Raw genomic sequence first — 57,671 nt, forward strand, 5'->3', positions numbered from 1 at the left:
TTCCGGTTTTTTATCTCCTGATAAAGCTGTCGTAAGTTATCGAGAATGGTTGTCATAGTATTTCATCCTCATAGTAATAATGGAGGTTCTACTGGCAGACAATTCGACTCACGCATATATTTGGACCTTTATCACTCAGGATTCTCTTTATCGAGCAACGAATCAATATCCTTGGTCAATTTCGCCATATAAAAATTAATCATAGCCTGATTGCCCATAATCATGTCGAGCTGTCGGGTATGGAGGGTGAGGTATCCGAGAATTCTCAGGCGACTTTTCATGAAATCCATATCACGGCCCTCCAGGCGGGCATCAAGGTTGTCGGCGTTGACCGAGGCCCTGAAACCGTATTTTTCTAAAATTTCTTTGATGAAATTGATGCGGCCCATGCAGCGTTCAAAGTCGGCTGCACCGCCCTTGAATTTGAAGCCGAGATAATTCTCCCCCGACCGCTCACTCACCAATGCCTCCATGGTGGAAAAATGGTATCCGAGGCGCGAACTGAGGGTACAGAAGTCTTTAGAAATCATGAAATAATTGCGATCCGCATACTTGGTTTTAATGCCGGGGACGAGGGATGTGTTCATGGTTGACCGGAACATTATCGAGGTCATCCCCTTGCCATCCATCATCGGTGGTCCGTCCCAAGGGATAGCCGCAAAACCTTCCCAGAAGGCCAGCATGGGTACCGAGGAAATATCCTCAAGCTTGACATATTTCCCTTTTATTTCATACTTGAAGCCGTCGTCGAGGTTGAGTATCCACCAGTTCATCGGCACTCTGTAGTGCAACTGCTTGCTGGAACGTTCAGAAAAGCTGTGGTCAATCCCGAAACGGAACATTTCATACACCGATTTCTCATGGACAAATCGGGTGATATCATGAAAGGTGAGACAATTTTCAGGGGTAAATTCCCTTGATTCGGGGTCGAGGAGATGGAGAGGTATAATATTTCTGCTGACAGCACGCAGCGTCTCATAGACAGGGCTGCCGAGCATCAGTTTGGCATCCGGCCGTTTCCAGTTGGCGAGGGGTTCAATACAACCCCGATACACCCGCCCGAGATCGGCGGCTACCGTCACCACATCCCCATTATTGAACAGAGACATTGTGCGCTTGACCCCGAAAAGTGCTGGAATGCCAAATTCTCGTGCTACATTGGCAAGATGACCGGCAAAGCCACCCTGTTCGGTAATCAGGGCGGCGGCCCTGGCAACCAGAGGCGCCCATGTGGGAAGTGCCTGCTCTACAACCAGAATGGCTCCCTCAGGAAACTGCAGAATATCCGCTTTCTTTGAAACCTTAAAGACAACTCCCGAGGTTACTCCGGGGCTTGCGTTGGTGCCGCCTTCAGTCACCAAAAGAGAATCGTATTGCTGTAAGTCGAAATCGATCGATGGCATGACCGATTCAACTTGCTGGAGAGGGCGCGACTGAAGAAAGTATATTTTACCGTCGTTCGCTATCGCCCATTCGATATCTTGTGGACCTTCATAATACTGTTCAATCTGTATGGAAAATTCCGCTAGTTCCTGAATCTGTTTGTCAGTGAGGGAGGGCAGGATGTTGGCGCCGTCGGAAATCTCCGTGCGCATGCAGCCCTCTTCAGTACCGCAGACAAAGCGGTACCCCTTGTCTTTTACATCTCGGCGGAGAATGGTCAGGTCGTTGTCCCGCTGAACAACGAAGAGATCGCAGAGATCATTGCCATCGACCACGGTTTTGGGGAGCCCCCAGGTTGCATTGATGTAAATGGAGTCGTCCTTGCTGTCGAGAGGGTTGCGGGTATAAATCACTCCACCGGAGGCCGCATCTACCATGGCCAGGACACCAACGCACATGGCAATATCTTCATCTCTGAAGCCGCGGTTGAGTTTGTAGGCAATGGCCTGGGCGCTGTACTTGCTGGCCATTACCTGCTTGTAATAATAGAAGAACTGTGGAAAGGTGACATTCAGTTCACTGCGGTACTGGCCGGCAAAGGAACTGTTTTTGGCGTCTTCTCCATGGGCGCTACTGCGGACCGCCAACCTGACATCCTGACCGCCATTTTGCTCCTTCATTTTTGCGTAGGCTTCTTCGACCGCCAGACGGATCGGCTCAGGGATATTCGCCACCATAATTTTCTGCCTGATCTGCGAACTCACCAGGTCAAGATTTCTGTCCTCATCGGAGCCGGCTACCTGAAATATCCTGTCGACCTCTTTCTGTAGGCCATCGGTACCCATAAACAGATCATGGGCGGCGGCGGTAATGACAAAGCCGGACGGCACATTCATATGCAGCCGGTTTTTGACATCACCGAGATTAGCCATCTTCCCACCGGCCAGTTCGGTCATTTCACTGGAAATATTTTCAAGGGGAATGACCAGACGTTTATCGGTTTTGTCTTTCTTTTGCCCCAATAGGTCGTCTATCCGGCGCTGGATAGCGAGAAAGCTGTTCCTGAGCCCGCTGTACTTGCCCGGCGCAATGTTTTCCATGTCGTTAATCATACGGAAGACATTGACCGATGTGGAGGTACAACAGGTATGGACAAAGGACATGCTGAACGATTCATTGCCCTGAAGAGCACGCTCCATGTCCGCCATTGCCTCCAATACCTTGCCGTTGGCGGTCAACAGCAGCTTGAAGCTGTGATAGCGTGATTTGAATGTGAGGCGAAGTCTTTCCACCTCGGCAGCTTCCAGCTCAGGAACATCCGGCTCTTGATCTCTGAAAAAGATTTTTCTCGTTAAGGTGGCCAGTTCTTTCAGCATGAATACGTCTCACTCCTCATCGACGGGGAATGTAGTGGGGGGTGGATTCCCCGGATTGCCTGAACCGCAAGATTTATCAGCCGTCAGGAGATAATTTCAACATTTTCACAATTTCCTTATGGCTCCCTGGCGGTTTTCAGCCTTGAAATGACCATATTGCGTATAGACTACGGCCTACTGTTGTTTTTCATTCAGAGCTTTTCGTGTGTAAGCATCTTCAATCTTATACAGGAGCTCATCGATGTTTATTGGTTTCATCAGGTAGTCGAAGGTGCCCATTTTTAACAATTCCAAGGCATTGTCGACGCTGGTGTTGCCTGTGAGTATAATCACCTCTACCAGAGGGTTGATCTTTTTTATCTCGATGAAGGTTTCCGAACCGCTCAATCCCGGCATCTGTTGATCGAGCACGACAACATCCGGCGGGGAGTTGTGCATTACATCCAGCGCTGCTTCGCCTGATTCCGCCGTTGTTACTTTGAAGCCTCGCACGGTCAGTTGCCGTGCGGTTGCTTCCCGGAAAAATTCCTCATCATCGACCAATAGTACTTTGAATCCTCTTTGCTTCTTTTCCATGGCTTCCTGTTAATTGGTGTTTATTGAAGGGGAGTTGGACGGTAAAGGAGCTGCCTACACCGAGAATGCTGTTGACCTTGATGGTCCCACCGCAATACTTGACAATGCTGGCGGCTATACTGAGACCGAGTCCAGTGCCTTTTCCACCCGCTTTCGTGGTAAAAAACGGATTGAAAATGCGTTTCAAATCCTCGGGAGGAATTCCCTTGCCCGTATCATTAATGGTGACGCACACCATTTCTTCAGTTGTTTGAGTGGAAATAGTAATGGTTCCTTCTTCGGTAATAGCATCGCAAGCGTTGATTAAAATGTTGCCGAACACCTGGCGGAGGGGATAGGCCTCAGCCATAATATTGGGTAGCATGGGGTCGAATTGGCTCACTACCTCGATCTTCTTTGATTTGAACTCAGTCTTTTTTAAGCGGTTCAGGACTTCTTCGAGCAGGCTGTTGATGTTGCAGGGCAGCGAGGAAGATGAGCTGGTTTTGCCCATATCTTGGAGTTTTTTAGTTATTCCTTTTGCCCGGGTGGCGGCATTGTCGATGATTGTAAGCTCCTTGTTGATTGCCGTGTCGCTGTGGTCCAATTCGAATTCCGGGTTCAGCATATCGCGGATGACCCCGCTTGTTGCCATAATAATCGCTAAGGGATTGTTGATCTCATGGGCTACACCGGCGGCCAATTCCCCAATTGAGGCAAGCTTTGAGGCATGCGCCAGCATTTCTTGAAGTTGCTGACCTTTTTCTGCCATCTTCCGGGCGTTTTCGACAAGCTTATTGATGGTATAGTAGATGACAATGGAAATAATCAGACTGACCACGATAAGACTGATGGTAAGAATTGAACGAGCCAAATACATGCCGGTTTGCACCACGGAAACTGGCTGTTTTGTAAGGAGCGCCCAAGGTGTTTCCGCGAACCAGCTGTAGGCCACCAGTACGGTTTCGTCGTCACTGGTAATCTCTTCAACCCCGGATCGCGAACTGTAAGGCGGAATAAAAGTACTTGTTCCCTGGAAGGGGATTTTGCTCAGGTCGACGACCTGATACTGCCCCTGGCGGTTGACGATCATGGAATCAATACTCTTTCCATGGCTTATGGAGCGAAGGAACATATAGAGCTTATCCGGATTGAGGCTTGCCCTCATGATAAAAATTTGACCATCAAATTCCTGACGTGTGGCGATGGTGAAACGAGGAGATTTGTCCGAGCCAAGCGAAAGATCACTGACTACATATTTCTTTTTTTCAGAGATCAAGCTGGTATACCAAGTTTCTTGGCTATAATTAATGTCTGAAGTCGAATATGGTCCGGCATAGCCGATTTCAGTACCGTTTGCGTCGAGGAAACCGACATCGATAAAGGCCTCATCAAACCTTTTCAGGTTCTGGAGATAGCTCTTCATGATCTCGGACGTCGGCTGTAAGGTGAAGTCTTTACTGTGGAAGAGATTGTTGAGATTGACAATTCGTTCCTGCAGATAGATGTCAATGGAGTTTTTCTGGCTTTCGGCCACAGCTTCGAGATTGAGCTTGGCATTGTTTTTAAGGGTATGGGCAAATTGATAATGAAAATAGATCGATAGAAGGGCGTTGGGCAGGAGGAATCCCAGAACAAGGCCAAGCACCAGCCTGGTTTTGAGCTGCTTAAAGTGATGCTGAATCTTTTCCAGGTTGGCCTGACTGTCGGCAAAATCGTAAACGTGTTCCGAGGTAGTCTTTCCAGTCGGCAAAGTGTCCTGCAGATGACTTGTTTCCCAAACTCTCATAGGATGTTTCCAATGTTTTGGTCGTTAGTCCCTGAAAAGATTCTTCTTGAGGATCCCATGCCGTTTGTTTCAGGTGGAGGCTTCTCCGCTGTGCCACTTACTTATACGGCAAGAAAGTGAGAGGGGAAAACGTCCGGTTGGCAAAGATATCAGGAGATTGATGTTGAAATTACATCGAAACTAGTGGGGTAAACCTCGTTTTTTGTTGTAAGCCTGGTTAATGGTGTCGAGTAGTTCATTCAACGGGGCCGGTTTCATAACATAATCAAATGCCCCCAGCTGCATTCCCTTGATGCCGAATTCCACCGAAGCGTGGCCGGTGAGCATAATGACCTCAATTTCCGGTTTCAGCTTTTTGATATGGCGCAGAGTCTCGATGCCGTCCATTTTCGGCATCTTGACATCCAATACGATGACATCAAAATCCTGGGTTTCAAGAACCTTAAGCGCATCGATACCGCTTGCCACACCTTCGGCGAGGACTTTTCGTACCTTAAGACGTTTGACTATGGTTTCTCTGAAATCGTCCTCGTCATCAACAATCAACACTCGTAATGTATCCATCATGTCCCTTTAATTTTTCGGAAGAAGAATGGTAAATACCGTACCTTCGCCTTCCTTGCTCTCAACCGAAATTCGGCCCCCAAGTTTTTCAATAATAGTATATGAGATCGAAAGCCCAAGGCCAGTGCCCTTGCCGACTTCCTTCGTTGTAAAAAACGGATCAAAAATCTTGCTCAGATTACTTTCGGGTATCCCCTTACCGGTGTCGGCTACTGAAATTTCAACCTCGCCGGTTTTTTCATGATAACGGGTGCTGACGGTAACTGTTCCGTCATGGTCGATAGCATCAATGGCATTATTGAGGAGATTGAGAACAACCTGTTGAATCTGCGACAGGTCGCTGGTTATGATCGGGACATCCTCCGCATAGTGTTTTTCTATATTGATATTCATATACCTCGCCCCGTTGTCCAGGAAACCGGTGGTTTCATCCAGGAGGGCGTTGATATTGATTTTTTCTTTTGCCGGTTCCATCCGGCGCGCAAAACCAAGGAGATTATGAATGATTTTCCGGGCCCTGGCGACCTGCTGCTCGATTTTGTCAACTGACTCATCAAGTTCGGCAAAATTTTTATTAGCGGCAATATCCTCTTCCGCCAGCAGGTCTTTCATCCACCCGGCTACTTCAGCAATCGATGCCAGCGGGTTATTGACTTCATGGGCGATTCCGGCCGCCATTTTGCTCAAGGCAATCATTTTGTTGGCCTGGACCAGCATGTCGGACTTTGACGCGTCTTCCTGATCAGTCTTCCGAATCCTGTTGATGAGGCCGTTGGTAAAAAGAATCGCTCCAATAACAATAATTGCTAAACCGAAGATGGTAAAAAACATCATCCAGTACTTTCCTGTTTGGAAAGGCAACAGGATCTCATCGGGATCTTCCTTGATCACCACCACCCATTTTGTGGAGGAAATTTTGGTGCTTGCATAAAAGCTGTCTTGTCCTTCAAAGACACGCCGTGTTGCATTTGTGGTACTCGTCGAAGAAAAGTCCGGGTATTTCGGCTTTTCCAGGTAATTCCCCCCAATACGGGGCTGGGTCATTAACGCGTTATTAAGATTGACAATAAAGGCATCGCTCCCTTCACCCACCAGGTCATTCTGGAGGATGTCGTAGATATTTTTCAGGTTGATAGTAACCCGGAGGATCCACGAGGTATTCTTTTCCCTGACCATGACAGCGATAATAAAGTGCGGCACCTTGCGGAAACCCATAAAAATATCACTTATGTAAATGCCATTGGCCTTGGTGGCACTAAACCATGCCTCGTTTTTGTAATTGACCTCTTTGAGCATGCTGTAATAGGGGCCGACATAAGCGCGATGATTGCCTTCGTCATCAATTACCCCGATGTCCATGAAAGAGTTGGACTTGGTGTGCATGACCTCAAAAATAGTTTTGAGAAAGGTTTCTTCGGTGAGGGTGGCGAAGGTATTGGTGTTGGCGATGGTGTAGAGTTGGGCGACGCGTTCGTTGAAGAACAGGTCAATGGCATCCCGGCGGTTTTCAGCGGTGCGCTTTAAAGACTCGGTGACTTTATCCGTGTAGATGCCGTCAAACAGCGTATAAAGGGCGATGGTAACGAAAAGCAGAGGAAAAACGGACAAACCGATGATAGCCAGACAATTTCGCCACCAAAGTTTAGTGTAGTTTCTCTGATTCATACAAGCCCCGCATGTCAACAATGGTATCGCGCTGCCAAAGTCTGCATCCGCCGTGATAATAACGATGTGTAACTATACTGTAAAAATGAATGAAACACATCTTGTCTTTCACCGGCTGAGCCGATGAAAGAAAATTATGGCCCCCCAAGGAATGCTCGGAACACGGGTTGCGGGGCCGTGATAAAGTGGAGCGAACCAGTCCGGTCTTTTACAACGGCTGCTAAAAACAAACAACATCACCAATTTTCACGAGATTGCGGTCTTTTACCAGCAGGCACGCCTTGTTGTTATCGCATTCAGTAATTACGGCGCTGCCAAGAGCCGCACCGAATCGCCGGTAGAGGGTACACGACATTCCCGGGGCAGCGGAGATACCTTCCTGGAGGTCACAGGTCACTTCGGTTCCCTGGTCTGTCTGACGAAGTATGTAGATTTCTCCACAACGACGGCTGGAAAGGTGTCTCGCCCAGAGCCAGCCGAAAAAAAAGTTCAGAACCCCGGTGACAAGGCCGCCAAGCAAGAAGCCGCCGGCAAAGATGTAAGGATTGATGCCGGTAGTGCGGGTCAGAAAAGATGGTGAATGGGCGTTTTGGGTGGCCAGGTCCGGCCATATCCTGACCGCGAAGACAAGGGCCGGGTTCTGTTTTTCCCCGTAGCGATCCTTGACCATAATGGTATGTTCCCCTTCCAGCGCATCAGGACCTACCGTTATAACGCCCCGCCACATCGATCCCCCGAACCAGTAGCCTGAGAAAATTGCCTCCGGGATTAATCTGAGTGAATCGTCAGATGACTGTCCTTCAATGACGAAATCTGCGATGGCCTCAGTCTTCGGGGGCATTGGACCGCTGATGAGAAATCGGCTTCCAGGTATCAGGTCAATGGTGCCGCTGTTGCCTTTCAGCCCGCCAACCATGGCATCGACAAAGGCCGCCAACGCCGCGGTCAGCAAGATCATGGCGACAATGCCGCTCAGCTTCTGCCACCGTGCTATTCCTGATTCAAAGATCATGTGACAGTGTTTTGCCGTGTGCGAAGAAAACGCTTTCCCAAAAACCCGCACACCAGTCCAGGAATAAGCAGTGAGAAGATGGTTGTGAAAAAGGTCGCATTGAAATCTTCAGGGTGTAGTGAAGCCCGATACATGGCAATGAATACGGCAACCACCATGAATAGATTGATGGCCAGTACCAGCAATTTTTGCAGCAAGAAGAATCTGTATTCCGACATGATGACCTCACGATATTACAGGCGGGTGGGGTTTTCGCCACCCGCCTGGTTTTTTCTGCTACTTCTTGAAAATATCCGTTTTTGATATGTTCATGAAGCGAAGTGATTGTCCGGCAACTTTGTAGTAGATCCGGACTTCATCACCGGCATCCCAGGTACTGGCGGGATAGCCGAAGTAGTTGTCCGGCACTGAGAAGGTGCAGAGCATTTTCTGCCGTCCGGAGTAAATGGTAATGGTTTTCTTTTCCTTATCGATCATCGGCATTTTCTTTGGTTTATTTTCGGCTTTGTCGAAAACCAGAGGATGATCTTTGGCGATGGGCTGCTGCAGATCGACGATGGTGATCGGCAGGGTCTCAAGTTTTTTGGTGTTGGTATCGTAAATGACGATTACCTTTTTATCGGTGTCCAGCTTCATTCGCTGGCCGGCCTTAGGCTCCGGACCGGTTTCTTTCGGGTCAGCCGGCAATTTAAAGACTGCGGGTGGCAGTTTGTCATAAACGGGTTTGGTCTGATCTCCGGAGCTGTCATGGATCAGAGTTACTTCCTTTTTCTCCGCGTCAAAGGCGATGGTTCTACCCTGTTCTACTTGGCCAAATTCTGCTTGACTGACACCGGTTATGGTCATGAGCATAGCGGCAGCAGCGGCAGAAATCAATATATGTCTGAAATTCATCATATGTTCTCCTTATGCGTTCTCCTGGTTAGTACCCTAGAAATTTTTTCTAGTTTTCGCCCTTGCCTCAGACGGGCTGAAAAGGGCGAGAATACATTTCATGAAGGTGTCTTCCCCTGTGGAGGTTTAGATTTTCTGCTGCTTTTGGGCCAGTTCTCTTTTTACACCGGCTATCATCCTGACGAAAATGTAGATAGACATCGCACTTACCAGGCCGAGGACCAGAATAGTTGAGCCGGTGTCGAGGACGGCTTTATATTGTGGTACCCAGGGTTGCACCAGTTTCATAAGAATAGACAGGGCGCAGCCGATAACCGCAAGTCCGAAGGCAATTCGAATACCGTAGCCTTTAATATACTTCGTGGCAACCGCACCAACCTGAGCGCCCATTGCAGCACCGATCAGCATGACCATGGCTGCGACCAGTTCCGTGCGGCCCTTGAAGGTGTATGTTCCTGCACCATACAACCCGGAGATGGCAACCTCAAAAAGATCCGTTCCAACTGCCACATGGGTAGGACAACCAATCATGTAGATCAATGCCGGCATACGAATGAGACCACCACCGATACCGAGAATACCGGCGAGCCAGCCTGTGAAGAAGCTGACGAAAATAGGCAGCCAGGCGCTGCAGTAGATACCGGCAACTTCCAGGTGAACCATTGGCGGGATCTTGATTTTATGCAGGGTTTTATGCCACTCAACACCGGTAGCTGTCACGTCAAGTTTTTCACCACGCGCAGCAGCGGCTTTTTCTTTCTGGGCACGCTTGGCAACATCGTGGAAAACCATCCAGGCAATAAAGGCGAGCAGGGCGATATACACCCAGCGCACAACTTTTTCTACGGAACCAATACGTTCGAGCCACATAACCATCTGCGCACCGGCCTCGAAACCTACGACCGTACCGACGAGCATGATGATACCAAGTTTGTAGTCAACGTTACCGAATTTGCCGTGGCGCATTGTCGAGATGAGCGATTTGCCTGCCATGTGGGCGATATCGGTACCGATGGCAAAGGCCATTGGGAACCCGAGAATGTTCAGGCCGGGGGTGACCATCCAGGCACCGCCCATTCCAAAGAAGCCACCAATAATGCCAACTCCGACGCCAAGAATAATCAGACCGGGCCAAAATATTTTGACGCCGGCAATGGGCATGAGCATATAGAGCCAATCGTATTCCATGAGTATCTCCTTAGATTGAAATTGAGTTCAATTTAATGTTCGGCCAATTCCCGGCTTTTCAGATCAATCCCTATCCAGCTCATAATGATGTCGGCAATAACACCAAAAATCACGCCGGTAACCGGAATGAGGACGACAGTCAGAAGCATGAAATACAAATGACTTTCATTGTAGAGATTAGCCCACCAGAGCATCACTCCATCAAGTTTTCGGGTGTCGGCGACCAGGACAATAGGCGCAGACTTTCCTCCGGCTGCCAACGCAAAACTCGGAGAGAGCAGCATCAACGTGATGAGTCCCCACCATATCCGCTGTAATCGTTTTTTCATCGTTGTCTCCTTTTGTTTTGAATTCATTGTTACTCAGCTCAACACCGGAAAATCCGGTAAACCTCTTGCTGGAGTGTTTTCCACCGGGGTAGCACGCAAAGATTAAAGCTGAGCAGTTAACCCGATTTGCTTCTTGATATTCCAAAATGTATGCCATTAATTGTGCAATAAATAAAAAACCACATAATTACAAATTCATAAAAATAATTGTTGTTGATATATTGCGCATTATCAGCTAGTATGTTTCGCAATATGCACGATTAAAACTTGGGATATTTCAAGGAGGAATCGATATGCGCTATTCATTTCCCCCCTCGCTTAACCCGGTCATTCGCATGAATGATGCGTTTTACTCTTGGGGGATCAGCAAGTTCCTTGTTTTGAGCGGAACCACTCTTCTGGCTTTTCTTCTTTTGGCCTCCGTGCTTATTGCCTATAAAATTGCGTCTTCCTCCCTCGATTCAGCTTATTCACGCAATGCCCAATTGAGGGCCAAGGCTCAGGCGCATGACATTAACCAGGTTTTCCTGTCTGCCCGGCAGGAATTGCAATTCCTCAGCAGTGGCTCACTTTCTCCAGAAGAAATATTCAATTACCTGAGGAGGAAAACTCCGGAGGGTCAACCCCTATATCGAGAAATTGCTTTTCAGGGCAATACGGTTGAAGAACGGTTTATTTTTGTAAGTAATGGCTCGAGTGTGTTTGCGGTTCCTCTTGAGCAGGCTCCGGTCGGCAGGTCGGGAGTCTTTCCCGTTAATGATCAATTCAGCGGCAAAGAAAAGGACTATGTCCAAATCAGTGACCCGGTGGAGGTTGTCTACCCTGCGGTCCCTTCTCAGGATGGGGTCAATTCCATCGCCATGCATGTTATCAGGTTGACTATGCAGGTCTTTTCAGCAGAGAACGTGTACAGGGGCAAATTGACCCTCTCAATCGATCTGACTCGCATCAGGAGTATTCTCTCACTCCATGCATCTTCGCAATCACCGCTGTTTTTGTTTCCACAGGACAACGAAAGGAAGAAAAGTTTCTTTTTTGATTCGGATGGATGGCTTCTGTTTCAGTCAGAGCTTGAGCCCGAAAGGATGACTGATCTCTCTGTCGATGAACTGCGTGTAGGCTTGCGAGGTGACGTTGGTCGGCCGGGATTCAGTACCGCTTTTCGTCCTGAGTTGGCGAATGAACTTTACTGGAATATTGTTTCTGAGGTGCAAAAAGGAAAAAGCGGTCAGGTGCTTTCCGATCGATCTTTCACCCAAAGCACGGAGACTGAAAAGCAGCTGTATCTTAGCTATGTGCCGATTGTTTTTCGAGAATCCTCAGAGTCTGAGCGTATTGTCGGTGGGGTGGGATGCCTTGACACCAGCTTTATGTATATGGCATCTACTTACCAGGTTGCCTGGACGCTGACCATCGCTTTTCTGGTGAGTTTACCGCTTATATTTATCTCAATGTTTTATCTGAGCATGCGAGTCTGTAAACCGCTCAATCTTCTCGCTGATGCCATCGACGCCCGCGTTTCCGGCGATGATCCCTCTCCACTTGATTTTCCACCGATTTTTTCCGAAATAAATCGATTTCAGCAATCACTCAATGTCCTTCTGCTTCAGGTGCAAATAGCTAGAAACGATACAATTCTCAGAGAAGGCCTGTATGAAAATGATTGGATGGGGCAAAACATAAACCTGGAGAAAGAGATTGCCAATTCCCACGATCTCGATCCCCAATTGCTGAGTGTACCACTGTATGGCATCGTCGGAGGTGGCCAGGCCGTCAGCAATTTGCGTCAGCAGATTCAAAAGGCCTCCAGGGTCTTGGCCGATGTGTTAATTATAGGGGAAACCGGCACAGGAAAAGAACTTGCCGCGGAAGCCGTCCATGCCATCAGTCATCGGTCCAATGGGCCTTTTATTTCTATTAATTGCGGTGCTCTTGATGAAAATTTACTCATGGATGCGCTGTTTGGTCATGTCAAAGGCGCTTTTTCTGAGGCCCAGACTGACAGAAAAGGTGCCTTTATTGCTGCATCTGGCGGAACTTTGCATCTTGACGAAATTGCCAATGCCTCACCGAAGGTCCAACAGGCCTTACTTCGGGCCCTTTCGGTGCGGCGCATACGACCCCTGGGTTCCGACAAGGATATTGCCTTTGACGCGCGGATTATTGCGGCAACCAATATTGATCTCCTCCAACTTTCTCTCACCGGTAAGTTTCGGGAAGATCTCTATTATCGATTGGCGGTCATCACCATTGTCATGCCACCACTGCGCCATAGAAAAGAGGATATTATCGTTCTGGTAAAACACTTTCTTGAAGAAAACGTCTCTCTTTCAGGACAGCCTTTCGTCGGTATCAGCCGTGGCGCGATGGAAAAACTGATGAACTATGATTGGCCAGGCAATATTCGGGAATTAAAAAACTGCATTACCCGGTCGTTGACCTTCGCTGATGGCGATCTCTTATCGGCTTCGCATATCCTTTTTGATAAGAGAGTCGGAAAAAATGATGAAATTATTGAAATTCCTGCAAGACATGTCCCCGCCCCGATGGGTGTGCCATCTGAAACGGAAAAAGAGGTGGATAGTAGTGTGGTAGCCCCAATAATCGATAGCTCCACGGAGCAAGGGGCAGATTGGCTTGGAGAACTTAATGACCGTCAGCGTAAAGCGTGGCCGGCCATTGTTAAAAACGGTGGCATTACCCGGATCGAGTATCAGGCTGTCGCAGGCGAGGCAATTTCCGTTCGTACCGCGCAATATGACCTTCACCAGTTGATGGCTAAAGGCTTACTTATTAAAACTGGACGAGGACCCTCTTCTCGCTATCTTGTTTCGCAATCCCTTGTGATTTCATAACTGTTCAATATTATCGCGAAGGAAGCTGTCACGAATACGCAATTGCGCATTTACTGCGCAATTGTTGTATTGTGCAACGAGGGGCAGAGCGTATCAGGTTGTTCCTTTGATCAGAGGTTTTTGCCGCAAGAATCAAAGAAAACCAAAAATCCCAGTATAGCGGTCTACAGGCGCAAATTCATCAGTGAAGGGGGCAATGTTTTTTGTTGGGGGGGCTATTTGGTTGGCGAGCATTTCCTGGATATCTTCATCTGCTGGTGCATTTTCGTGAAAAGGACTGGCAAAAGCGGCGAGAATGAGGTTTTGCCACAGGCGAATATCAGCTGGGTTGAAGACGGCGTAGGCACGAATATCTGGAAAAGTCGTTTTCAGGGTCTGGTAAAAAGCCGAGTAAAAGTCGCTTGATTGGCCCTTTTGCGAAGCAAGGACATTTACAAGGACCACGCCGTCAGGGGTCAAAGCCTTGCGCATGTGCTGGATTGCCTCAACTGTTACAAGATGAAAGGGAATGGAATAGTGCGATGTGAAAACGTCGCATAAGATAACATCATATCGATCAGGAGTCTTTTGCAGAAATATCCGGGCATCTTCTTCGATGATACGCAGCCGGGGATGTTCAGAGAGACCGAAGTGGGCCCGGGATAGGCTGATAATCCCCGGATCGAGCTCGACAACATCGATTTGCAGTTCGGGATAATGTGCAAGAGCATATTTGGGAAACGAAAAACCACCGCCTCCAAGGACCAGCATCCGTTTCATTGTTGGATTAAAATATTCGGCAAGGCGGTAAAAGCGGGTATACGCCACGGCAAGCTCGGTGGTATCGTCCAAATACATTGCCGATTGCCGTCCATGCGGTCCGGTAACCATTTCCCGGGTAAGTCTTCCTGTTGCAAGTTCTTGGCTGTTATAGACCAAAACCCTGTTGTAGGGTGTATCGGTGTCGATAAAGCCCTGTTTGGCAAGAAAACCATCATAATGGTAATTGAGGAATGCCGCTAAAACAAAGAGAATGACGGAGCATGCCTTGAGCGGTTTCCCTGATGGTTCGGCTAAGATAGAAGCAATAGCCAGTCCGGCAGCGGTAATATAAAGGATTGACGTGCTGCCGACCCAGGCAATGAGGACAAAACCGGCAAGAAAGGTGCCAACGATGGAGCCAATGGTGGACACCGCATAAAGGTTTCCAGCGGTCCGTCCGCCATGCTCCCGATCCTCAAGGTGCAGCCGCACGGCAAACGGCGCGACCATGCCAAGCAGCACCGATGCCGGTGAGAAGAGCGCTACCGTCGCCATTACGGCTACTGCCTGAAGATCGCCAATACCCTGCATCAAATCAAGTACCCAGGTTTTTGAAAGGGCAATGGCAGTTGTTGACCAGGCAGCCAATAAAACGATGCGTCCAAGAATCCTGGGCTGCGGATGCCGGTCAGCGATAATTCCACCCCACCAGGCTCCCAGGCTGAGACTGGCAAGAACGATGCCGATAAGGCTGGTCCAGACAATAAGTGAAGTGCCGAGAACCGGCGCAAGGATTCGCGACCCGGTAAGCTCTATAATCATCACGGCGGCGCCGCAAAGAAACACACACCAATGAAGCATACGGTTTTCCTCGATTGTTACCTGCTTTGCCATGGACTGCATGGCGATCCTGCGACCAGAATTTGATACGGGGCACATCACGAAAAAAGCAATTTGTAAACCTGACTACAGGACATCAGAATACACATGGCGATCACCAGTGGTCTGATAAGCTTCTCTCCGCCATTCAGCATGGTATGGCTGGCCAGGGAGGCGCCACAGAACTGGCCGAGCATCATCGCCAGGGCAATCAGCCAGGCAACTTGGCCGGCTGCGGCAAACACAGCCATTGATATGACATTTGTCGTAAAGTTCAGCAGTTTTGCCCTGATAGTGGCCTGCAGGAGCGTCTGGCCACGTAACATCACCCCACTGGCGGCAAAAAAAGAACCGGCTCCGGGTCCAATAGCCCCATCATAAAAACCGATAAGCGGCACTGCGGTGATACCGTAGATTTTTTCCGATTGACGGGCGGATGTAGTCACCTTCCCTACCTGCGGGCTGGCAAGAAAATAGCCGGCAACTCCAATGAGAAGAAAAGGAATCCCCCAATGCAGCCAACTGGTGTCAACCCTCTGGATAAGTAAAGTGCCGAGCATAGAGCCAATAGCCGCCGCTAATACCAGGGGCAGACAGTTGACAATATTCAATTGTCCTTTTGCGAGGAGCATCAGCGTTGCAGTCAGTGTTCCGACAAAGCCCTGGGCCTTATTGGTGGCCAGGGCCGACACCGGCGGCAGTCCCGCCAGCATCAATGCCGGCAGGGTCAGCAGCCCGCCGCCTCCGGCTAGGGTGTCCACCCAGCCGGCCAGCAGGGCGACAAGAAACATGGTGAGGATCAACCATAGCGGCCAGTCAATTGCAAGCATCTGTGTTCCTGTTAAGAATTCTTGTCAGGCTGAAAAGATCTGGCCCAGTTTAATCGCCAGATCTCTTTTCATAAACGGCTTCTGAAGAAAGTGCAGGCCTTCCGGGAGAAAGCCCTGGCGGGCAATGACATTTGCGGTGTAGCCGGACATGAACAGACATTTCAGGGTCGGGTTGGCCTGCAGGATGACTCTTGCCAGGTCGTTGCCATTCATCTCCGGCATGATAATGTCAGAGAGGAGAAGTCGCAACTTATCTTTATGCTTCTCGGCGAGCTGAATTGCCATATTGGCGGAGCTGGTGGCCACTACACGATAACCAAGGCTTTCCAGCATGCGCGCGTTGAGCTCGAGGATGACGGTTTCATCCTCGACAAGAAGTATCAACTGCCCTTGACCAAGAGGCGGTTCCGGTTCTTCCTGGCGTACTATCCCCTCGACTTCTCCTGTGTGTTGCGGCAGGTAGATGCGGAAGGTTGAACCTTGTCCTGGTTCACTGTATACCTTTATAAATCCGCCGTTTTGCTTAACAATACCGTATACCATCGCCAGGCCGAGGCCGGTGCCCTCGCCTTGCTTTTTGGTGGTAAAGAACGGTTCAAAGATATGCTTCAAAGTATCCTTGGTGATGCCGGAGCCACTGTCGCTGACCGAGAGCATGGTGTATTGACCCGGTAGAAAACCAGGGTTGTCTGCACAGTATTCGCTGTTGAGGGTGACTGTGCCGGTCTCGATGATGATCTTGCCAAGGCCGTGAATGGCATCCCGCGCATTGACACAGAGGTTGGCAAGGATCTGATCGACCTGGGATGGATCAATGAAGACCGGGGCCAGCCCGGTCTGTGGCAGCCAGGCCAGCTGAATGTCCTCGCCGATCAGCCGGCGGAGCATCTTCAGGACGCCCTCAATGGTATGGTTGAGGTTTATAATCTTCGGAGTGACCGCCTGTTTGCGGGCGAAGGCCAGAAGTTGGCGGGTGAGATCCGCCGACCGCAGGGCGGCCTTTTTAATCTCTTCCAGTTCACGGTGCATCTTCGGTTCGCTTTTTGATTGTTCTAGGGCCATCTCGGCATTGCCAAGGATGACGCTGAGCATATTGTTGAAATCATGGGCGACACCTCCCGCCAGCCGGCCGACCGATTCCATTTTCTGGGCCTGCTGCAGCTGCGATTGAATCTTTTCCTTCTCCTTCTCCGACTGTTTGAGGTCGGTGATATTCTCAAAGGCGACGCCCAGGCGTGTTCCGGGAAGGGGGAAGGCGCGGATGCGGAAGGCCTCGGTCAGCCGGTCGCCGGTGTAATACTGGTCTTCGGTTTCCATCATCTCGCCGGTTTGCAGCACCTCGATGAGACGGGTATGAATGCCATGGTCCTTGGCCTTTGGCCAGAGGGTGTCGAAGTCCAGGCCGATAAGTTGATCGATTTCCTGGCCGATGAGCCGTGCCGCCTCCGGGTTGCCGCCGACCAGCACCAGACGGTTCGGGCGGTAGTACTGGTAAATAAAAAGTCCGGCGGGAATGGCCCGCACCAGGTCGTCGGAGGTCTGTAGGGACTCGCGGAGCTGCTGGTCGATCCGTTTCGCCTCGACAAGATGAAAGACCATCCCAGCCAGATAGGCAACCGTTTCCACATCGTCTTCATCGTAATTAACCGGTTTGTTGCCCACCCCGAGGATGGCCACAATCTTGTCGTTATATGTGACCGGCACCACTAGCTCACGGATGACTGCGGCATGACCCGGCGGCAGGCCCTTTTTGCCGGGCATGGAGGCGTAGTCGTTATGCACCACCGGTTTGCGCTGCCGCAGGCAGTCGACCCACACCCCCGCCTGGGCAATGTCGTAATGCCGGCCTTTTCCTTCGATCCGGCAGAACTCGCGCAGGGTTCGCGACGACCACTGCTGGAGGGACAGGGTCTTCTGGTCGTCTTCGACAAAATGGAAAAAACCGATGGGGCTGTCGACCAGCTCACAGACCTCATCCAGGACCTTGGTGAGGAGGTCGTCGAGGGAGTGGTTGCCGGCAAAGAGGGTGATTTCCAAGCGTTTCTCGGTGAGTCGCTGCAGATGGCGGGTCTTGCTCTGGTCGCGAAAGACAAGAACTGCCCCGGAAATATTGCCGCTGGTATCGTGGAGAGGTGAAGCAGTGCTGGCGATGGCTGTTCTCTTGCCGCTCTTGCCGAGTAAAAATGCTTGTCGGTCCTGCGAACAGTCCTTGCCGTCGCGCAGCACCTGCGTGACGGGATCGTCGATCTTCAGCCCGGTCCGCTCATCGATGAGGGAGAAGACCTCCGCCAAGGGTTTGCCGACAGCCTCGACATGTAATAAACCGGTTAGCCTTTCCGCGGCCGGGTTGAGCAATTCGATCCGGCCCTCATGATCGGATACGATAATCCCATCGGCGATACCCTGCAGGATGACACTGCTTCGTTCGGCATTGCGGCGCAGCAGCTGCTCGGCGGCAAAGAGCTGCCGAAAATAATTACGTTTGGTCCGCTGTTGTATGGCTAGGCCAAGGGCAATCAGCAGGGCGGCGATACCTGAAAAGGCGAGGATCAGCAAGAGTGATTGGTTGCGCCAGGCGGCAAAGGCCTCTCTGTCGTCAATTTTGGAGATGAGGATCCATGGCGAGTTGGGAACCTCTTCGGCATAGGCGATGACCTGTTCCCCCCGATAATCCACTCCTTTGATGATCCCCAGTCTGCCGTTTACGGCAGCCGCGGCAGGTACCTGGAGCCTGGTTTTCGGAATGCGCAGCTGCATGCCACTGTCCGGCCGGTGCCGCAGTTTGTTGAGATAGAGGACGTCGTCACCATCACCCCGCACCAGGAGTGATTCGGCGGTCTTACTGGGGATTGGCCAACCGCCGACCAAGGGGAAGAGAAACTTGCTGGTATCGTTTACCAGGATGAATACCCCAAGCAGGGCTTCTCCGAGTCGGCCATCATAATACAGCGGCGTGGCTGCCGCCATAGACACTACTCCCTGATCGTCGCGGTACAGGTCGCTGAGAACCGTTTGTTTGGTGCCTATTGCCTGAGCGGTGAGGTTTTCTGCGCTGTTGTATTGTTTGAATCCCGCGACGGTTCCATGGCTCACCATGGTATTGCCCTGTGGATCAACCAGCAGTACTCCTAAAAGATGATAATGGCGGGCAATGGTACTGATGGTATCAAGCAGGAGCTGGGCGCGTTCCGGCTGAGAATCGGCCAGATACCGCTCAACCGCCTTGGAGAAGGGTTTACCCTCGGCAAGGAGATTGGTCTCATCAACGATACGGTGCCGCCACTTGGCAATTTCTTTGACCTTGAGAGAGGAGATGGCCTTTAATTGGTCTTCGACGAGGATGTGCTGTTGCTGCTGTTGGGCATTGAACAGCCAAATCCCAACTCCCAGGTCGAGGGCCAACAACACCAATAAAAGGATCAGTAAGCTGGTGGAAGAGGTCTTTTTGATCTGCGGTTGCACAATAATTGACATAGTCTGGTTACTGCCATTCCCCCGCCGGAAGGAGAGGGCTTCCGGCGGGGCGGTTGGTACTGCAATTAGACCTTGAACCGTTTCATCAGTTCCTGCAGCTTGCCGGCAAGATCGGAGAGGGCCTGGGCGCTGGCCTGGACCTGACCGCTGCCGGCGCCAACCTGGGTGGCCTCTTGGTTGATCTCGGAAATATTCTTGGTGATTTCGCCAACGACTATTGAGCTTTGGGCAACATTCTCGTTGACCTCAAGAATGCCCTGGGCGGCCTGGGAGATGTTGCCGGCGATCTCGTTGGTGGCGGCCGATTGTTCCACTACCGCCGTGGCGATGCCGCCGATGACGTTGTTGATCTCGGCAATGACCGCGGAAATATTTTCAATATCGCCGATCGTCGAACTGGTGGTGGTCTGCATCTCGTCGATCTGGCTCTTGATATCGACCGTCGCTGCCGCCGTCTGCCGTGCCAGTTCCTTGATCTCGTTGGCGACTACGGCAAAACCCTTGCCCGCTTCGCCGGCCCTGGCAGCCTCGATGGTGGCGTTGAGGGCGAGGAGATTGGTTTGTTCGGAGATCTCGGTGATGGTTTCGGTGACCTTGCCGACTTTGCGCGCCGACTCACCCAGGGCGGTGATTTTTTCCGAGGTGGCATGGCTCTGGGCCACCGCTTTTTCCGATACCTCGCGGGCCTTTTCAGCGCTTTGGCTGATCTCGTTGACGGTGGCGGTCATTTCTTCGGTGGCGGTGGCCACCAGGCCGACGTTACTGGATGACTGCTCCATGGCGGCGGAGACCGAATGGAAGTTCGAGCTCATCTCTTCGGCGGCGGTGGCGACGGTGCCGGATTTGCTGGCAGTGCCCTGGGCAGAGGAGGAGAGCTGCCGGGATACCGCGGCAAGGTCGGTTGACGAGGAGGAAAGGGTGTTGACGCCAGCGGCGATCTCGCCGATCATCGATCGCAATTGCCGTAGGGTGCCATTCATCGCGTTGGCCATGACGCCTATCTCGTCCTTTTGATCGATCTCAAGTTTTGCCGTCAGATCGCCTTTTGCCATGGTCTCGGCCAATTTCACCGTCTGGGCCACCGGTCCGGTGATCGAGCGAATGATCAGGAAGGCGGCAAGGATACCTATCGCTATGGCCATGGCTGCCAGAATGACAATGAGCATCTCCGCCCGAGTGGCGCTTGCTTCAGCACTCTTGGCGAGATCTCCGGACAATTTATTCTGCAGCGATATGACATCGTCGCTGGCTGCGAAGTATTTTGACTGGGCCTCCCGTATCTTTGTCAGCAACATGCCCTTGGCCTTGTCCAGCTCACCGGCCTTGATATGTCCAATATATTGATCAGTGGCTTCAATATAGGCGGCTCGGGCGTCGAAGAGGCTTTTGGCCTTGGCCAGCGTCTCTGGGTCTTTGCTGGTTTTTTGCAGGGTTTCGATGTTCTTGCCGATGATGGCGCGGGACTTTTCTACCCGCGCCAGTTCAGCCTGCTGGGTTTCCTTGCTGGTATCAATGATGATATTGCGCAGGGCACGGGCAATAACATTGATGTTGTCGTTGATCTCGTTGGCTAGTTCAACCTTTGGCATGCGGTCATCGGCCAGGGTGGATAGATCGTCATTGAGCCGCTCGATAACTGTAAACGACACCCCGCCATTGACCAGCAGGAAGAGAAGGATTAAGGAAAACGCTAGGGTCAGCCGGGTTCCTATTTTCATGTTTTTCAGCATTGGTCGTCTCCTAGAAAGATAGTGGTTACAGAGAATATTTTTTTGGCCGCAAGGCCCTATAGTGTATTACCCAGCTGTATTGCCTTTCGAAGTTGCAATAAGTATTCCAGGAAGGGTGGAACTTCGGTAAACACCTGCTGTTGCAAAGCATATCACAAAAACCAGGAAAGCAACAAAGCAGGAAGAAAATAAAATTGGCGGTTATCCTTGAGCGTCATTGGTAGAGGGAGGTAAATTTACCACCGGCCATGGACAATTTTGTCGCCGGGAGCTTTTTGGTGATAAGTGTTTGGGTAAGGATAGATTTGCATTTCAATACGATAGCGTGGTAAAGCGGGGTCCGGTGGGCCGGGGAGGTGAATTTGCCACCCGGAAGAGCGATGGCATAAGGCAAGGGTTTTCACCCCTATTTTCTTTGCCGCGAATCGATGGGCGAAGAGTGGCTCAGAAAACTTCTGAGAGGTGGAGGGATTGACTGATCGCCGCCGCCAGTTCGGCCTCGCTGACGGGTTTGACAAAAAAGAAATTAACCTTGGCGGTGCGCAGCGCCTGTTCAACAGCACCAAGGCCCTGCTCTGTTACAACAATGACCGGTGGATGATCAATGCCGGAGGTTGCCGCAAATTTTTCCAGTTGTTCCAGGATGGCAACGCACGAGCGGTTCTCACCGAACAGCTCGAAGATGATCAAATCGAACATCTCCGTCAGCAGGAATTCGGCATCGAACTCCTCAAGAATAAGGTGGACCGGGTTGATGCGCAGGCTGTGCAGAACCTGCTCGACGGTCAGTTTGGCGCTGCTGTCATCGTAACTGAGCAAGACATTCGGCATACTTTTCCTGGACGGAACTGTTTCCCCCGTTTACCGGGAGACGGGTGGCTGGGATAATACGCCACATGGGTCGAGTATGCTGAAGCAACTCCTGTACCAGAGATACAAGGAATATCGAATTTGTAGATATGTATTCGATATTAGTGATATTTCAAGGCGTTCGCGGCCGGTGGCAGGAGAGCGCAGGTGCCCCGGCAGGGGGGGAAGGGAGGGGAGAGGAGGCAGGTTTACCTCCTCATTGGTATTTCGTAGGGTGCTCTCCGCTCAGGGCTGTGTCCGAAGGTTGACTGGAGAAATCCTTCATGGCCAGACCGAGTTCCTTGATCTTGGCGTAGAAATTCTTCTTATGCATGCCGGAGAGTTTCAGGGCCTGCTGCAGGCTGCCCTGGGACAGGCAGAGGGTTTTTAACAGGTAATCCCGGTCAAATTCTTCCAGGGCCTGTTCCTTGGCCTCTTTGTAGCTGATCACCGAATCTTGACCGCTGTCGCCCACCACCCGGCGGACATCGGCCAGGGAGATTTTCCGGCTGGTGGCCATCTGGGAGATTTTATAGAGGGTCTGTTTCAACTGGCGGACGTTGCCCGGCCAGTCCTTGTCGATGAGCTGCGAGGCGGCGTCGGCGGAGATCTCGTAGGTGATGTTTTTTGCCGTGCCGAAGAGATCGAGAAAGTGCCAGATGAGCGGCAGGATATCGCCTTTTCGCTCGTCGAGCGGGGTGGTCTTGATAATTGAGGCCGACAGCCGGAAGTACAGGTCCTCGCGGAATTTCCCGGCCCGGCACATCTCTTCGAGATCACGGTTGGTGGCGGCGACGACCCGCACATCGACCTTGTGGATCTTCGCCTCACCGACCCGCGAATATTCGCCGTCGTCGAGAAAACGCAGCAGTTTGGCCTGCACCTCCAGAGGCAGTTCGCCCACCTCGTCGAAAAACAGGGTGCCGCCATCGGCCGTGCCGATGTAGCCCTTGGTGCTCTTTACCGCCCCGGTAAAGGCGCCGCTGACATGGCCGAACAGCTCGGTCTCGGCCAGCGTTCCGAGAACGGCGCAGTTGACCGGCATGAAGACATTGCCGCTGCGGCTGCTGTTGCGGTGGATGTCTCGGGCGATGATCTCCTTGCCGGTCCCCGATTTGCCGAGGATGAGCACCGGGATGTCGAGATTGGCCAGCGAGGCGATTTCATCCCGGATGTCCCGCGTCGACATGGATACGCCAATATAGCCGCTGCCCTTTCGCTCCGGGGAATTGGAGGTGACAAAGGCATTGCGCAGCCTCTTGAAATGCAGGGCGGCGTAGACGGTGTACACAAGCTGCGATTCATTGAAGGGCTTGAAAAGAAAGTGGGTCAGGCCCATCTTCAGGCAGGGATCAAGGTTTTGTTCATCCGGCACGCCGGTGATGATGACCACCTCGGTGCTGATCGAGGCCTCAAGGAGTTTTTTGGCGAAGTCAATGCCGTTCATCTCCGGCATATTGATGTCGACCATCGCCAGGTCGTAGGCCTTGCCCTTAATGTTTTTAATGGCCTCCAGCGGATTGGTATGGGCCTCCACCACGTAGCCGCTGGCGGTGAGGGTGGTGGCGATGAAATCAACAATACTCGGTTCGTCGTCGACGATCAGCACCTGGGCGTTTTTTACCGCTCGTGCCTTATACCCCATGGGCATATGTTTCGTATGGGCAGGCAAGCTGCTCAACTCAGCTTTATAGATGGACATCGCGTACCGCTTTTTCCAGTTGGTCGAGGGTGAATGGTTTCTGGAGAAAAGCTGCGTTCCCGGTAGTTCCCCCCGGGCTTGTCTCGCGCTCTTGTCCGGACATAAAAATAATCCGTGCCCCAGGTTTGATAGCCAGCAGCTTCCGCTGGCATTCGTAGCCGTTGCCGTCACGAAGGCCGACATCCATCAGCACGGTGGTGATTATATCATGCAGGTGTTGGTATTCTTCCTGCGCTTCGGCGCAGGTATTGACACAAAACACCATATGCCCGCGTCGCTGCAGGCGGTTGAGGAGCAGGGTGCGCATCGCCTCGTCGTCTTCCACCACTAAAAAGCATTGCTTGGCCAGTCCGGTGTTCCCCGGCATGTGCCCGGCATCGGAAAGGATTTCGGGGTATTGCGCCTTTTTTCCCTCGCCCGTCACAGGAAAGTTGGCACTGGCCAGGGTGGTGTGGTCCGCGTCGCGGCTTATGCGGAGCCTTCCCCGGTGTCGCTCGGCCAGGATGCGCGCCGCATAAAGGCCGAGGCCGGGCAGGGCGCTGCCGGCAGGACCAGGCAGGATCGATCTTCCCGGAGAGGCGGCGACGTTATCCGGGCAGCCCGGCCCGTGGTCTCTGAAAGTGAAGGCCAGGGTCGCGGGAGTGGTGTCCTTTGCCAATCCGATGCTCAATGAAATTTCGCCGCCCTCCGGGGTGGCGTCAACGCAGTTTTCTCCCAGATAAAAAAGCAGCAGGATGATGTCCCGGCCATTGCCGATGATCTTTTCCTGGTCGATGGCCGACTCAACGACGAAGCGATGGACGCGGGAGATGCAGTTCAGCAGTTCAACGGCCTTGCTTGCGAGAAGGAGGGGCGATTGGCTGCCGCAGGCGGTTTCCCCGTCGCGGGTGAATCCATAAAGATTTGCGGTCTGGCTGATGCCGCGTTGCAGCAATTCGTCGATCAATTCACCCCGCTTGCCTGCGAGATCGCCGAGGAGGGCGTTCGCCTGCTGGAGCATGGCGGTTTGCCCGCCGAGACCGGTAAAGATGTTGTTATAGCTGTGAGCTACCCCACGCGCCACCCGCCGTACCGCGGTAAGGTACTTGTGCTGCAGCAGCAGGTTTTCGAGGTTAGTCTCGGACAGATCTAAGCCGATTGTCGCCATCAGTAGTTCTATGTACTTGAAACAGTATCGTAATTTAGGAAAGAAGAAGCTTGCCTGCGCTTCTCGTCCACTTCAATAGACGAAGTGTATCACAGGCCTTGGGGCGATTCAAATACCTGACCGGAGATTTTCTTTCTCCGGTATTATACCTGTGGCCGGGCCTCGAAACATCGATGGCCGGGGTGAGGCGGCAGAACGGCGGGGGGCTTAGGAAAGGAGCTTTTCTACCAGAGAGAGAAGTTCCACCGGTCGAAAGGGTTTTTCGAGAATTGCGTCGGCACCCAGTTTCTCGGCAAGCGACAGGTAGGTGCGCGGCTCCATCATGCCGCCGCCCGACATGGCGATAATTTTCGGCCGGGGCGTCTCCTGCACCAGTTCCATGATGACTTCGAGCCCTTCCTTGTCCGGCATGATGATGTCGGTGATAACCAGGTCGGGTTTGCTGGCGCGATAAGAATTTACCCCCTGAACACCATCAATGGCCGAGAGTACTTTGTAGCCGGAGCGTGAAAGGAGATCGCTCATCATGCGCAGCATGTTCTCATTGTCCTCAATGACCAGGATCGTCTTCATTGCCGTGGCCCTTTGTTAGTCCCGCCTTTCGGCGTGGATGGCGGTGTTATGATTTTCGAACTGCAAGAGAAGTTCCTGTAATTCATAATCGTTGATGAGATTTTTCTCAAGCAGAATGGTGCCAAATTTCTTCTGCAGGCGTTGTTGCTGGTAGATAAGCATGCGCAGCTGCTGTTCGCTGAGCATTCCGAGCATCCGGGCGGTCTCGCCAAAGGGTCTGCGGTGCTGCCGGTTATGGAGGATGGTGGCGATGTCATCCTGGTCAAAGATGCCGAAACGCCGTCCCAGTTCGCCGATACGTGGCCGTTCGATCCGCTGCCAGGCAAGGACCCTGGCAATGGTCCGCCAGTTGGCAAGGCCTGAATAGTACAAGAAATGGCCGAAGAGCAGCTGGCGGCGGGGCAGGGCGCCCTGATAGTATCTTTCGGTACTGGAAAATTCTGAGGTTCGCTGGATGTCGCCAGTGAGGATGATCGGTTTGACTGTTTGCCCCGCTACCGGCCGGGACCGTTGCCGGCTGTAGTCGAAAGGATACCGGCCAGAAGTGGTCTTGTCTGCCGAGGGGGCTACACTTGCCCGAAACGCCGGGGGAGGTGGGAGGGATTCTTTCTCTCGCAAATAGACCAGCAGATTCTCATAGGCCTTGCGCACCGTGGAAAAGGGCTCGGTGTTGCCCTGGCGTTCCGGCAGGTCCCTGCCCATCTGCGTGTCCGGATGGGTTTCCATCGCCCGCTTGCGAAAGGCGCTTTTGACCCCGCTGATCTGCAGATAGTGAAGAAACTCGCCTGAGATCCGCAGATCGTCGCCAAAGAGTATCTCGCACGACCGGAAAAGTTCTCTTTGGCTGTTGCTTACATTCATCTCTTCAGGTTCCGGTCGCTGATTATCATGTCGGCGTTCACAAACACAGGCGCAGCACCTCTTGGGCAATAAGGTTCAGCGGCAGTATCTTGTGAACTCCCCCATGTTTTATCGCCTCCGCCGGCATACCGAACACCACGCAGGAGGCCTCGTCCTGGGCGATATTGATCGCCCCGCCATCGGCCATCTCTTTCATGCTCCGCGCCCCGTCATCGCCCATGCCGGTCATGATGACCCCGACAAGGTTTTTACCGGCATAGCGTGCCGCCGAGCGAAAAAGCACATCAACCGAAGGCCGGTGCCGCGACACCAGGGGGCCGTCCTTAATCTCCACGTAGTAGCGGGCCCCGCTGCGTTTTAACAGGGTGTGATGATTACCGGGGGCGATCAGCACCCGGCCCCGCACCACCGTATCGTTGTCGGCGGCCTCCTTGACGGTTACCCGGCACAGGGAGTCGAGCCGTTTGGCAAAGGCGGCGGTAAAATTCTCCGGCATATGCTGGACGATGACCATGCCCGGCGCATCCTCGGGGAGCATCTCCAAAAAGACCCGGAGCGCCTCCGTGCCGCCGGTCGAGGCGCCGATGACCACCACCTTCTCGGTGGTCTGGATCATTGCCTTCGAATTTGGCTTGTCCATGATAACATCGGCGGAGTATTTGGGCGAGATTTCTTTCAGGCTGGAGGGCTCGGGCGGTGGGCGTTTCCGGCCCGAGCGCGATTCGGCGGCGGCCTTGATGGTGTCACAGATCGTTACCCGCGATTCTTCGAGGAACTGCTTGGTGCCCATGCGCGGTTTGGTGATGATATCCACTGCCCCGTACTCCAGGGCCTTGAGGGCCGATTCACCGCCGTTCTCGGCAAGACTTGAGCACATCACCACCGGCATCGGATGCTGGCTCATGATTTTTTGCAGGAAGGTCAGGCCGTCCATGCGCGGCATCTCGATATCCAGGGTAATGACATCGGGAACCACGGTTTTCAAGCGCTCGGCCGCGAGATACGGATCGGCGGCGGTGGCGACGACCTCTATCTCCGGGTCGGCATTGAGCATTTCGCAGAGGGTTTGCCGCACCAGCGCTGAGTCGTCAACGATCATCACCTTGATTTTTCGCATCTATTCTCCTATGCACATGGTGTTGCTGGCCAGTCTCAGCCTTCGCAGGTAGACGTCGCCGGTCATCATCGAAAACAGCAGCTTGCGTCCCCGGCTGCCGCCGATGTCGGAGGTGGCGATGGCCATGCCGAACTGTGCCAGGGCAATTTTTGCCTGGAGGATATTTTGGTCGCCAATGCTCTTGCGAGTATCGCCATATTCGCTGCCGGCGAGCACCTTCGCCCCGCCGAAGAGCTTGACGATGAGGTCGGATTTCCCGGTATATTCAAACATTTTTTTGCAAATGAAGGCAATGGCCGTGTCGACATAATGGACGTTGGTATGGTCTGCCGCTATTGGATTGCGCGGGTACATAGCGTGGCAGATGGCCCCGATCTTCTTGCTGGGGGAAAACAGGGTGACGGCGATGCATGATCCGAGGATGGTACTGACCAGGATGGGATTTTGGGAGATGATAACCTCCCCCGGCTTGAGGTAGACACTATTGCAATGGTTGGCGGCAATCCGTCTCATTTCTTCTGATATACCGTAGATCCCACTACTTGAAAATCGACATTGATGCCGTTCAGCGTCTCGGAATGGCCGAGAAAGAGGTAGCCCCCCGGCCGCAGTTGATTGTGGAACTTCTGCATCAAGGTCTGTTGGGTCGATTTATCGAAGTATATTACTACATTCCGGCAGAAGATAATATCCATTTTCTCCCCCAGGCCGAAATCGGCATCCATGAAATTGATCCTTTTAAAGGCGATCTTGGCACGGAGTTCCGGGCAGATACGGATCAGGCCGCGCTGCCTGTCGCGGCTGCGCAGCAGATACTTCTTCTTCAGGTGCATGGCGATGTCGTCGGTGCGCTCCTCCGGGTAAATGGCCTTGCGGGCGGTTTCAAGGATTCTGGTGCTGATGTCCGAGGCGAGTATGGAGAAGTGAAAATTGCCCTGTTCGGCGGCAAATTCCGAGGCGACCATGGCCAGGGTATAGGGTTCTTCGCCGCTTGAGCATCCGGCGCTCCATATTCTCACCGGCTGGGAGGTCGACTGGCCGCGGTGGCGGAGAAGTGCCGGCAGGGCCGTTTGGGTGAGAAAGGTGAAATGACCGGGTTCACGGAAGAAATCAGTCTTATTGGTGGTAACGACATCAATCAGGTGGATGAGTTCCGACTGCTGCCCCTGCTGGCTGAAGACGAACTGGCCGTAGTCCTCGAAGCTGTCGAGATGAAGAGTCTTGAGGCGCTTTTGTAGCCGTGCCTCAAGCATGGTTTTTTTAGTCGGCGGCAATTGAATGCCGACGTGGTCATAGATAAAGGAGCTGAATTGCTGAAAAATTCTGTCCTTCATCTTGGCCGGCTGGATGATTGCCATGATTTTTCGCCTGGTGTTTCTAAGAGGAGGCTGCTGTGCCCTCCAGGGAAAGAGATCGCAGGGTGCGGAGCACACCCTGCGAAACGGGACCTATTCTTCGGTTGCGCCCTGCAGCTCCGTCAGTTCCTCGGCGGAGAAGACCTTGTCGATATCAAGAATCATCACAAAGTTTTCTCCCACCTTGCCCATGCCCTTGATGAACTCGGTGTTGAGCTTGGTGCCGAGCTTTGGCGCCGGCTCAATGGAGCTCGGTTCCATTTCCACGACCTCCTGCACCGAGTCGGCGAGGACGCCGAGGACAATGGCCTCGCCGCGCAGATTGACCTCGACGACAATGATACAGGTGTTGATGGTCTGTTCGGTGCGCTGCATGGAGAAATTGAGTTTCAGGTCGATGACCGGCACGACACTGCCGCGCAGGTTGATTACCCCGCGCATGAATTCCGGTGTTTGCGGGACCTTGGTGATGGTTGTCAGTTCGAGGATCTCGCGGACCTTGGCCACGTCAAAGGCAAAGATCTCCTCGGCCAGTTTAAAGGTGAGATATTGCACGGTTTCAGTAATTCCAGCGACACTCATGGGTTCTCCTCCTGTTATTCTTCCTTGCTTTCAAGGTGGCAGTCTTGTTTTTCGCAGGGTGCACGAAGAGGTGCACCCTGCGATCCTCACGTCAACTTGAAAACCTCATGGCATCAGAATTTCTCAAACTCCTCATCGAGATGATCGGCTCCACCTTTACTGCCCATGTCGAGATGAATGGCCCCCTCGATCTTGGCGGCGGGTTTGGCTTTTCTCACGGCGCCGGCCTTGGCGGCAGGGGCTGGTTTGGGAGGCGCAGTATGACCTATTGCCAGTTGTCTCGGCGCCGCTGCCATCTGTCTTTGCCTGCTGGTGTCGAGGCTGAAGAAGGCGATGGTGGCCTTCAGCTGCTCAGCCTGGCTGGACAACTCCTCGGTGGTCGAGGCCATTTCTTCTGCCGATCCGGCGTTTTGCTGGATGACCTGGTCAAGCTGCTGGATGGCCTTGTTGATCTGGTCTGCTCCGGTATCCTGTTCCTTGCTGGAGGCGCTGATTTCCTGGACCAGCTCGGCGGTCTTCTGGATATCCGGCAGCATCTTGTTGAGCATCTCGCCTGCCTGCTCAGCTATGGCAACGCTTGAGGTGGACAGCTGGCTGATCTCGCCGGCCGCCGACTGGCTGCGTTCCGCCAGTTTGCGTACCTCGGAGGCGACCACCGCAAAGCCCTTGCCGTGCTCGCCGGCACGCGCCGCCTCAATGGCGGCATTGAGGGCGAGGAGGTTGGTCTGGCGGGCGATCTCCTCGATGATGGAGATCTTGGTGGCGATCTCCTTCATCGCCGACACCGTCGCAGTGACCGCCTTGCCGCCTTCCCTTGCGTCGGAGGCGCTCTTCACGGCGATTTTTTCGGTCTGCATGGCGTTGTCGGTATTCTGGCGGATGTTCGAGGCCATCTGTTCCATACTCGAACTGATCTCCTCGGCGCTGGCCGCCTGTTCGGTGGCGCCCTGCGACATCTGCTGGGCGGTGGCACTCATCTCCTGGCCGCCGGTGGCAACGTTGTCGGCGGCACTCTGCACCTCCATGACCACTTCCTTCAGCTTATCGACCATGTTGGCCAGGGACTCCATCAGCTCGTCTTTGTCGCTGCGTTTTTTCAGCTCGACCATCAGGTTGCCCTGGGCCACCTGTTTGGCGTTGTAGGTGATCGAGTTGGTGGCTTCGATGAGGACGTTGATGTTGTTTTTGATCTGGTTGTACTGGCCCTTATAGACGTCGGTGATCGCCGGCGGCATGTCGCCTTTGGAGACGCGGTCGACATAATCGGCGGTGACCATCAAGGGGCCGACGATATTGGTGACGGTGTCGTTGACGCCCTGTACCAGCTTGTTCCAGCCGCCGACGAAGAGGGCTGCGTCGGCACGCTTGTCGAGCTGGCCGTCGGCTGCGCCCTGGATAAGGATGTCGGTTTGGGCAAGCAGGTCGTTCATCATCTTGACCATGTTATTGAGGTTGCCCTTGATGACGTTGTACTCGCCCTTATACTCGGTGGTGATGGCCGGCGGGATGACGCCTTTGGCGACCTTGTCGACGTAATCGGCGGTTACCCGTAAGGGGTTGACGATATTGACGACGGTATCGTTGACTCCTGAGACCAGTTTGTTCCAGCCACCGACAAAGATGGAGGCGTCGGCTCGTTTATCGAGCTCGCCGTTGGCTGCGCCCTGGATGAGGATGTCAGTCTGGGCCAAGAGGTCATTCATCATCTTGACCATGTTATTGAGGTTGCCCTTGATAACGTTGTACTCGCCCTTATACTCGGTGGTGATGGCCGGTGGAATGACGCCCTTGGCGACCTTGTCGACGTAATCGGCGGTGACCCTCAGCGGTTCGGCGATATTGGTGACGGTGTCGTTAACACCTGAGGCCAATTGTTTCCAGCCACCGACAAAGAGATCGGCATTGGCACGTTTATTCAATTCGCCGTCAGCGGCAGCCTTGATCAACACTTGCAGCTCTTTTTCAAACAGCTTGATCGCTTCACGAACGGCTTCAATGGTGTTGTTGATGAAAACCTTCTTGCCTGGGAACTTCTCAAGTTCGGCATCAAAATTACCTTTGCCGAATTCTGCAACGCAGGCCATGGCTTTTTTCTTGACGGCGATATGGCCATTAACCATATCATTGACACCCTTGGCCATGGTGTGATACGCGCCCTGGAACTTGTCGATCGGCATGATGACGTCGATATCGCCCAGGTCATGTTGGGCGCTCATCGTCTTCATATCGGCAATGAGACTGCTGAGGGTATCAATACAGACGTTGAGATTGTTCTTGATCTCATTGAAATCGCCGTTATAGCTGTCGGTGATCTTCGGCGGGATATCGCCTTTGGAGATACGGTCGACGTACTCGGCGGCGACGTTGAGCGGGCCGATGACCGCGTCGAGGGTCTCATTGACGCCGGCGACGATCTTCTGGAAATCGCCCTGATGCTTGGAAGCATCGGCACGGGTAGCAAGTTTACCGTCTATTGCCGCCTGGGAGAGCATAGCGGCATCGGCAACCAGGGCGCCAACGGCGGTAATGCAGACGTTGAGGTTGTTCTTGATCTCATTGAAATCGCCGTTATAGCTGTCGGTGATCTTCGGTGGGATGTCGCCTTTGGAGATGCGGTCGACGTACTCGGCGGCGACGTTCAGCGGCCCTATAACAGCATCGAGACAATCGTTGACGCCGGCGACGATCTTCTGGAAATCGCCCTGATGTTTGGAGGCGTCGGCGCGGGTGGCCAGTTTTCCTTCAACGGCGGCCTTGGAGAGCATATTGGCGTCGGCGGTCAGAGCGCGGATGGCGTCAACCATCTTCTTCATAGCCGCCATGACGCTGGCGGTATCGCCCTGGGCAAGGGTGATTTCCCGCGACAGGTCACCGGCACCAACCAGATTGGCGATTTCGCCCACCTGTTTTGGATCAGCGCCCAGTTGCTTCATAACGATGCGGGCTATAAAGAGGCCAAGACCTACGGCCACGATCGCGCCAAGGATGGCAAGGATGGTCATGATATTGCTCGAGCGGTCGGCGACCTCCATGTTCTCATCGGCAAGTTTCTTGCCGGCGGCGATTTTCGCCTCAACCATCTTGGCGATGGCGTTTTGCTCATCGCGCGAGGCCTTACCGGCTTCTCCCTGGAGGAGGGCGGTGGCCTCAGAGGGTTTCATATCTTTAGCAAGGCTTATGACCTTATCGAGCAGCGGCCCATATGCGGCGCGGGTCTTCTTAAAGTCTTCAAAGAGCTTTTTGCCTTCTTCGGAATAGAGGGTCTTTTCATAGCTATCTGCAAGTTTGCTGATCGATTCCTGGAGTTCTTTTATCCGGCCGGCAAAGTTTTCTCGTTTCTCGGCGGTGTCGGCGGTGATAATATCCCGGGAATTGACACGTAACCTCTGAAAATCAGTCGAAATCTGTGAAATCTCGCCAAGCGGCACAGCAATCTGCGCAAAGAGTTTGGTGTCGGCTGCCTCCATCTCTTGAATTTCGTAGATACCAAAGCCGCCGATAACCCCGGCAATAATCGCAACCGAAATAAATCCGGCCAGCAGCTTGCCTTTCAGTGTCATATTGTAGAACCAGCCCATGTTTTTTCCTCCATGAAAAAGTTGTTGGTTTACATCTAGGTGAATGTGCCTGCCCTGAGGTTCCCCCCCTCCTGTCACCCAATGGCCGGATTAGTATTGCAATGGTTAAGCACGTGGTACTTGTCTCTGCATCGCCGCCCCTCCTCTTTGCTGTCCGCGCATTGGCGTTGTGGAAAATCGGTAGGTATTCCTATTTGTTACGTTCACAAATTATGCTCTCGCCCGCCTTCCTTCTCGGCAAAGTCGGCACTTTTGCGAAGGTTGGCGAGGGTCTGGCGGATGATGGTGTCGCAGCCCGTGGTGACCGGCGCGTCGTGGCCGGAGTAGATGCTTTTGACTGTCCGGTTGGCCAGTTTCTTCAGCGCCTCAACGTAGTCACCGGCATAGTTGTCGCACATTCCATGCATTCTGAGTTGGGTATCCCCGGAGAACAGCGCCCCTATCGCCGGTGCGTACAGGCAGATGGAATCCGAGGAATGGCCGGGGGTATGGATGACCTCAAGAAAATCATCACCCGCCTTGACGAAACGGCCGTCCGGCAGGAGTTCATCGACGCCGGGGCCGTCGGTGAAGGCCAGCACCCTCGCCTTGAAATGTTCTTTTATGGCGGGGACTCCGGCAGCGTGGTCGAAATGGTTGTGGGTGAGAATGATCTGCTCAATCGCCATCTTGCCAAAGCCGGTGGACAGCCCTTCAATCTCCTTGACAACAAAGTCGTCGATCCCCGGGTCGATCAGGGTGTTGACGTCTTCAACCCGGTTCCAGTCGCCAAGGATCAGATAGGCCTTGCAGCTGTACACCTTCGGGTTCTTTTGCAAGGGGATTATCCTCACGCTTTATGCTCCGACCTTTTTATAAACCTGGGCGTCCGGCACCACCTGAGTAAAGAGGTGGGCCACCTCGGACGGCAGTTTCTGGGTGTTTTCGTTGGCCAGGTAGCCGCCCGGCGCCAGGGCCTGGTGAAACATCTTGAAGACCTCGACCCGCTCCGGGTATTGAAAATGGAGGAGGACGTTTTTGCAGACGATCAGGCAGTAGTCCTGACCGGCGGGCTTAAGCGACAGCAGGTCGTGGTACTGGAAACTGACCCGGTCACGGAGGATCGGCTTGACCCGCGAGTGTCCCGGCTTTTCCGCCGGTTCGAAATATTTCTCAAGAAGGGTCGCGGGGGTGCGCTGTAATTCGTCGTTGGGATAGGTCGCCGCATTGACGACATCGCCGAAGTTGTTGGCGCTGTCATAATCGGTGGCCTCGATGCGCAGGTTTTTGAAGCCGAAGGGGTTCATCTTTTCGGCAAAGATCATGGCAAGGGTGTAGGTCTCCTGGCCGAGGGCGCAACCGGCGTCCCATATTTTTATGCGGCTGCGGCCGCTGGCATAGGGGATCATATGGTCGGCGGCGTGTTCCAGGGTCGGTTGATCGCGCATGAAGAAGGTGAAGGCCATGGTAGTATCTCGTTATTTGTGTACGTTGTTGTTAATTCAAACTTTTTCCAGTTCTTTTAGTTCGGCCGCTTTTGCCAGGTCGGCTGGCGAGAGAATCAGCGCCACCGAGCCATCGCCGAGGATGGTCGCCCCGGAGATGCCACGGATATCCTGGTACAGTACGCCCAGCGGTTTGATGACCGTCTGGTGCTCGCCGACCACGAAATCAACGACGAACCCGATGCGCGTGCCGTGCACCGCGACGATAACGATCTGTTCGATGTCCGGGCGGTCGCCGGGGATATCGAATTGGTCGCGGAGGCAGATATAGGGTGTCAGGTGGCCGCGAACATTGGCGACGTTTCGTTCGTGCGATGCCTGAATGTCTTCCCGTGACAGCTCGACGCATTCCTCGATGGCCGCCAGCGGCAGGACGAAATGGCTGTCGCCGATCTTCACCAGGAGGCTCTCGATGATGGCCAACGTCAGGGGGATCTTCAGGGTGATGGTGGTGCATTTGCCCAGTTCGCTGTCGACTACGATCGTCCCGCGCAGGCCCTCAATACCGCGTTTCACCACGTCCATACCGACGCCGCGCCCGGAAACGGAGGTGACCTTGGCGGCCATGGAAAAGCCGGGGGCGAAGATATAGCTGAACACCTCCTGGTCGGAGAGGTCCTGATTGGGTGACACCATGCCCAGTTCGATGGCCTTCTTATGGATGGCCTCGCGGTTGATGCCGCCGCCGTCGTCATAGATGGTGATGAGCACCGAGTCGCCGGCGTGTTCGGCGCCCATGCGGATGGTGCCGACCGCCGGTTTACCGGCGGCCAGGCGTTTTTCCGGTTTCTCGATGCCGTGATCGATACTGTTGCGGATGATATGCACCAGGGGATCGTTGAGTTTTTCGATGACCGTCTTGTCGAGCTCGGTTTCCGCCCCGAAGGTCTCCAGTTCGATCTCCTTGCCGAGTTCCTGGGACAGGTCGCGAACCAGTCGTTTGAATTTGCTGAAGGTGCTGCCGATCGGCAGCATGCGGATGTTGAGCGCCGTGTCGCGCAGCTCGTTGGTCAGCCGCTCGACCTCTTCGGCGATGGCGACAAAGCCTGGCTCGCCCATCTTATTGGCAACCTGGGTAAGGCGGGCCTGAACGGTGACCATCTCGCCCACCAGATTGACCAGCTGGTCGAGCCGTTCTGCCGGCACCCGGATGCTGGCGGCGGCCTCGGGGGCGGAGGCCCGTTCCTGCCGGATATTTTTAACGTGCTGCTGTTCGGCCAGGGCCGACTGGATCTTTTCCCTGGTGACCGCGCCGCTTGCCACCAGCATCTCGCCGAGGGGCTTTTGCTGTTCCAGAACATTCTGCAGCTGATCGGGCGAGAGGTCGCCGCGGTCGATGAGGATCTCGCCCAGTTTGCGGGTGTCGCCGTCGCCTTTAGTCGCGTCGTCGATCAGCTTGATGTTGATCTTGCAGTCGTCCTCGACAAAGATGAAGACATCCTTGATCGCCGCCTCGCCGCGGCTGGTGGTAAGGATAATATCCCAGGAAAGATAACAGTGTTCGGCAACCAGGTTTTCAAGCGGCGGGATGGCATTGAAATGGGCGATGACCTCGCAGGTGCCGAGACTGCGCAGTTCGTTGATCAGCGATAAGGGATTGCTGCCGCAGAGCAGCAGTTCCCGGTTCGGTTCAAAGCGGATGCGATAGGTCGTTAACGCTGCTTCTTCTGGTTGGGCGGCAGGTGGGGGCTCCGCTGCCGCCGTCTCGGTCGGGGCCGGCTGTTGTGCCGCTTCCTTGGCGGGTTTTGCCAGGGTGCGGAGGCCGGCGATGATCGCCTCGCCCTGGCTTTGATCGGCCTCGCCGAGTCCCGATGAGGCGTCGAGGAGGGCGGATATAAAGTCGCGGGATTGCAGGGTCAGGTTGAGGAGTTCCTTGGTCACCGACATCTTGCCGTTGCGGACCAGATCGAAGACCGTCTCTACCTCGTGGGTGAAGGCGGCAATGGCGTCAAAGCCGAACATCGCGCCGGAGCCCTTGATGGTGTGCATTGCCCGGAAGACCCTGCTGATCAGGTCCTTGTCGTCGGGCGTTTCTTCCAGTTCAAGAAGCGACGACTCCAGTTCGGTGAGCAATTCGGTAGCTTCTTCCCGATAAGCGGCAACGTGTTGTTCCATCATGGTGTCGATCCCTTTTGTACCTGTGTATGTTTTGGCGGTGCTTCCGCACCAACAGCAGAACGGGGGGTGCGGCAAAGGCACCCTACAAAAAAAGAGCGGACGATCTATCCCAGCAACTTCTTGACGACGGCTATCAACTGCTCCGGCTTAAATGGTTTGACGATCCAGCCAGTGGCCCCGGCCGCCTTCCCCTCCGCCTTCTTGCTGTCCTGGGACTCGGTGGTCAGCATGACGATAGGGATAAATTTATTGAGGGGGGTGGCCCGCACCCCTTTTATCAGGCCGATGCCGTCGAGCTTCGGCATATTGAGATCGGTGAGCAGCATGTCGACCTTCTTGGTTTTGAGTTTGGTAAGGGCATCCTGACCGTCCACCGCCTCGATAACTTCATAACCGTTTTGTTTCAGGGTAAAGGTGACCATTTGCCGGACACTCGCTGAATCATCGGCAGTCATAATAAGTTTGCCCATTAGTACGATCCTCCAAACTGGCGAAAACATGAGGGGTTGTTGTTTTTACAATGTTCGTGGCGCTCTGTTCCGGCGGCAGCGGCGAGGCTCGTCAGATTTGCCGGCAGGGGGCCCCGGTAGATAAATTTCTTTCCAGCGGCTGTGGCCGACTGGCAGGCCGAGCAGAAGACCTGCAGGGCGGTAATGTCCAGCTCCAGGTGCTCGTCGAATTCGATGACCACGGTATTGGTTTCGGCCAGGGCGCTTCGTAGCTGCTGGGCAAAATCGGCAATGGTTTCAATGGTCAAACGTTCGCCGCTGTTAATGACCCGCTCGTCTCCGTGCCGGTCACCGTTCAGGGCATCATGCACCTTGTCGAAGAGTTTTCCGGTACCTTTGGGCGTTGTCATGGCGTCTCCTTGTCTGGGTCATTTGCAACATCGAAATAATTAAAAAAGATCAACATTATCACCGAACTCTGAATCGTTGGCTGGTTTTGCGACGGCCTTTGCCGTACTTTTCACGCTGTTCACGCCATGGCGGCTGGCAATGCTTTCGTGAATCCGCCGCTCGCTCTCCATGGTGTAGCGCTGGGCCATGGCCCGCAGGTCCTCTTTGAAGGCCGCACTGGCCGGATGGAGGCGCCGCGCCTCACTGAAGATATCCTTCAGATCTTCCAGCACTTTGTCGGCCAGGGCCTTGGTTTTTTCGTGGACGGTAATGGTGCCGGTAAGTTTATCGATATCTCCGGACAGAAAGGAAATCTGGTTTTTGACCCGGCCGAGGAGGACGGTAAGTTCGTCTCCCATAGTGTTGAGAGTACCGAGAATACTCGACAATTCATCGGTCATGCCGGTCAGCTTGGCGGTGAGATCGTCCTCGGAGCTATCGGCCGCGGCAGACAGTCCGGCGGTAGTCGAATCAATCTCTGCCAGGGTTTTGCTGATCAGGTCGGTATGGTCCACCGCCTCGTTGGACAGTTGACCGATTTCTTCTGCCAGAACGCTCAGCGATGCGCCCAGTTCGCCGGCGGAGGAGGCCTTGATTCTGGCATTGAGGGCGATCTGGATGATGTCCCGGCCGATGCCCTCGATATCGGTGACAAAGCCGGTGATCTTGCTGACCGTACCGCTGACGTCGCGCATGATCCCGGCCACCTCGGCGTTGCTTTTGGCACAGGAGCCGAGCAGGGAGGTAAGGGAGGTCATCTGCTTGCTGACCTCGTCGATGAACGAGGCCCCGGAGGAACTGGTGGAACCCTTTTGTTCGAAGATCTCCCGGGTCATCTGTTTTTGTTTACTGCCTATCAATTTCAAATTGTCGACGATGGCTACCACTGCCTGGTATAGCTCGGAGGAGGCGAATTGCAGCTGCGCCTGTTGCAGTTCACAGACATCGCCGACCTTGCCGATGAGCTCGAGTTCTTCGCCGGCATCGGCCCCGTCCGCCGCCTTCAATGCGGCAAAGGCCGGGAACAGGCCTTCAATGGCCTCGACGACATGTTCAACCTGCTGCCGGTAGATATCATGAAACTGCATTGATTGAACAATTGTGCTGATATTGTTGGAGTTTTCATCGGCTACCGTTGCAAGCATACCCCCCAGCTGCGAGAAGCGGTCGTTGACCGTCTCCAGTTTGGTAAGGCTTGTCGCGGTGTTGCTACGGGTTGCTTCGGCCTTTGTTTCCTGCTCCATCCTGGCGGCCTCGACATGACTGCTGTTGCTGCGGATACTTTTGTCAAGGACGGTGCGCAGGTCCTGGATGGCGTTGACCTTGTCCTTTATCTGCTGGGAGAGTTTCTTGATATCGACGGCGAGGTTGATGAATTCACTGCCCATCTCACCGATGTGGGCACTTTCAATCTTGATCGACACCTCAAGGATATACAGGTGTTTGCACATCCTTTTTACGCCGGCCAGGGGGGCGCCTGCTGCTTTCAACAGGCCGCTTACTTCATCGAGAGTGGTTTGACTGGCGTCGCTTTGGCTCTGGGCCCGGCCCAGATAGTTATCCATTTCCCTGATGATTTCCCGCAGGCGGTCAATGAGCGCCTGCAGATGCTCGCCGGAGGCCGCTTCCACCAGTTGCCTGGTCGTTGCTGAAAGATCAAAGGCCCGCTGATGGATCTCCTGCATGCGGGCGCCGATCTTGAGGAATTCGTTTTCTGTTGTTCCGGCCAGCCGGCGCAGTGTTCCCAGTGAAGAATTGAGAACGGGATACCATGCTTGCAGAAGGTTTCCCGTCGAGGTCGTGGTGTTAGCTGAAGGTTTTGTCGTGGCAGTCATGGGTTACGCCTTCGCCGATGCCGGGGGGCCGGGTGAAAATAGTTGGGAGCGCAGGCGCATTGGTTTTGTGTCGATGATTTTACCACCCTTCCCTGGGGCGCTGAACCCCAGGTGGACATGCAGGAAAAAGCCCGGAACTGCTGCTGTAACCGCAATCTTGCTGGTAACCATTTGACTCCCCGCTGTTTTCTTTCATTATTAAACAACCTGGAACAGGTTCGGCGAAGACCGCCGGTGGCCTGCGGGAATTCCCTGGCAAGGTGCTAGCGAAAAGCATGCCAGGATCTGCCGGTAATTGTAATCTGCAATATATCCTGAGGCTTCCTGTCCAGCTTAAGGCCGTTTCCAGGGGAAGGATGGTTCCTCGGTTTACCACCATTGCCTAGCCCCCTGGCAAAAGGAGGTAAATTTGCCACCGGTTTGCCGGTCCATTTCTGACCGGTTCTTTGGCAGGCTGCGGTGCTGACTGATGTTTTTCTAAAAAACTCTGTAATATTCAGTTTATATGACGACGGTGGGAGGTGTCGCCACCGCCTTGCCGGGGAGGTGAATTTACCTCCCGGCCGTTATTTCGATGCGTAGGGCGCTTTCAGGACCTGTCTGATCAACAGGGCAATTTCTTTTTTGGTTATCGGTTTCATGGTGAAACCTTTGATTCCCGCGGCCTTGACGGTATCTTCAGTGAGGATGCTGCTGTAGCCGGTGCAGAGGATAATGGGCAGGTCCGGCCGGATCTGCAGCATTCGCCGGGCCAAATCCATACCGGTCATGGCTGGCATGGTCTGGTCGGTGATGACCAGATCGAAGATCCCGGGTTGATTTTGAAAGAGCGTCAAGGCCTCTAGACTGTTATTGCGGACGGTCACCCGGTAGCCGAGTCTTTGCAGCATGGAACGGCTCATGTCGACGAGGATGTCCTCGTCGTCGACCAGAAGGATGTGTTCTCCGCCGGCCGGCAGCGGCATCTCTTGGTCCGTATGGTTCGTCACAGGGGGACTGGTCTCATTGTAAACCGGCAGGCTGACGGAGAATACGCTACCCTTGCCGGGTTCGCTGTCGCAGGCGGCAAAACCGCCGCAGGCTTTGGCGATGCCGTGGACGATCGACAGGCCCATGCCGGTGCCCTTGCCGACTTCCTTGGTAGTGAAATAGGGGTCGAAGATTTTATCGCGGATCTCCGGAGCGATTCCCATGCCGGTGTCGGCAATTGCCAGATGGATAAATTCTCCCGGCTGGATATCGGGGAACCCTGCCAGGTCTTGCCGGCCCAGGGTGCGTTTTTCCAGGGTGACGGTAAGGGTTCCGCCGCATTCTTCCATGGCATGGAAGGCGTTGGTGCAGAGGTTCATAAGGATCTGATGGATCTGGGTCGGATCGGCGAGGATGGTGCCGCAGTCGCCTGCCAGATTCTGCCGGATGGCAATGGTCGACGGCAGGGAGGAACGCAGCATCTTCAGGGTTTCCTTGATGATGATCGCCGGTTGGAGGGGAATCCTGGCTGTTTCCGCACGGCGGCTGAAGGCGAGGATCTGCCCCACCAGATCTCGTGCCCGGTATCCGGCCTTGATGATTTGGGCGATATCGATGGCCGCCGGCGAACCGGCCGGGATATCTTCTCTGGCCAATTCCGCATAGCCGATGACGGCACCGAGGATGTTGTTGAAATCGTGGGCGATTCCTCCTGCCAAAGTGCCGATGGCCTCCATCTTCTGGGCCTGCTGCAATTGCTCCTGCAGTTTTTTCTTTTCTTCTTCCGCCAGTCTTTTTTCGGTGACGTCTCTGAATATACAGGCAAATTGGCCGGGGGCCGGACGGAAGGCGGTGACCTCGAAGTACTTGCCGAGGGCGACGGAAAATTCGTCAAAGTGTGCCGGCTCGCCGGTCAGGGTGACCTGGCCGTAGGTGTCAATCCAGCGGCGCTCGGTGTTCGGCATGATATTCAGGACAGTGCGGCCGATGATGTCGGCGGCGTGAAGACCGGTCATCTTCTCGAAGGCCGGGTTGACGGCAAGGAAGCGGTAGTCTGCCGGAATTCCCGCATCGTCGGTGATGATTTCATGCAGGGCAAAGCCATCGAACATTTCGTTAAAGAGTGTCCGGTAGTCCAGTTCAGCACGTTTTTTATCAGTGATATCCGCTAGATTTCCCTGTACTCCAATGATCCGGCCGTCCTGCCAGATGGCCTTGCCGATGGTGCGGATCCACAGGCGGCGGCCCTTGACGGTGGTAAAGGGAAGCTCAAGATCATAGGACGTACCGAATTGCAGACAGGAGCGGAAGGCTTCCATGATGACCGGTCGATCAGCCGGGTTATAACAGCTCAGGCTCATTTCGAAAAGTTCCTTGGCGTCGGGCAGGGGACCGCTTGCCAGCAGGTCGCCGAGGTCGTGAATCCGGTAGGTTTCGTTTGTCCATGCCCCGGTTTTGGTGACGGCATCCCATTCCCAGCCACCGACATGGGCGAGTTCCTGGGTGGCATTGAGCAGAGACCGGCTGCGCTGCAGATCCTTTTCCGCCTGTATCCGCTCGGTGATGTCCTGAGCGAAGACGGCTAGGTGGCTGACCCGGCCGTCTTCGCCCCGCCCCGGATATAGATAATGTTCGTAGATCCGATTGTTGCGCTGGTCCTGGAAGTGGACAGGCCTACCAGTGGCAAGCGCCTGCCGCACATAATATCGCCGTGACTCAGCAAGATCGGGCGGCAGGAACCAATAGGGATTTTTGCCGATAATTTCCGCGGGGTGCAAATTGACGCGTTTGGTGAGGGTGGCGTTGGTGGCGAGGATAATCTCATCGGCGCTGAGCAGGAAGACCGGTTCCGGGGCAGCGTCGAGAATGGCCTGCAAGGTGGCCTGACTGGCCAACAGTTTGACCTCGCGTGCCTCAAGCTCGGCAATCCTTTTTCTCAGAATGGCGTTTTCACAAGCGCCTCGGGGCAGGTCGCTGGCCATGGACATCCTTTCTGGTTAAAGACCGCAATTTTTTTTACACAAGGGCAGTGGCTCGGTGCCATGGTCTTGCTCTTGCCCCGGTGCGGCCGGATAAATATCGGTCAACTATTTAAAATATGTGGAAAAAATATTTGTATGCGGGCCTTGGTCCAAGAGTGGAACTTGTTTTCATAATTTCTATCAAAAATTTGAAGGCAAAGTCAAGGCAGGGGCAAAAGGAGGATCGAAGGGATGGAGTGTCGGGGCCTCCCCTCGATTATAGCATTGCCAGCAGCCAGTTCACCAGGGACCTGACCAACTGGAGAAGGATGATGGCAATTCTCTTGGCGTAGTCTAGCACCCGGTCGAGAGCAGAGTCCTTGCCGCTGTCCTCCTCCCACTTTCCCTGGGCGATTCTTTTTGCCCTGGTTTCGGGGTCGGGATGGCTCGACAGGAAGGTGTGCTGTCTGGCCAGCTCGGCGAGCTTTTCCAGTGCCGAGACCGCCGCGGCGGTATCATGACCCTCGGTCCGCAGAAATGCCGCGCCATAGTTGTCTGCCTGGCGTTCTTCATGCTGCGAGAATTGGGCGTGGGTGAGCTGTTCGGCAAAGGCGCCGATCATCGAACCGGCAATCTGTCCCACCTCATTGTTCTGGGCGGCCAGGCCCTTTTTCACAGCACTCGTGGTGTAGGCAAGGACCACCTTCTTACGGGAATGGTCCTTCACCACATGGCCCATCTCATGGCCGATGACAAAGAGCAGTTCCTCGTCGCTCATGCGGTCCATCAGGCCACTGAATACCCGGATGCTGCCATCGGCCATGGCGAAGGCATTGACCTCCCGGGTGAGATACACCTTGAAATTGAAGGTCTTGCTATCCCTTGCGGAGTGTTTGACAAGCAGTCTCTGCAGGCGGGTGTCATAGGGATTGCCGGCCGGTGCCACCTGATGTTTGCTGTCGGCTTCATAGGCCGCACGCAGGGCGAGTTTGCGCACATCCGCATCGGAGAGGGTGACGGCGTTGACGGCATCCACCGCCGCGCCGGTCATCAGCAGGACATTGGTATCTTCACAGGAAACAAAGAGCAGCAGGGAGCATAGCAGGGTGACGGTTCGTATCATGGGGGACCTGAAAAGCGTGTCTCTCCAAGGGGGAGAGAGGTTAGTGTTCGAGACTGTTATGTTTATTTGGAATTTCCGGAATCTGCATCCTCTTCCAGGTTGTGGAGCCCCCTTTTCAAGGAGTTCAGTAACTCTGCAAAGGGTAGTTGTTTGTTGTCTTTCACGCCGTTGTCGATTTCTTGCGCGACCTCAGCCCAGCCGAAAAGACCGCACTGCAACAGAACCCCTTTCAGGGCATGGGCCGCTTGGGCCATTTTCTCAAACTGCAGTTCGGCAAGGGCGGTTTCAGCTTTCTGCAGGTTGGTGGTAATACTCTTCCGGGAGAGTTGCAGGAGCCTGGCTGACAATTCTTCGGTAAAAATAGGCATGGTTTTAAAATAATCGACAACCTGTTCGACGTTTGCCGGCGGTGGAGGATGTTGTTCCCGGGAGATGCCGCTCTCTTCGGTGGGCGCGGCAGGTAGGTTTTCCGGCGGCGGAGGCAACGAGTAAAACAACGAGCCGAGGACCGAGGCGAAGGTATCCGGCTGGAATGGTTTGGGGATGTAGCCGTCCATGCCGGCGGAAAGGCAGCGTTCCTTGTCTTCGCTCATAGCGTAGGCCGTCAGGGCGAAGATTGGCACGTGGCCGCCGGCGAGCCTTTTGGCAAGGTTTTCCGAAATATCGTCCGGCAGTTCCACCGGCCGGGCAAGGCCTTTCTCAAACGAACGGATAATGGCGGTCGCCGTCCAGCCGTCCATCTCCGGCATCTGTACGTCCATGAGAATGGCGTCAAACCTCGCCTGTGCAAGTTTTGCCAGGGCATCACTACCATTGACGGCGGTTGTGACTGCATGATCTTTTTCCAGGATTATGCTGGCGACATCGCGATTCACCTCGTTATCGTCGACAACGAGAATATGCAGGCCATGGAGCACTGGGGGGAAGGCCGCTGATTGGGCGGACTCGCGACGTGGCAGCCCATCGGCGGCAACTTGCAGGCGGACGGCAAAATGAAAGGTACTGCCAGCATGCGGTTGACTTTCAACCCAGATATTTCCACCCATCAATCCAGTGAGTTGTTTACATATGGCGAGGCCCAGGCCGGTGCCGCCGTAGCGCCTTACCTGGGACACTTCGGCCTGTTCAAAGTTGTTGAAAATTATTGGAATCTTCTCGGGTGGGATGCCAATGCCGGTATCGCTGACAATAAAATGGAGGTCGATTTTCCCGTCCGCCGATCTCTCGTCACCCGGTCTGACCTCGACGGTGACAGTGCCGGTATCAGTAAATTTGATGGCGTTGCCAACGAGGTTCAGGAGGATCTGCCGCAGCCGGAGGTCATCACCGATAAAGGCCTGCGGGCAATCGGCTGGCTTGTTCACCCTCAGCAGCAAACCCTTTTCACCGGCAGGTACATTCATGGTGGCAATCACTGATTCGATGAGCAGGAATAAATCAAAAGGAATATTGGAGAGTTGCAGCTCGCCAGCCTCGATCTTTGAGAAGTCGAGGATATCGTTAAGCAGCCCGAGAAGATTCTCCGCTGAGTTTTTTACCGTTTGCAGGAAACGTTCGCGCCTCAGGTTGTCCTGGACATTCATGGCCAGATGGGTCATGCCGATGATGGCGTTCATCGGCGTTCTGATTTCATGACTCATATTGGCGAGGAACTGCGACTTGATCTGGTTGGCGGCCCTGGCCTCCTCCATTGCCTGCTGGAGTTCAAGGGTGCGGAGCCGTACCTGTTCTTCCAAGGTTCGCCGGTGTTCGGTGAGCTGCCGTTCCAGTCTTCTGACAATACGTAATGGCAGGCTATAGACAGTGATTGCCAAGGTAGTGCCTAATACCGCGCAGATACCCAACACTACAAGGATAGTCGGGATTGATGAATCGGCCGGTACGCTGACGATAATTTCGCCAATCCGGCGATTGTTGAAACGGATCTCCACTGGTTTGCCGTACACGTCGATAGGCGGGAAGATGCCGGTCTGCCTGCTGATGTCCCGGTATTGGCTGACCAGGTCCATGTCCTCGTCGAGGATAAATATAGCCGTTACATCGGAATGGCCGGCATAGGTTTCGAGGATCGCCGAAAACTTGGTCGATTGATATTTCCAGATACTGGGGGCGGTGACAACCAGGTGCTCAATGGGGCCGGCGAGCTGGTTGGCATGGGAGACGGCCTTCTCCTGTAATGTCTTGTATTCAAAGAAAAAGAATAGGCCTGGTATAAAGAAGGTGATGAGCAGACAGATGATCAGGGCCAGGGGCAACAGCTTCCTGGCGAGTACCCTGCTGATTTCGATCTGTTGGCTGTCACCGGTCATAGGATTCCTACTGCATGGGCAGATAGCCATGCGCCTGCAAGATGGTCCGGCCTGCATCGGAGAATACAAAACGCATAAAGTTTTTCGCCTCTTCCGGCAGGTTATCTCTGTTATAAATAAAGGACAGCTGCCTGCTGAGGGGATAGGAGCCATTACGGAGATTTTCCGGATCGGGGGCGATCCCATTGAGTTTCAACACCTTGACCGGCAGTTGCTCCGCCGAGATCATACCGAGGTCGGTGACACCTAGGGCAAAGGGTGTTGAGGCGAGGGCCTTGTTGGCCTCCTGGTCGGTAAAATGCATGGTCCAGCGTCTTGCCTCCTGGCTTTTCACATAGGCCTCTTTAAAACCGGGGATGCTGTTTTCGAGAACCTGAAAGCCGCTGTCCGACTTTTCCCTGACCTGGACGATGATTTCACTGCCGTTTTGCCAGCGGTTCTTTTTGCCGTCGATAATGGCGATCAGTTCGCCGGTGGTGATGGTGTCCTCGGCCACACGAGAGTTGGCGGCGATGACAATCGCCACCTGGGCATAGGGTACTTCGGTAATGTCCTGCCGTTTCTCTTCCTCTTTTAAAGACCGCGAAATAAGGCCCAGGTGTATTGCCTTGTCGGCCACTGCCTTGATCGCCCCCCGAGTACCGATGCTGCCGGGGATCTCAATTGCTGTCCGTGGGTGTTGCTTGATAAAGGCGTCGGCGAGCAGTTTGGTTATCGACAGATTGACGCCCGAGCCGGCAAAGATCATTTTCTCCCCGCCTCCGGGGCTCGTTTCCACAGCTTGTACCTGCCGGGTAGGACTGCAGGTGCCGATAAGTGTAAAAACGGCCAAGGCGATTGTCAGGATAATGTTCCTCATGGAGACCCTCGTGTTTTGCGGCGAGCCGTTTTGGCGACCGGCGAATATCCACCTTGGGAGGAGTATGCTGGGCAGTTTCGATCTATCTCACTATACCCATAAATGATTGTTCATTGCAATTGCCCCTTAGCGGCGAAACTGCGGTGCAGCGCCGCACAAGGCCGCAGGGCATTACCAGGTATAGCGCAGGGCGAGATTTCCCTGCAGCCCTTCCTCGCCGGCAAAGATCTGTTCGATCTGCGCTTGCAGGCTCCATTGGGCGCTGAGCTTCAGGTCGGTGCCGGCAGCCAGGGCAGGACTGTTCCTCTCCAGGGCGCTGCTTGCTAGGTCACCGTCGACATCAACTTCGTTGGCACCGGAAAAATTTCGGAGGTAACTGAGTCTCGTCCACAGATGCAAGCGCAGATCTTTGGAGTCAAGTATCGATTTCCTGACTTCCAGGCCTAGACGCCCCGAGAAGGAGTCGCCCTGCTGTAAAGAAATCCGGGCGCCGAGCTGGTCATGGAAATCGCTTTGGTGAATCCTGGTATAGGAAAGTTGCAGGTGCGGTTCAAAGAACCAGCTGTTTCCCTGCCGCAACGATATGCCGTTTTCAACAGTCACCACTGCTATCTGCCCGTTGTACTCCTGATCAAGGCCGTAGCCGAGTTCACCAGGAACACTATTATGCATGCTCAGCCCGCCCAAAAGCACGGAGCCGTTTCCGTACCAGGATTGCGGGCCCTCCGGGTTTGCGATATACAGGCCATATATGCCCCCGACCGTGGCCCTGGTATCATTTTCGACGCCGCTGCCGTCGTACTGCTGGAGGTTGGCCCCGTGGCCAAAGATGAGGCCGAGATAGACTGCTGACCGGTCGGCGGGGATCCGGCGTTGCCAGCCGGCACTCATGCCCATCGTTGTGGATTCGGTGGAGCTGCCGTCTCTCTCGTCGGAGTCCAGGCTGCCGCCGTAGCCGCGCAGCCACAGATCTCCTGCTGTCTGGTCGCCTGCCTCGCCATGCGTGTCGCCAGCGGCGAGGCGGGTGCCATGCAAATGGCTGCCCAGGCCGGTGGCGATGCCGCGGCCGGCTTTTTGGGCGCTGGTCACCGCGCCGGCATAGCTTTTCAAATAATCCGGGGCATAGAGGGCATACACCAGCCAATTGGCAGGCGCTCCCCGGTAATAATATTGATAGGCGCCGCCGCCCCGGTACTCGCCGTTGCGTTCCATCGGTGCGGCAAGCCCGCCGACCAGGCTATGGCCGGTCGGGACATCAATGACATAGATCCGCTGCAGATCACTGCCCCAGGCGGCGAGAATTGCCTGTTGGTCCCGGCTTGCCAGGGTCCCGCGATACTGATCGCCCCACCAGCTGCCCAGGTAGCCGGTGGCCTCTTTGTAGCGGCTGCTGCCCCGCCGGTATAGACGGAGACTGGATTCGGTGGTGACGATATCCAATTTAGTGTCGGTAGCCCCGGCGCGACCGGTAAAGGAATAGAAATTGCTGTAGTCTCTGACGCCGTCAGCCGATTGGTAAAATCTCGGGTTAATCCCGGAACCGGCGAGGATATTGATCTTCCGGTCGAGACGGCTGGTGGTTACCCCCTGGTAAATATTGTAGGCGTCAAGGCCGCCACGATCCGTCTTGATGCTTGGGTCGGCTTGAATCTCCTGATCTATCTCCGCCAAGGTTTCCGCCACTGCCGGTGGAAGCGGGGACAGGGCCATCAGGGCTGCAAGAAGACTGATAATGGGAGCCGCGATTCTTAGGATAATTTTCATGGTGAGGTCCTTATAGTTGGTTTCCCCCTCAAGTCCGCTTGCGGCATTTTGCAGAACAAATCAGGCAGTTGAGGTTGGCAACGGATCGGGAAAATGAGGTGCAGCGAACAGGTCTTTACCTTCTTCCGCCAGCGAGTGCTTCTTGGACCTTGCTGGCGAGGTCATGCATGGAAAAGGGCTTTTGGATGAAGTGAATACCCTCTTTCAGAACCCCGTGCTGGGCGATGACATTGGCCGTGTATCCCGACATGAATAGACATGCGAGTTTGGGGTGGCCGGCCTGCAATTTTCTGGCGAGGTCCCCGCCGTTCATCTCGGGCATTACCACATCGGTTATGAGCAGGTCAATCGCATCGGCATGTTCCTCGGCCAAGCGGATGGCCTCACCTGGGGTGGCAGCCGGTAAAACCCTGTAACCGAAACTTTGCAACATGGTTTCGGCCAAGTCGAGGATCGACTGTTCGTCTTCGACAAGCAGGATGGTTTCGTGGCCATGGGGTGGGGCTGCCACCAGGCTTTCTTCCGGCCTTTTTTCACTTTCGGCGGCGTGCCTCGGCAGGTAGATGCGGAAGGTGGAACCCTCGCCCGGTTCACTGTAAACGTTGATGAATCCGTTGTTCTGCTTGACAATGCCGTAGATAGTGGCCAGGCCGAGACCGGTGCCCTTGCCCTGCTCCTTGGTGGTGAAGAAGGGTTCGAAGACCTTGCTCAGGGTTTCCTTGTCCATGCCGCAGCCGTTGTCGCTTGCCGCCAGCATGACATATTCACCGGGAATGAAATGCGGATAGCGGTCGCAGTAGGTCTGGTCGAATGTGATATTGTGGGTTTCGATGGTTATCTTGCCTACTCCTTCGATGGCATCCCTGGCGTTGATACAAAGATTGGCGAGAATCTGATCGATCTGCGAGGGGTCGGCCTTAACCGCCCACAGCTGCTCACCCGGCACCCAGATGAGATCGATATTTTCACCGATAAGCTGGCGCAGCATGAGCAGCATGCCAGCGACAGTCTCGTTCAGATCCAGCGGCTTGGGGGCGATGGTCTGCTTGCGGGCAAAGGCCAGAAGGCGGCGGGTGAGATCTCCCGAACGCCGGGCCGCGGCCTGGATGGCGGTGAAGCGGTCATGGAACTGATCTTCCGGTCTGAGGGTCAGCAGGGCCAGCTCGCAATGGCCAAGGATGATATTGAGCATATTGTTGAAATCATGGGCGACGCCACCGGCCAGCCGCCCAACCGACTCCATTTTCTGCGCCTGTAAAAGTTGGGCATGCAGCCTCTCTCGTTCCTCTTCGTCCCGTTTTCGTTCAGTGATATCCCTGCCGGCGCCGACGATGGCGGTAATCTGTCCATGGTCGTCAAGGATCGCCTTGTCCGACCAGGCCAGCCATCGCCAGCCATCCTTGGTCATGGCCCGTTGTTCCACGTAGGCGGTGTAGGGTGGTTTAAACAGGGCCTGCATTGCCTTGGCTGTTGTTTCCCGATCTTCTTCATGGACCATTGGCATGAACTGCCGGCCAAGGAGTTCTTCCCGGCGCCTGCCGAAGACCAGGCAGTAGGAGGGGCTGACAAAGAGAAAACGGCCTTCCAGGTCGACCTTGACTACCAGATCCGTCTGATTTTCCACCAGCAGGCGGTAGTTTTCCTCACTCCGCTGGAGGATCTTAAGGGCGTCGTGGAGCTTATGGGCCATGGCATTGAAACGGTCCGCCAGTTGCGTGGTCTCTCTGTCCGGACCACCTTGGACGGTGACCGAGAGATCGCCCTCCTCCATGGCCCTGACTGCCTCGGTCAGGCGCTGGATGGGCCGGGTGATTCGGCCGCCGATGAGGGCTGAGGCGACAACCACGGCCATTCCCAATATCCCGATAAGGATGGTGGCATTGCGGATCTGTTCGGCGACGGCGTTATGATAGTCATACTGACTCTGGGCGATCACCATGACCCAGGGGCGGGCCTGCAGCCTGATGGCGGCATGCAGTTCCGCCTCCGAGTGAATGCCTGGACCCTTGGCCAGAAACAGTACTTTGCCGGTGTCTCTTGCCGCGTCAAGGCCGGTCAGGTACTTGATGGAGAACGGCTCCTGCTCACTCCTTCGCGGTTGGATGGAAAGACGGGAAAGGGGGAGGGGTGGCAGATTTCCGGCCCGGGAAAAAAGGTGCTGGGGGTAGCGGGAGTCGGCCAGGAGGATAAGGTTTTCGTCATAGAGACGAATCTGGCGGCCAGGATCAAGCCATTGGCCGCTTCGTTTCAGGAGGATCTGCTGGAAAACCAGGGCGTTGTAGCGGATGCGCAGTACCCCGATGATATTGCCGGTGGTATTGCGCACCGGGCAGCTGAAAAACACCGAGGGAGTTGAAGAGATTTCGGTGATTTTGATGGAGGACACATAGGGCTTGCCGGTGCGCAGCGCTTCCTGAAAATATTCCCGGTCGGATTTGTCCTGGCCCATGTCCAGGCTGAAGGTATCCAAAACATCGACACCCTTTTCGTCCAGCAGACCACAGGAGGTGATATTCAAGGTGTCGCGGCGCTTCAAGGCGTGGAGAACGTCCAGGACGCGGTTGCCGGAAGTGCTTGCGGCCCTTTCGGCCGGCGGCAGGCTAAGATAGCTGGCAAACTCCGGCAATAGGGCTTGGGTCCGGATGTTATCGAGATTGTCCTGGATGAAACTGTCGAGAAGCATGGCATTGTGGGTGCCGGTTTCATCCAGCGCCTGTCTGGAAGTGGCAGTCAGCGAGTCCAGGGCGCTGTTCATGTTCAGCAGGGTCAGAAAGACCATGGGACAAAATGAGGTGAGCAGAAAACCCTGAACCAGAATCACCCGCAGTCCTCGCCGGTTTTTTCCCAGCACGAAGGCGGCTACCACGGCGACAAGCAGGGCGATCCCGGCACCCAGAGGAATGATCGGCGCGAATACGCTCAAGGGGACATCCTTGGCGGTTAAAAATCCCGAAATGACCAGGGTGAAGATCAGAGAAAAAAACAGGATCAGCAGTCCGGGGATCATCCTCCAGCCATGGCGGGAGAAAAAATCCTGAATGGAATTGCGATCAACAGGCTTTCCTGGAACTTGAGGAGAGGTCATTAATGATCAGCGTGCCGAGGGAAGAAAGGAACCATCCAGGGTCTGATGGAGATCGGGGGCGGTGGTGGCGTCTCCCATGCCCATAATGAAGTCGATTTGCAGGTCTCCAATATGATGCAGGGAGGTGGGACTGTCATCAAAGGTGAATGCCGTGTGATTATCCCGCAGTGAGAACTGTCGACAGCCCTGCAGGCTGATGTCCTCCGTCTTCAGGCCGGTGATCCGGGCAATGCTTGCCGCTGCTTCCTGCGGGTTGCTTTTCCAGAACTCGACGGCCTCGAACCAGGCACGTAAAAAAGCCCGGATATCATTTGGCCGCTGCTCGGCCAACCGCCCCTGAAAGGCCACCACATCAGGCACCATTCCCGGGGTGTCGGCGGTAGTGAAGAGGATCCGATGACCCTTGTCCACCGCCCTTGCCAGGTAGGGATCCCAGGTATAACCGGCCTGGATCTTGTCCGGCATCTGTTCGAGAATGGTCTCCGGTTCGACGTGTATGAAGGTCACGTCGGCCTTGGACAAGCCGTTACGGCGGAGCATGGTGGTGACGACGAATTCACTGCCGGTCAGTCCTCCCTGGATGCCTATCCGTTTTCCAGCCAGATCACGGGGGTTTGCGATAGTTGACAAGGCTACCAGACCCTCGGCGCCATCGGAGGTATCGGTGACCAGGACCACCTTCAAACCCGGGGTGTTGATCTTGAGAAGTTCGTACAGGCCACCGAACCCGCCGTCAATGATGCCCGCGGCGAAATCGCTGAAGATGTTGGTATAGCTGGTGTAAAGAATCGGTTTGATTTTCAGGCCATGTTTGGTGAAGAGGCCCCTGTCCTGGGCAATGGCCATCGGGTACCAGCCCGGCCAGAGATACCATCCGACCCTGATCTCCGGTTTGCTTGTGTCCGGTGGCGGTTCAGGGGCGCAGGCGGAGACGGTGAGGAGAAGAAGCAGTGCGCAGATAGTTCGATTCATATGCCTCATGAAAAGAAAGTGAGACGGTGTTTTCGAAGATCCTTCCCGGGTTGTCTCTCTGTGCTCTGGAGACGCGGGGTTTAATTAATCGTATCATTGCGTTTACCGAGGATGCAAGTTTTTAAGGGATGTATTCTGGTTTGGTTTCGGCTGCGTGCATTGATTTTTCAGGGTATATCGGCCAGTTTTTTTGCCGCCGAGGGCTCTTCCTCGGCTCTTCCTCAAAGAAAGGGGATGGAAAAATCCCAGCCATAAAAAAAAGGAGTTAAGCCACACTGGCTTAACTCCTTGAATTTTTCTTGGTAGCGGGGACAGGATTTGAACCTGTGACCTTCGGGTTATGAGCCCGACGAGCTACCAGACTGCTCCACCCCGCGACAGGAGGGCTTAATATACACCCAATAATTTTTCTGTCAATGATTATTCCAGGTTATTGTTGGTGGCCTCGAGATGAGTGGCGAACGAAGCGATTTTACTAAGTATTTCTTCCGGCAAGCGGGTCAGCCGGCCGTCCCGGGTGACGGCGGCGTGCACGGTATAGCCCTTCACCAGGAGCCGCGGCCGGGCCAGGTCCTCCTCCCGGCGGAGGATTTTGTAGGAGAACCGGCACTTTAGGCTGGATACCTCGGTGACCGTCGTTTCGATGGTCAGCAGGTCGTCGTAGAAGGCCGGGGACTTGAAGCGCGACCAGCATTCGATGACCGGCAGGACAAAGCCGAGTTTCTCGATATCGCGGTAGGAACAGACCCACGCCCGCATCAGTTCCGTTCTGCCGATCTCGAAGTAGCGGAGATAGTTGGCATTGTATACTACTCCGCCGGCGTCGGTATCACCGTAGAGGACCCGTGCCGTGGTGGTGAAGACGGCTTCGTTACTCATGGCGCAGGAGCTTGTCGATCAGTTTGTGGCCGGCGTTCAATCTGTTGCCGACCGTCGCATCGTACTCAATGCAGGACTTCTCGGAGAACGGCAGTCCCGAGCCCGGCTGCAATTCACGGGAGTCGTAGAGCAGGGTGGGTACCGGATCGGAGACATGGGTGCGCAGGGCCAGCGGAGTGAAGTGGTCCATGGTGACGACCACCCGGAAGTCCTCGTGGCGGGCCCTGAGGTCGGTAATTATCGGCCGGACGATACGCCGGTCGAAGTCTTCTATGGCGGTCATCTTGTTGGTAAGCGAGCCCTGGTGGCCGGACTCGTCCGGGGCCTCCAGGTGGACGAAGACGAAGTCGCCGGTCTTCAGGGCATCGATTGCCGCCTGGGCCTTGCCTTCGTAATTGGTGTCGATGTAGCCGGTGGCACCGGGGACGTTGATGACCTCAAGGCCACCGACCACGCCCAATCCCTTCAGGAGATCAACGGCACTGATCATGCTGCCGCTGATGCCGAATCGCTCCGGCAGGGTCGGCACGCTGGGCATCTTGCCTTCACCCCATAGCCAGATCTGCGTCGCCGGATTCTTGCCGGCCGCAATCCGGGCCAGGTTGACCGGATGGTCGGCGAGCAGCTTGCCGGTTTTGTCGAGAAGCTCCCGCCAGGCGGGCTGGGCGAGATAGTCCTGCCAGAAGGCGGTGACCTCTTTTTCGATATGGTCATGGGGCGGTACGGTGATAAAGCCGGGGTGTTCCCCCTTGAAGACCACGAGGTGGCGGTAGCTGACGCCCGGTTTGAAGTGAAAGGCCGCCGTGGCACAGGTAGCCTCAAGATCGGCGATCAGGGCGTGCGCCTCCTGGTTGCTGATATGCCCGGCGCAGAAATCGCGCATGGTCATCTTCTCGCCATCGCCCTCGTCAAGGGTCACCAGGTTGCAGCGGAAGGCGGTCTCGTCGGGTGCCAGGCGAATGTTCATGGCCGCTGCCTCAAGCGGGGCGCGGCCGGTGTAATAGGCGGCCGGGTCATAGCCCATCAGCGACATATTGGCAACATCGCTGCCCGGCGGGAAGCCGTCCGGAACGGTGTGGGTCAGGAAGAACTCGCCTTTCGCGCACAGTTCGTCGATCATCGGGATGTTGGCGGCCTCAAGCGGCGTTTTGCCGGCCAGTTCGGCAACTGGGTAATCGCCCATGCCGTCGCCGATTAGAATGAGATATTTCATGGCAGGCCTATTCCGGATTGATGATACGGATCTTGACGGTTGGGGCGCTGCAGACCGGAAGGGCGTCGATCTCGGCCAGGGCCTTGACCACCGCGTCCTCTTCGGCCATATGGGTTCTAAAGACGATAAAGACCGGTTCGTCGGCGTCGCGGCCGTCCTGCATCACCGACTGGATGGAGATGCCGTATTTGCCGAGGATGCCGGTGATTATTGACAATACGCCCGGTCGATCAAGCGCTGTGACGCGGAAGTAATAGGGGCACACCAGCCGGCTCATCGGGGTGATGGTCGGTTTGCCGATGTGTTCCGGCAGATAGGATAAGGCTGGTACCCGGTTGATGCTGCCACTGGCGATGTTTCTGCCGATATCAACGACATCGGCGGCAACGGCGCTGCCGGTCGGCATCATCCCGGCGCCGGCACCGTAGAGCAGGACGTCGCCGACGGTATCACCCTGGAACTGGATGCCGTTGAAGGCCCCGTTGATGGTGGCCAGCATATGGTTTTCCGGTACCATGGTCGGATGAACCCGTGCCTCAACGCTATCGCCGTGGTTGCGGCTGATTGCCAGCAATTTGATGCGAAAGCCGAATTTTTTGGCAAAACGGATATCGATCGGCTCGATGCTTGAGATGCCTTCAACGGTAATGTCATCCAATTGGACACTCTTGCCGTAGGCGATGGTCATGAGGATCGCCAGCTTGTGGGCGGTATCGATCCCTTCGACGTCGTAGGTCGGATCGGCCTCGGCGTAACCGAGATCCTGGGCCTCTTTCAGTACCTCTGCGAAAGGGGTGCCGTGGTTGGTCATCTGCGACAGGATGTAATTGGCGGTGCCGTTCATGATGCCCTCGATGCCGAGGATGCGGTTGGCCACCAGCCCTTCCTTCAGGGCCTTGATTACCGGGATGCCGCCACCGACGCTTGCCTCAAACCCGACCTCGACATTTTTTGCCGCGGCGGCCTTGAAGATCTCCTGGCCGTGCACGGAGAGCAGGGCCTTGTTGGCGGTGACGACATGTTTGCCGCCTGCTATCGCCTGGAGAATAAAGCGTTTTGCCGGTTCCATGCCGCCGATCAGTTCGACGACGATATCGATGTTCGGATCGTTCAGGATATCGGCAGCGTCATTGGTGAGCCTGGTATCGCTGAACTCCTGCGGCAGGGCGGTCTCGCTGAGATCGGCAATGGTGCTGATAATAAAGGAGGTGCCGGTCTTCTTGGCCAGGCGTTCCTTCTGATTGAGAAGGGCATATGCCAGCCCCTTGCCGACGGTACCGAAGCCGATTATGCCAACATGTATTTCTTTCATAATTTTAAATAGGTAGGAATGATTTGTTCTGCCGTTTGGGGGGATCTCCGTCGCGCCGTTACGGTCCTTGGGGGGCGAGGGCGGTTGTCTTTGCTCGTCACTCATCGGTTCGTAACCGATTGGTCTGTCGACTGCTGTTACTGCCAGGATTTTCATACACCACAAGGGCATAAGCTTCGTATGAGCGGGCGAGCTGCTCAATTCAGCGAGGGCCTTGCGGGGGTTGATCTTTCTGAAAGTAACCGCTTTCCCGGTGAAAGTCAAAATCTTACCGGAGATATTTTTATGGCCCGAAGATCTGTTTTGGTCTATAGTAACTGGCTTGTTATGCGCTTGGCGGGGCAATGTTTCGGTGATGATGCAATCCCGGGGAAGCGTCGCTGTCGCCTGGAGCAGATGCTTTCATCCCATCCCTTTCGAGGGTAAGATTCCTTGTGGATTGTTGGGGTTGGTAATTGCAAAAACACGCAGATTTTTATCGGTGATCAATCTATAAATGTTGAAGGAATCTTGCCCTCTGCGAGGATAAGGTTCTTGGTGGTTTATTGGGGTTAGCAGTTGCAGAAACACATCGATTTTTATTGGAAATTTGTTTGTTAAACGTTGAAAGAACCTTAAAGGAGAAAACACTCATGGGTAAAAACATCTTGGTTTTCGGGCCTAATGGCAGCGGTAAAGGTACACAAGGCGCTATCGTCCAGAAGAAATACAATATTCCCCATATCGAGTCCGGGGCAATCTTCCGGGAGCATATTGTCGGCGGTACCGAGCTTGGCAAGAAGGCCAAAGCCTTTATCGATAAGGGTGACCTGGTACCGGATGATATCACCATCCCGATGATGGTATCCCGCCTGCAGAAGCCCGATTGCAAAGACGGCTGGATCCTCGACGGCTTTCCCCGCTCCAAAGATCAGGCTATTACCCTGGCGGAAACCTTGAAGAAAGAGGGCCTGGCCCTTGATTACGTCATCGAGATCGTTCTTGATCGTGAGATCGCCAAGGAGCGCATCATGGGCCGTCGTCTCTGTGTCAACGACAACAATCATCCCAACCATATCGCCTTTGAGGCCATCAAGCCGGTGGAAAAAGACGGCAAGCTGGTTTGCCGGGTATGTGGCGGTGATCTGAAGACCCGTGCCGATGATCAGGATGTCGAGGCCATCAGCAAGCGTCACGGCATCTACTATGATGACAAAACCGGCACCATGGCGGCGGTCAACTACTTCAAGAATATTGATGGACCGAAGGTCATCTCCGTCGATGGCTCGATCTCCATCAAAGAGGTTACCGAAGCAATCATGAGTAAGCTCTAAGAATCGTCATGGTTGCGCGGAGCTGATTTTCACCGTATTCCGGTGGTAAAGGGCCTTCCCATATCCTGGGAAAGCCCTTTTTGTCTTTAAGTTACAAGGAGTTGGCGAGTCTCTGCTGCGGTTGTTGCCGAAAGTGGAGACGTGTTGATTTGCCCTATGGAAGAAAAAACGAACATGAAGAAAATCGGAAAGGTTTATCTGGTTGGCGCCGGTCCGGGAGACCCTGGGCTTATTACCGTTCGCGGCAAGAGCCTCTTGGAGAGGGCCGAAGTCGTCGTCTATGACTATCTGGCCAGCAAAAAGCTGCTGAAACACGTTCCGGCCACGGCCGAATTGGTCTATGTCGGCAAGAAAGGTGGGGTGCAGCATACCCATACCCAGGAAGAGATCAACCAGATGCTGGTCGACCATGCCCAGCGCGGCAAGATGGTGGTCCGCTTGAAGGGTGGCGATCCCTTTATCTTCGGACGGGGAGGTGAGGAGGTGCAGCAGCTGTTTGCCGCCGGGGTCCCCTTCGAAGTCGTGCCGGGGGTAACCTCCGCCACCGC

General features: G+C 54.4%; 45 protein-coding genes and 1 tRNA gene (2 of these 46 only partly in view). 3 read left to right on the forward strand and 43 right to left on the reverse strand.

The annotated features are described in order from the left end of the window. The 11 genes from OEL83_09260 to OEL83_09310 all read right to left on the reverse strand — a co-directional run. Positions 1–56, reverse strand: partial view of a PEP-utilizing enzyme gene (locus OEL83_09260; GenBank protein MDK9707226.1) — the 5' end (the start) only. It extends 2,566 nt beyond the left edge of the window; 56 of the gene's 2,622 nt are visible here — the first part of the coding sequence; it begins with the start codon at positions 54–56; its stop codon lies off the left edge, out of view. Positions 57–131: 75 nt separating this feature from the next. Next, positions 132–2,759: a PEP-utilizing enzyme gene (locus OEL83_09265; protein MDK9707227.1), complete on the reverse strand. Its 2,628-nt coding sequence runs from the start codon at positions 2,757–2,759 to the stop codon at positions 132–134. Between the two features lie 174 nt (positions 2,760–2,933). Beyond that, positions 2,934–3,335 carry a response regulator gene (locus OEL83_09270; GenBank protein MDK9707228.1) on the reverse strand — a complete coding sequence of 134 codons (402 nt, stop codon included), beginning with the start codon at positions 3,333–3,335 and terminating at the stop codon, positions 2,934–2,936. Continuing rightward, positions 3,292–5,103 carry an ATP-binding protein gene (locus tag OEL83_09275; protein ID MDK9707229.1) on the reverse strand — a complete coding sequence of 604 codons (1,812 nt, stop codon included), beginning with the start codon at positions 5,101–5,103 and terminating at the stop codon, positions 3,292–3,294. Before OEL83_09275 ends, OEL83_09270 begins: the two co-directional genes overlap by 44 nt. Before the next feature lie 180 nt (positions 5,104–5,283). Further along, positions 5,284–5,667, reverse strand: a complete 384-nt coding sequence (locus OEL83_09280; GenBank protein ID MDK9707230.1) for a response regulator — start codon at positions 5,665–5,667, stop codon at positions 5,284–5,286. A gap of 9 nt (positions 5,668–5,676) precedes the next feature. Continuing rightward, a complete protein-coding gene (locus OEL83_09285) occupies positions 5,677–7,332 on the reverse strand; it encodes an ATP-binding protein (protein MDK9707231.1) in 1,656 nt (551 codons plus the stop codon). Positions 7,333–7,552: 220 nt separating this feature from the next. Further along, on the reverse strand, positions 7,553–8,344 hold the full coding sequence (locus OEL83_09290) for a hypothetical protein (protein ID MDK9707232.1): 792 nt from the start codon (positions 8,342–8,344) through the stop codon (positions 7,553–7,555). Continuing rightward, complete coding sequence (locus OEL83_09295; GenBank protein ID MDK9707233.1) at positions 8,341–8,562, reverse strand: hypothetical protein; 222 nt, start codon at positions 8,560–8,562, stop codon at positions 8,341–8,343. Before OEL83_09295 ends, OEL83_09290 begins: the two co-directional genes overlap by 4 nt. A gap of 58 nt (positions 8,563–8,620) precedes the next feature. Further along, a complete protein-coding gene (locus OEL83_09300) occupies positions 8,621–9,241 on the reverse strand; it encodes a DUF4881 domain-containing protein (protein ID MDK9707234.1) in 621 nt (206 codons plus the stop codon). A 123-nt stretch (positions 9,242–9,364) separates the two neighbouring features. Then, complete coding sequence (locus tag OEL83_09305; protein ID MDK9707235.1) at positions 9,365–10,426, reverse strand: sulfite exporter TauE/SafE family protein; 1,062 nt, start codon at positions 10,424–10,426, stop codon at positions 9,365–9,367. A gap of 32 nt (positions 10,427–10,458) precedes the next feature. Continuing rightward, positions 10,459–10,755, reverse strand: a complete 297-nt coding sequence (locus OEL83_09310; GenBank protein MDK9707236.1) for a hypothetical protein — start codon at positions 10,753–10,755, stop codon at positions 10,459–10,461. A gap of 293 nt (positions 10,756–11,048) precedes the next feature. Between OEL83_09310 and OEL83_09315 the strand changes: the two genes are divergently transcribed. Beyond that, entirely contained in the window at positions 11,049–13,610 is a 2,562-nt protein-coding gene (locus OEL83_09315) for a sigma-54 dependent transcriptional regulator (protein MDK9707237.1), read from the forward strand. 132 nt (positions 13,611–13,742) lie between these two features. On the opposite strand, the gene OEL83_09320 is transcribed toward OEL83_09315, so the two are convergent. The 32 genes from OEL83_09320 to OEL83_09475 form a co-directional block, all read right to left on the reverse strand. After that, positions 13,743–15,212 (reverse strand): fused MFS/spermidine synthase, encoded by a 1,470-nt coding sequence (locus OEL83_09320; GenBank protein MDK9707238.1) that lies wholly within the window; start codon positions 15,210–15,212, stop codon positions 13,743–13,745. Positions 15,213–15,289: 77 nt separating this feature from the next. Further along, positions 15,290–16,060, reverse strand: coding sequence for a TSUP family transporter (locus OEL83_09325; GenBank protein MDK9707239.1), 771 nt, complete (start codon positions 16,058–16,060; stop codon positions 15,290–15,292). Positions 16,061–16,084: 24 nt separating this feature from the next. Next, complete coding sequence (locus tag OEL83_09330; GenBank protein MDK9707240.1) at positions 16,085–19,534, reverse strand: GAF domain-containing protein; 3,450 nt, start codon at positions 19,532–19,534, stop codon at positions 16,085–16,087. A gap of 65 nt (positions 19,535–19,599) precedes the next feature. Continuing rightward, complete coding sequence (locus tag OEL83_09335) at positions 19,600–21,264, reverse strand: methyl-accepting chemotaxis protein (protein MDK9707241.1); 1,665 nt, start codon at positions 21,262–21,264, stop codon at positions 19,600–19,602. A gap of 444 nt (positions 21,265–21,708) precedes the next feature. Then, positions 21,709–22,095, reverse strand: a complete 387-nt coding sequence (locus OEL83_09340) for a hypothetical protein (protein MDK9707242.1) — start codon at positions 22,093–22,095, stop codon at positions 21,709–21,711. 235 nt (positions 22,096–22,330) lie between these two features. After that, a complete protein-coding gene (locus tag OEL83_09345) occupies positions 22,331–23,815 on the reverse strand; it encodes a sigma-54 dependent transcriptional regulator (GenBank protein ID MDK9707243.1) in 1,485 nt (494 codons plus the stop codon). Next, on the reverse strand, positions 23,802–24,962 hold the full coding sequence (locus OEL83_09350) for a response regulator (GenBank protein ID MDK9707244.1): 1,161 nt from the start codon (positions 24,960–24,962) through the stop codon (positions 23,802–23,804). Before OEL83_09350 ends, OEL83_09345 begins: the two co-directional genes overlap by 14 nt. Before the next feature lie 207 nt (positions 24,963–25,169). Beyond that, entirely contained in the window at positions 25,170–25,535 is a 366-nt protein-coding gene (locus OEL83_09355; GenBank protein ID MDK9707245.1) for a response regulator, read from the reverse strand. A gap of 15 nt (positions 25,536–25,550) precedes the next feature. Continuing rightward, entirely contained in the window at positions 25,551–26,396 is an 846-nt protein-coding gene (locus OEL83_09360; GenBank protein ID MDK9707246.1) for a molecular chaperone DnaJ, read from the reverse strand. A gap of 37 nt (positions 26,397–26,433) precedes the next feature. Continuing rightward, positions 26,434–27,513, reverse strand: a complete 1,080-nt coding sequence (locus OEL83_09365) for a chemotaxis response regulator protein-glutamate methylesterase (protein ID MDK9707247.1) — start codon at positions 27,511–27,513, stop codon at positions 26,434–26,436. Beyond that, positions 27,514–28,026, reverse strand: a complete 513-nt coding sequence (locus OEL83_09370; protein ID MDK9707248.1) for a chemotaxis protein CheD — start codon at positions 28,024–28,026, stop codon at positions 27,514–27,516. It abuts the gene before it with no gap. After that, the gene (locus OEL83_09375; GenBank protein ID MDK9707249.1) at positions 28,023–28,871 is read right to left on the reverse strand and encodes a protein-glutamate O-methyltransferase CheR; all 849 of its coding nucleotides are present in this window, start codon (positions 28,869–28,871) and stop codon (positions 28,023–28,025) included. Before OEL83_09375 ends, OEL83_09370 begins: the two co-directional genes overlap by 4 nt. Positions 28,872–28,961: 90 nt before the next feature. Further along, positions 28,962–29,450, reverse strand: a complete 489-nt coding sequence (locus OEL83_09380) for a chemotaxis protein CheW (GenBank protein MDK9707250.1) — start codon at positions 29,448–29,450, stop codon at positions 28,962–28,964. A 113-nt stretch (positions 29,451–29,563) separates the two neighbouring features. After that, positions 29,564–33,028 carry an MCP four helix bundle domain-containing protein gene (locus tag OEL83_09385; GenBank protein MDK9707251.1) on the reverse strand — a complete coding sequence of 1,155 codons (3,465 nt, stop codon included), beginning with the start codon at positions 33,026–33,028 and terminating at the stop codon, positions 29,564–29,566. Positions 33,029–33,231: 203 nt separating this feature from the next. Continuing rightward, positions 33,232–33,846 (reverse strand): MBL fold metallo-hydrolase, encoded by a 615-nt coding sequence (locus OEL83_09390; protein ID MDK9707252.1) that lies wholly within the window; start codon positions 33,844–33,846, stop codon positions 33,232–33,234. A gap of 18 nt (positions 33,847–33,864) precedes the next feature. After that, positions 33,865–34,473, reverse strand: a complete 609-nt coding sequence (locus OEL83_09395) for a hypothetical protein (protein MDK9707253.1) — start codon at positions 34,471–34,473, stop codon at positions 33,865–33,867. 36 nt (positions 34,474–34,509) lie between these two features. After that, positions 34,510–36,630, reverse strand: a complete 2,121-nt coding sequence (locus tag OEL83_09400; protein MDK9707254.1) for a chemotaxis protein CheA — start codon at positions 36,628–36,630, stop codon at positions 34,510–34,512. A gap of 104 nt (positions 36,631–36,734) precedes the next feature. Next, positions 36,735–37,100, reverse strand: a complete 366-nt coding sequence (locus OEL83_09405; protein MDK9707255.1) for a response regulator — start codon at positions 37,098–37,100, stop codon at positions 36,735–36,737. Then, a complete protein-coding gene (locus OEL83_09410; GenBank protein ID MDK9707256.1) occupies positions 37,100–37,489 on the reverse strand; it encodes an STAS domain-containing protein in 390 nt (129 codons plus the stop codon). The genes OEL83_09405 and OEL83_09410 overlap by 1 nt, the downstream gene beginning before the upstream one ends. A 39-nt stretch (positions 37,490–37,528) precedes the next feature. Then, positions 37,529–39,364 (reverse strand): methyl-accepting chemotaxis protein, encoded by a 1,836-nt coding sequence (locus tag OEL83_09415; GenBank protein MDK9707257.1) that lies wholly within the window; start codon positions 39,362–39,364, stop codon positions 37,529–37,531. Positions 39,365–39,367: 3 nt separating this feature from the next. After that, positions 39,368–39,535 carry a hypothetical protein gene (locus OEL83_09420; GenBank protein ID MDK9707258.1) on the reverse strand — a complete coding sequence of 56 codons (168 nt, stop codon included), beginning with the start codon at positions 39,533–39,535 and terminating at the stop codon, positions 39,368–39,370. 395 nt (positions 39,536–39,930) lie between these two features. Beyond that, positions 39,931–42,315, reverse strand: a complete 2,385-nt coding sequence (locus OEL83_09425; protein MDK9707259.1) for a PAS domain S-box protein — start codon at positions 42,313–42,315, stop codon at positions 39,931–39,933. A 256-nt stretch (positions 42,316–42,571) separates the two neighbouring features. Beyond that, positions 42,572–43,417 (reverse strand): M48 family metallopeptidase, encoded by an 846-nt coding sequence (locus OEL83_09430; protein ID MDK9707260.1) that lies wholly within the window; start codon positions 43,415–43,417, stop codon positions 42,572–42,574. A gap of 62 nt (positions 43,418–43,479) precedes the next feature. Beyond that, positions 43,480–45,726, reverse strand: coding sequence for an ATP-binding protein (locus tag OEL83_09435; protein MDK9707261.1), 2,247 nt, complete (start codon positions 45,724–45,726; stop codon positions 43,480–43,482). A 7-nt stretch (positions 45,727–45,733) separates the two neighbouring features. After that, the gene (locus OEL83_09440) at positions 45,734–46,585 is read right to left on the reverse strand and encodes a substrate-binding domain-containing protein (GenBank protein MDK9707262.1); all 852 of its coding nucleotides are present in this window, start codon (positions 46,583–46,585) and stop codon (positions 45,734–45,736) included. Between the two features lie 171 nt (positions 46,586–46,756). Beyond that, a complete protein-coding gene (locus tag OEL83_09445; protein MDK9707263.1) occupies positions 46,757–48,349 on the reverse strand; it encodes an autotransporter domain-containing protein in 1,593 nt (530 codons plus the stop codon). A 115-nt stretch (positions 48,350–48,464) separates the two neighbouring features. Beyond that, positions 48,465–51,434, reverse strand: a complete 2,970-nt coding sequence (locus OEL83_09450; GenBank protein ID MDK9707264.1) for a PAS domain S-box protein — start codon at positions 51,432–51,434, stop codon at positions 48,465–48,467. A gap of 6 nt (positions 51,435–51,440) precedes the next feature. Next, positions 51,441–52,406, reverse strand: a complete 966-nt coding sequence (locus tag OEL83_09455; GenBank protein MDK9707265.1) for an ABC transporter substrate-binding protein — start codon at positions 52,404–52,406, stop codon at positions 51,441–51,443. Positions 52,407–52,706: 300 nt separating this feature from the next. Next, a tRNA-Met gene (locus tag OEL83_09460) sits at positions 52,707–52,783 on the reverse strand. Positions 52,784–52,826: 43 nt separating this feature from the next. After that, the gene (locus OEL83_09465; GenBank protein ID MDK9707266.1) at positions 52,827–53,285 is read right to left on the reverse strand and encodes an acyl-CoA thioesterase; all 459 of its coding nucleotides are present in this window, start codon (positions 53,283–53,285) and stop codon (positions 52,827–52,829) included. Next, positions 53,278–54,498, reverse strand: a complete 1,221-nt coding sequence (locus OEL83_09470; GenBank protein MDK9707267.1) for a cofactor-independent phosphoglycerate mutase — start codon at positions 54,496–54,498, stop codon at positions 53,278–53,280. Before OEL83_09470 ends, OEL83_09465 begins: the two co-directional genes overlap by 8 nt. A 7-nt stretch (positions 54,499–54,505) precedes the next feature. After that, entirely contained in the window at positions 54,506–55,810 is a 1,305-nt protein-coding gene (locus OEL83_09475) for a homoserine dehydrogenase (GenBank protein ID MDK9707268.1), read from the reverse strand. Positions 55,811–56,442: 632 nt separating this feature from the next. Between OEL83_09475 and OEL83_09480 the strand changes: the two genes are divergently transcribed. Both OEL83_09480 and cobA read left to right on the forward strand, forming a co-directional pair. Continuing rightward, complete coding sequence (locus OEL83_09480; GenBank protein MDK9707269.1) at positions 56,443–57,123, forward strand: adenylate kinase; 681 nt, start codon at positions 56,443–56,445, stop codon at positions 57,121–57,123. 174 nt (positions 57,124–57,297) lie between these two features. Beyond that, positions 57,298–57,671: the 5' portion of a uroporphyrinogen-III C-methyltransferase gene (cobA, locus tag OEL83_09485; GenBank protein ID MDK9707270.1), read on the forward strand. The gene runs 1,171 nt beyond the window's last position; 374 of the gene's 1,545 nt are visible here — the first part of the coding sequence; it begins with the start codon at positions 57,298–57,300; the stop codon falls past the right edge of the window.

This window comes from Desulforhopalus sp. (assembly GCA_030247675.1).
Taxonomy (GTDB): Bacteria; Desulfobacterota; Desulfobulbia; order Desulfobulbales; family Desulfocapsaceae; genus Desulforhopalus_A.

Coding starts and splice junctions, on each gene's coding strand:
- OEL83_09380 (MDK9707250.1), bottom strand. CDS start 29,450: ATGAGTGTCGCTGGAATTACTGAAACCGTGCAATATCTCACCTTTAAA.
- OEL83_09325 (MDK9707239.1), bottom strand. CDS start 16,060: ATGCTTGCAATTGACTGGCCGCTATGGTTGATCCTCACCATGTTTCTT.
- OEL83_09480 (MDK9707269.1), top strand. CDS start 56,443: ATGGGTAAAAACATCTTGGTTTTCGGGCCTAATGGCAGCGGTAAAGGT.
- OEL83_09475 (MDK9707268.1), bottom strand. CDS start 55,810: ATGAAAGAAATACATGTTGGCATAATCGGCTTCGGTACCGTCGGCAAG.
- OEL83_09410 (MDK9707256.1), bottom strand. CDS start 37,489: ATGACAACGCCCAAAGGTACCGGAAAACTCTTCGACAAGGTGCATGAT.
- OEL83_09295 (MDK9707233.1), bottom strand. CDS start 8,562: ATGTCGGAATACAGATTCTTCTTGCTGCAAAAATTGCTGGTACTGGCC.
- OEL83_09455 (MDK9707265.1), bottom strand. CDS start 52,406: ATGAATCGAACTATCTGCGCACTGCTTCTTCTCCTCACCGTCTCCGCC.
- OEL83_09340 (MDK9707242.1), bottom strand. CDS start 22,095: ATGCCGAATGTCTTGCTCAGTTACGATGACAGCAGCGCCAAACTGACC.
- OEL83_09275 (MDK9707229.1), bottom strand. CDS start 5,103: ATGAGAGTTTGGGAAACAAGTCATCTGCAGGACACTTTGCCGACTGGA.
- OEL83_09395 (MDK9707253.1), bottom strand. CDS start 34,473: ATGGCCTTCACCTTCTTCATGCGCGATCAACCGACCCTGGAACACGCC.
- OEL83_09415 (MDK9707257.1), bottom strand. CDS start 39,364: ATGACTGCCACGACAAAACCTTCAGCTAACACCACGACCTCGACGGGA.
- OEL83_09465 (MDK9707266.1), bottom strand. CDS start 53,285: ATGAGTAACGAAGCCGTCTTCACCACCACGGCACGGGTCCTCTACGGT.
- OEL83_09355 (MDK9707245.1), bottom strand. CDS start 25,535: ATGAAGACGATCCTGGTCATTGAGGACAATGAGAACATGCTGCGCATG.
- OEL83_09345 (MDK9707243.1), bottom strand. CDS start 23,815: ATGTCCATCTATAAAGCTGAGTTGAGCAGCTTGCCTGCCCATACGAAA.
- OEL83_09400 (MDK9707254.1), bottom strand. CDS start 36,630: ATGATGGAACAACACGTTGCCGCTTATCGGGAAGAAGCTACCGAATTG.
- OEL83_09445 (MDK9707263.1), bottom strand. CDS start 48,349: ATGAAAATTATCCTAAGAATCGCGGCTCCCATTATCAGTCTTCTTGCA.
- OEL83_09435 (MDK9707261.1), bottom strand. CDS start 45,726: ATGACCGGTGACAGCCAACAGATCGAAATCAGCAGGGTACTCGCCAGG.
- OEL83_09385 (MDK9707251.1), bottom strand. CDS start 33,028: ATGGGCTGGTTCTACAATATGACACTGAAAGGCAAGCTGCTGGCCGGA.
- OEL83_09265 (MDK9707227.1), bottom strand. CDS start 2,759: ATGCTGAAAGAACTGGCCACCTTAACGAGAAAAATCTTTTTCAGAGAT.
- OEL83_09450 (MDK9707264.1), bottom strand. CDS start 51,434: ATGACCTCTCCTCAAGTTCCAGGAAAGCCTGTTGATCGCAATTCCATT.
- OEL83_09360 (MDK9707246.1), bottom strand. CDS start 26,396: ATGAATGTAAGCAACAGCCAAAGAGAACTTTTCCGGTCGTGCGAGATA.
- OEL83_09405 (MDK9707255.1), bottom strand. CDS start 37,100: ATGGGCAAACTTATTATGACTGCCGATGATTCAGCGAGTGTCCGGCAA.
- OEL83_09310 (MDK9707236.1), bottom strand. CDS start 10,755: ATGAAAAAACGATTACAGCGGATATGGTGGGGACTCATCACGTTGATG.
- OEL83_09285 (MDK9707231.1), bottom strand. CDS start 7,332: ATGAATCAGAGAAACTACACTAAACTTTGGTGGCGAAATTGTCTGGCT.
- OEL83_09300 (MDK9707234.1), bottom strand. CDS start 9,241: ATGATGAATTTCAGACATATATTGATTTCTGCCGCTGCTGCCGCTATG.
- OEL83_09290 (MDK9707232.1), bottom strand. CDS start 8,344: ATGATCTTTGAATCAGGAATAGCACGGTGGCAGAAGCTGAGCGGCATT.
- OEL83_09305 (MDK9707235.1), bottom strand. CDS start 10,426: ATGGAATACGATTGGCTCTATATGCTCATGCCCATTGCCGGCGTCAAA.
- OEL83_09375 (MDK9707249.1), bottom strand. CDS start 28,871: ATGGCAATCATCCAGCCGGCCAAGATGAAGGACAGAATTTTTCAGCAA.
- OEL83_09370 (MDK9707248.1), bottom strand. CDS start 28,026: ATGAGACGGATTGCCGCCAACCATTGCAATAGTGTCTACCTCAAGCCG.
- OEL83_09425 (MDK9707259.1), bottom strand. CDS start 42,315: ATGGCCAGCGACCTGCCCCGAGGCGCTTGTGAAAACGCCATTCTGAGA.
- OEL83_09270 (MDK9707228.1), bottom strand. CDS start 3,335: ATGGAAAAGAAGCAAAGAGGATTCAAAGTACTATTGGTCGATGATGAG.
- OEL83_09330 (MDK9707240.1), bottom strand. CDS start 19,534: ATGTCAATTATTGTGCAACCGCAGATCAAAAAGACCTCTTCCACCAGC.
- OEL83_09365 (MDK9707247.1), bottom strand. CDS start 27,513: ATGCGAAAAATCAAGGTGATGATCGTTGACGACTCAGCGCTGGTGCGG.
- OEL83_09315 (MDK9707237.1), top strand. CDS start 11,049: ATGCGCTATTCATTTCCCCCCTCGCTTAACCCGGTCATTCGCATGAAT.
- OEL83_09470 (MDK9707267.1), bottom strand. CDS start 54,498: ATGAAATATCTCATTCTAATCGGCGACGGCATGGGCGATTACCCAGTT.
- OEL83_09280 (MDK9707230.1), bottom strand. CDS start 5,667: ATGGATACATTACGAGTGTTGATTGTTGATGACGAGGACGATTTCAGA.
- OEL83_09350 (MDK9707244.1), bottom strand. CDS start 24,962: ATGGCGACAATCGGCTTAGATCTGTCCGAGACTAACCTCGAAAACCTG.
- OEL83_09430 (MDK9707260.1), bottom strand. CDS start 43,417: ATGATACGAACCGTCACCCTGCTATGCTCCCTGCTGCTCTTTGTTTCC.
- OEL83_09440 (MDK9707262.1), bottom strand. CDS start 46,585: ATGAGGAACATTATCCTGACAATCGCCTTGGCCGTTTTTACACTTATC.
- OEL83_09335 (MDK9707241.1), bottom strand. CDS start 21,264: ATGCTGAAAAACATGAAAATAGGAACCCGGCTGACCCTAGCGTTTTCC.
- OEL83_09320 (MDK9707238.1), bottom strand. CDS start 15,212: ATGCTTCATTGGTGTGTGTTTCTTTGCGGCGCCGCCGTGATGATTATA.
- OEL83_09420 (MDK9707258.1), bottom strand. CDS start 39,535: ATGGTTACCAGCAAGATTGCGGTTACAGCAGCAGTTCCGGGCTTTTTC.